Here is a 56690-nt window from a genome sequence, read left to right as displayed (position 1 = left end):
GCCGATGCCCGCCACCGTCACCAGCCGGCCGCCGCTCAGCAGGTCGAGCACCGCGATGTCCTCGGCGGCCCTCAGCGGGTCGTGGAGCGGGCCGATGATCGCGGAGACGGTGACCGCGATCCGGCGGGTGGCGCCGAGGACCGCGCCGGCGAAGGCGAAGGGGGAGGGCAGCCAGTTGTTGGAGGTGCCGTGGTGCTCCTCGGTCTGGACGGTGTCGATCCCGTGCTCGTCCGCGTACTGCGCCATCTCCAGCGCCGCCCGGTAGCGGGCGGAGAGGCTTTCCGGGGTGGCGTTCGGGTCGACGAGGTTGAACCGGGCCACGGTGATGGGCATGGGAGGGTCCCCCTTCGCCTGGTGCGCCCCTTCCGCCGGATGCGGGCGGGGCGGGCGAGGGGGGACGTTAGCTGACGCTGCGTCAGTCGGCCAGGGCTCCGGCGGGCTCGCGCTCCGCGCCCGGCCCCGGCACGGCAGGGGCGGCGGTGCGCGGCAGCACGGCGTACAGCGCGGCGGAGACGGCGATGCCGGTCACCCAGCCGAGGCCGTTCTCCCCGATCCAGGTGGCGGCGAGCGGCCCGCTGAACCAGTCCACCCGGGTGAACAGCAGCCCCGCCACCAGGGCGACGCCCCAGGCGGTCATCGCCTGCCAGGCGAAGCCGCCCCGGTACCAGTAGGCGCTGCCCGCGGTCGTGTCCAGCAGCGCGGGGCCGTCGTAGGAGGTACGGCGCAGCATGTCCACGCCGAAGACGCCGATCCACGCGGAGAACGCCACGGCCAGCAGGGTCAGGAAGGAGATGAACGAGCCGAAGAAGCTCGTCGCCACCACCATCAGCAGGAAGCCGAAGACCAGGCTGATGACGGCGTTGACGCTGACCGCCCAGGCGCGCGGCACCCTGATGCCCAGGGTCTGCGCGGTGAAGCCGGCGGAGTACATCGACATCGAGTTGATCAGCAGCATCCCGATCAGGGCGATGAGCAGGTAGGGGACCGCGATCCAGGTCGGCAGCAGCTCGCCGATGAAGGAGACCGGGTCCTGCGCGCTCGCCAGGTCCGGCGTGCCGACCGCCATCACCGCACCCATCAGCACCATCGGCAGGACGACCACGCCCGCGCCGCCGATCGTCGCGCCGACCATGCCCTTGGCGGAGGCGGTGCGCGGCAGGTACCGGGTGAAGTCGGGGCCCGAGGGGACCCAGCTGATGCCGCCGGCCGCGATGGTGCCGATGCCCGCGACCATCATCGCGGTGGAGCCGGCCGGCTTGCCGAAGACGGCGGACCAGTCGGTGGTGAAGAGCAGGTAGCCGAGGACGAGCACGCTGAAGCCGCCGAAGAGGTACGTCGACCACGTCGAGCAGACGCGCAGCGCCTTGATGCCGAGCCCCGAGACCGCGAAGGTGCAGCCCACGAAGAAGAGGAGGGTGACGACGATGAGCGCGGTGCTGCTCCGCACCCCGAAGAGCAGGTCGAGGACGGTCAGCACGGCGTAGGCGCCGCTGACGGCGTTGATCGTCTCCCAGCCCCAGCGCGCCACCCAGATCAGGGCGCCGGGGAAGAGGTTGCCGCGCTGGCCGAACACGGCCCGCGACAGCGCCATGCCGGGCGCGCCGCCGCGCTTGCCGGCGATGGAGACCAGGCCGACGATCCCGTACGAGACGACCGGCGCGGCGACCGCGACGACGAGCACCTGCCAGATGTTGAGCTTGTTGAAGATCACCAGCCCCGCGCCCATGGTGAGCAGCAGCACGCTGATGTTCGCGGCGACCCACGTGGGGACCAGCTCGCGCACCCGGCCGGTGCGCTCGCCGTCGGGTACGGGCTCCAGCCCGCGGGTTTCGGCGGCTGACTCAGCGGACATGCGGTTGCTCCGTGGGGCGTGATGAGGGAGGAAGTCGTCCATCATCGTGGATGTGCGGGCAAAACACTAAATGGGGGCTTAGTGCCCGGTACGGGCGCCGAGGTCCGGGCTCCGGGGCCGCCGTGGCCGATACTGGGGAGCGTTATGGAAATCCTCATCCTTGCTGTAGTCATCGCCCTGGTCGCGGTCGGCGCGATCAGCGGGCTCGTGGTCAGCAGCCGCAAGAAGAAGCAGCTGCCCCCCACGGCGCCGCCGAGCACGCCGACCATCACTGCCCCGCCCGCCGAACCGCAGGTGGGGGAGGACTCCGCGCCGACGGCCGAAGAGCCGCGCCGGACCATCGAGGAGGTCGTGCTCCCCGAGGCGGAGGCAGCGGCCCCCGAGGCCCCCGTCGAAGAGGCCGTCCCGGCCGCGCCCGAGATCGAGGTGCCCGAGCCCACCGCCGGCCGCCTGGTCCGGCTGCGGGCGCGGCTCGCCCGTTCGCAGAACTCGCTCGGCAAGGGGCTGCTCACGCTGCTCTCGCGCGAGCACCTCGACGAGGACACCTGGGAGGAGATCGAGGAGACCCTCCTCATCGCCGACGTCGGTGTCGCCCCGACGCAGGAGCTGGTGGAGCGGCTCCGCGAGCGGGTCAAGGTGCTCGGCACCCGCACGCCCGCCGAGCTGCGCACCCTGCTGAAGGAGGAACTGCTGGCCCTGGTCGGCACCGACTTCGACCGTGCCGTGAAGACCGAGAGCGGCATGGACACCCCCGGCGTCGTGATGGTCGTCGGCGTCAACGGCACCGGCAAGACCACCACCACCGGCAAGCTCGCCCGCGTGCTCGTCGCCGACGGCCGCAGCGTGGTGCTCGGTGCCGCCGACACCTTCCGCGCCGCCGCCGCCGACCAGCTCCAGACCTGGGGCGAGCGGGTCGGGGCGCGCACCGTGCGCGGGCCCGAGGGCGGCGACCCCGCCTCCATCGCCTACGACGCGGTCAAGGAGGGCATCGCCGAGGGCGCCGACGTGGTGCTCATCGACACCGCGGGCCGGCTGCACACCAAGACCGGCCTCATGGACGAGCTCGGCAAGGTCAAGCGCGTCGTGGAGAAGCACGGCCCGCTGGACGAGGTCCTGCTGGTCCTCGACGCCACCACCGGGCAGAACGGCCTGACCCAGGCGCGCGTCTTCGCCGAGGTCGTCGACATCACCGGCATCGTGCTGACCAAGCTCGACGGCACGGCCAAGGGCGGCATCGTCGTCGCCGTCCAGCGCGAGCTGGGCGTCCCGGTCAAGCTCGTCGGCCTGGGCGAGGGCCCGGACGACCTGGCCCCCTTCGAGCCGGAGGCGTTCGTCGACGCCCTCATCGGCGACTGAGCCGCCGGCCCGGTCCCGAAGGACGTACGCAGAACGGTGCCCCCGGATCCGTCAGGACCGGGGGCACCGCCGTGCGCGGGGGCCGTCAGCGCCGGAAGCGGTGACAGGTGTAGGCCAGGGTGCCGAGCAGCAGGCGGGCCTGCGGGGGGCTGCCCGCACTGTCCAGCGCGGGCCCGCGCAGCCAGCCGGCCGGGCCGAGGCCCGCGTGGTCGGAGGGCGGGGCGGTCAGGAAGGCGCCGCGGCCCAGGGCGCGCAGGTCCAGATCGGCGTCGTCCCAGCCCATCCGGTACAGCAGCTCCGGCAGCTCGGCGGCGGCGCCCGGGGCGACGAAGAACTGCGCCCGGCCGTCCGGGGTGGCCGTCACGGGCCCCAGCGGCAGGCCCATCCGCTCCAGCCGGACCAGCGCGCGGCGCCCGGCCTCGGCGGAGACCTCGATGACGTCGAAGGCGCGGCCGACCGGGAGCAGGATCGCCGCGCCCGGATACTCGCCCCAGATCTCGGAGACCTCGTCCAGGGTGGCGCCTCCCGGGACGGTCGGAGCGAAGTCCAGCGGATGCGCCCCCGGCGCGCCGCAGTTCGTATGACCGCAGGAGCAGTCGCGCCGCGGGCCGGCGGCACGGGCTCCGGGGACCGCGTCCCAGCCCCAGATGCCGGTGTACTCCGCCACCGTCGTGCACTCCGCGGTCCGGCCCCGGCGCCGGACGCCGGAACGGAACTCCTTGGTGCTGCGGCTGCCGCCGATCGTGAAGCCCATGCCCATGCCCCCTCCAACGGGTCGGACGCGCCGGTGGTTACGACCTCGGCGAGACCTGTCGGAGGCCGGACGGGGCGCGTCCTCCACCGAGGCTGCCCGGCGCACTCCCCGCCGCGCGCGCCCCGAGCGCACTCCTGTCCAACCACTGTGGTTTCGCCTTGGTGTCAAGTGAATCGCGCCTGGCCGTCGGCGAGTTCATTCAAAGGGGTGGCGAATGGTGGCGTTTCCGGAATCGACCTCGCCGACGGGGTGATCGTAGGATTACTTTCGGTGCACGAACCGGACGGCAGGCCCATCCGTGGGTATGCCGGAGGCAATCGGTGGAGGACTTGTGAAGGTCCCCGGCGGCGTCGGCCGCCCCGGCCAGGGTTTCGTGTGAAGAGGCGATGCGGATGGGGGCGTTCCAGTGAGCGGCAACGGCGCAAGCGGAACGAGCGGCGAATCCGCTGTGCGGAACGAACAGCTGAGCTCGTGGTTCGTCCGCAGCGGCTGGTCCAAGGGCGAACTCGCGCGCCAGGTAAACCGCCGGGCCCGCCAGATGGGCGCCCACCACATCAGCACCGACACCTCCCGCGTACGCCGCTGGCTCGACGGCGAACAGCCCCGCGAGCCCGTGCCGCGCATCCTCTCGGAGCTCTTCTCCGAACGCTTCGGATCCGTCGTCGCCATCGAACAGCTGGGCCTGCGCACCGCCCACCAGACCCCCTCCGTCTCCGGCGTCGACCTGCCCTGGGCGGGCCCGCAGACGGTGGAACTGCTCAGCGAGTTCTCCCGCAGCGACCTGATGCTGGCCCGCCGCGGCTTCCTCGGGACCTCGCTCGCCCTCTCCGCCGGCCCCGCCCTGATCGAGCCGATGCAGCGCTGGCTCGTCCCGGCCCCGGCCGCCGACCTCGGACCCCGCACCGACACCGGGCCCTCGGGCGCGCTCGGCGGACACCGGCCGCCCCGGCTGTCCGAGCCGGAGCTCGACCTCCTCGAAGCCACCACCGTGATGTTCCGCCAGTGGGACGCCCAGTGCGGCGGCGGACTGCGCCGCAAGGCCGTCGTCGGACAGCTCCACGAGGTCACCGACCTGCTCCAGGAGAACCACCCCGGGCCGGTCATGAAGCGGCTCTTCAAGGTCGCCGCCGAACTCGCCGAGCTCGCCGGCTGGATGAGCTACGACATCGGCCTGCACCCCACCGCCCAGAAGTACTTCGTCCTCGCGCTGCACGCCGCGAAGGAGGCCGGCGACAAGCCGCTGGGCTCCTACATCCTGTCCGGGATGAGCCGCCAGATGATCCACCTGGGCCGCCCCGAGGACGCCCTGGAGCTCATCCACCTCGCCCAGTACGGCAGCCGCGACTGCGCGGGCCCCCGCACCCAGGCCATGCTGTACGCGATGGAGGCCCGGGCCTACGCCAACATGGGCCAGCCCAGCCGCTGCAAGCGGGCCGTGCGCATGGCCGAGGACACCTTCTCCGACGTCGGCTTCGACGGCGAGCCCGAACCCGACTGGATCCGCTTCTTCTCCGAGGCCGAGCTCAACGGCGAGAACTCCCACTCCTACCGCGACCTCGCCTACGTGGCCGGACGCAGCCCCACGTACGCCTCCCTCGCCGAACCGGTCATGGAACGGGCCGTGGAGCTGTTCGCCAAGGACGAGGAGCACCAGCGCTCCTACGCCCTGAACCTCATCGGCATGGCCACCGTCCACCTGCTCCAGCGCCAGCCCGAACAGGCCACCGTCCTCGTGGGCCAGGCCCTCGACGTGGCGGGAAAGGTACGCTCCGAACGGGTGAACAACCGGCTCCGCAAAACCGTCGACACCGCCGCCCGTGAATACGGCGACGTCGCCGAGGTGGTCCGGCTGACCGACCTCCTCGCCTCCCGGCTGCCCGAGGCCGCCGAGGCCGTCTGAGCCCGCTCCCGGCGCGGTCACCCGTCTGACCCGCGCCCGATCCGCCCCTGACCCGTACGTGACCCGGACCGGACCCGTACCTCACCGGTTCATGGAGGCGTAACACGCCCGGCCTCTTCGTCATCGGCGCGAAACACCCAGCGGCGCCGCCGGAAACCGTCCTGCGCGAATCTCATGGCCAATAACCGGCCAGACCTTACGCCGCCGCTCAGGTTTCCCACGATCGCCCGCACGCGACCGTACCGACGACGAGGAGACGCCGATGGCATCAGCCATCACGACCCTCGCAGCAGACGCCCCCACCCTGTCTGCCGCGAACACCGGGTTCATGCTCATCTGCTCCGCCCTGGTCATGCTGATGACCCCGGGACTCGCCTTCTTCTACGGAGGCATGGTCCGCGTCAAGAGCAGCCTCAACATGCTGATGATGAGCTTCGTCAGCCTCGGGATCGTCACGATCCTGTGGGTGCTCTTCGGCTTCAGCCTCGCCTTCGGCACCGACTCCGGCTCGCTGATCGGCTGGAACTCCGACTACGTCGGCCTCAGCGGCATCGGCCTCACCGAGCTGTGGGACGGCTACACCATCCCGGTCTACGTCTTCGCCGTCTTCCAGCTGATGTTCGCCGTCATCACCCCCGCCCTGATCAGCGGCGCCCTCGCCGACCGCGTCAAGTTCAGCGCCTGGGTGCTCTTCACCGCCCTGTGGGTCACCGTCGTCTACTTCCCCGTCGCCCACTGGGTGTGGGGCGCCGGCGGCTGGCTCTTCGAGCTCGGCGTCATCGACTTCGCCGGCGGCACCGCCGTCCACATCAACGCGGGCGCCGCCGCCCTCGGCGTCATCCTGGTCATCGGCAAGCGCGTCGGCTTCAAGAAGGACCCGATGCGCCCCCACAGCCTCCCCCTGGTGATGCTCGGCGCCGGCCTGCTGTGGTTCGGCTGGTTCGGCTTCAACGCCGGATCCTGGCTCGGCAACGACGACGGCGTCGGCGCCGTGATGTTCGTCAACACCCAGGTCGCCACCGCCGCCGCGATGCTCGCCTGGCTCGCCTACGAGAAGCTGCGCCACGGCTCCTTCACCACCCTCGGGGCCGCCTCCGGCGCCGTCGCCGGCCTCGTCGCCATCACCCCCGCAGGCGGCTCCGTCAGCCCGCTCGGCGCGATCGCCGTCGGCGCCATCGCCGGTGTGCTGTGCGCCATGGCCGTCGGCCTGAAGTACAAGTTCGGCTACGACGACTCCCTCGACGTGGTCGGCGTCCACCTGGTCGGCGGCATCGCCGGCTCCCTGCTCGTCGGCCTCTTCGCCACCGGCGGCGTCCAGTCCGACGCCAAGGGCCTCTTCTACGGCGGCGGCCTGGAGCAGCTCGGCAAGCAGGCCGTCGGGGTCTTCTCCGTCCTCGCCTACTCCCTCGTCGTATCCGCGATCATGGCCTTCCTCCTCGACAAGACCATCGGCATGCGGGTCGCGGAGGACGTCGAGGTCTCCGGCATCGACCAGGTCGAGCACGCCGAGACCGCCTACGACTTCAGCGGCGCCGGCGGCGGGATCTCCGCACGGAGCACCGCCGCACCCGCCCCCGCAGCCGCCGCGCACAAGAAGGTCGACGCATGAAGCTGATCACCGCCATCGTCAAGCCCTACAAGCTGGACGAGATCAAGGAAGCCCTCCACGCCTTCGGGGTCCAGGGCCTGACCGTCTCCGAGGCCAGCGGCTACGGTCGCCAGCGCGGCCACACCGAGGTCTACCGCGGCGCCGAGTACACCGTCGACCTCGTACCGAAGATCCGCATCGAGGTGCTCGTCGAGGACGAGGAGGCCGAAGAGCTGATCTCCGTCATCGTGAGCGCCGCCCGGACCGAGAAGATCGGCGACGGCAAGGTGTGGAGCGTCCCCGTGGACTCGGTCGTCCGGGTCCGCACCGGCGAGCGCGGCGCCGACGCGCTCTAGAGGACGGGAGCTCCCGGGTGACGGGCGTCGAAGAGACCACGCAGGACCCGGCCGGCTCCGGACCCGGCGGCTACGCCGAGGCCCGGCTGCGACTCCTCCAGGAGGAGTCGCGGTCCGGGCCCTCCCGGCGTTCCGCCCTGTCCGGGCTGACCGACCGATGGCTGAACGCGCAGTTCACGCGGGCCGCGCGGGAGACCGGCGTCCGGGGCGCCGCCCTCGTCGCCGTCGGCGGCTACGGACGCGCGGACCTCTCCCCGCGCAGCGACCTCGACCTGCTGCTGCTGCACGACGGCAAGGCACGGCCCGCCGAGCTGAGCGCGCTGGCCGACCGCCTCTGGTACCCGGTGTGGGACCTCGGCCTGGCCCTGGACCACTCCGTACGGACCCCCGGCGAGGCCCGCAAGACCGCCGCCGAGGACCTCAAGGCGCACCTCGGGCTGCTCGACGCCCGGCTCGTCTCCGGTGACGCCGGACTGCTCGCGGGCCTGCGCACCTCGGTGCTCGCCGACTGGCGCAACCAGGCCGCCAGACGGCTCCCGCAGCTGCACGCCCTGTGCCGGGAGCGGGCCGAGCGGGCCGGGGAACTGCGCTTCCTGCTGGAACCCGACCTCAAGGAGGCGCGCGGCGGCCTCCGCGACGCCACCGCCCTGCGCGCCGTCGCCGCGTCCTGGCTGGCCGACGCGCCCCGCGAGGGACTCGCCGAGGCCCGGCGGCGGCTGCTCGACGCGCGCGACGCGCTGCACCTGGTGACGGGCCGGGCCACCGACCGTCTCGCGCTCCAGGAACAGCCCCAGGTCGCCGCCCGGCTGGGACTGCTCGACGCGGACGCACTGCTGCGCGAGGTGTACGAGGCCGCCCGGGTCGTCGCGTACGCCGGCGACGTCACCTGGCGGGAGGTCGGGCGGGTGCTGCGCGCCCGGGCCGCCCGGCCGCGGCTGCGCGGACTGCTGGGGACCCGGGGCGCGGCGGCCGCAGCCGAACGGGCACCGCTGGCCGAAGGGGTGGTGGAGTCCGACGGGGAGGCCGTACTGGCGCTGGCCGCGCGGCCCGAGCGGGACCCCGTGCTGCCCCTGCGGTTCGGGGCCGCGGCCGCGCAGGCGGGCCTGCCCGTCTCCCTGCACGCCGTACGGCGGCTCGCGGCGCAGGCCCGGCCGCTGCCCGTGCCGTGGCCGGCGGAGGCGCGGGAGCAGCTGCTGACCCTGCTCGGGGCGGGGGAGCCGATGGTGGGGGTCTGGGAGGCGCTGGAGGCCGAGGGCCTGATCAGCCGGCTGCTCCCCGACTGGGAGCGGGTGCGCTGCCGCCCCCAGCACAACCCCGTGCACACCTGGACGGTGGACCGGCACCTGATCGAGACGGCGGTACGGGCCTCCGCGCTGGCCCGCCGGGTGGGCCGGCCCGACCTGCTGCTGATGGCGGCCCTGCTGCACGACATCGGCAAGGGCTGGCCCGGCGACCACTCGCTGGTGGGGGAGACCATCGCGCGGGACACGGCCGCGCGGGTCGGCTTCGACGCGCAGGACGTCGCCGTGCTGGGGGCGCTCGTACGCCACCACCTGCTGCTCGTGGACACCGCGACCCGGCGGGACCTGGACGACCCGGCGACCGTGCGGGCGGTCGCGGACGCCGTCGGCTCCCTCTCCACCCTGGAGATCCTGCACGCCCTGACCGAGGCGGACGCCCTGGCCACCGGGCCGGCCGCCTGGAGCACCTGGCGGGGCTCGCTGGTGGCCGACCTGGTCCGGCGGGTCGCCGCCGTGCTGCGCGGCACCGCCCCCGCCGCCACCGAGCCGCAGATACCGACCGTCGAGCAGGAACGCCTGTCCGTCGAGGCGCTGCGCACGGGCGAGCCGGTGCTCGCGCTGCACGCCCGCCAGGAGGAGGACGACGCCGTCGGGGTGGAACTGGTCGTGGCCGTCCCCGACCAGCCGGGCGTCCTCCCGGCCGTGGCGGGGGTGCTGGCGCTGCACCGGCTGACCGTGCGGGCAGCCGACCTGCGCTTCCTGGAGCTCGCGGAGCCGGCCGGAGAGGTGCTCGTGCTGCGCTGGCGGGTGGCGGCGGAGTACGGGGCCCTGCCGCAGGCCGCCCGGCTGCGGACCGACCTGGTGCGGGCGCTGGACGGCTCGCTGGACGTCCCGGCCAAGCTCGCCGGCCGCGAGGCCGCGTACCCGCGGCGGCGGGGCGTGGTCCCGCCGCCGCCCCGGGTCACCGTGGTCCCGGAGGTCTCCTCCCTGGCCACCGTCCTGGAGGTGCGGGCCCCCGACGCGGTGGGGCTGCTGCACCGGATCGGGCGGGCCCTGGAGTCGGCCGGGGTCCGGGTGCGCAGCGCGCACGTGTCGACGCTGGGCGCGAACGCCGTGGACACCGTGTACGTCGTCGACCCCGACGGCAAACCCCTTCCGCCTCCGGCGGCCACCGCGGTCGCGGCCCAGGTCCAGGCGGCCCTGACGTAGGCGCCGCGTGCGCGGGGCGTCGATCCCCGACCCACCCTTCGCCCGTTCCCCGGGGGCCCCGCCCCCGGACCCCCGCGCCTCAGACGCCGACGGGGCTGAGATGTGCTGTGCACATCCGGCCCGCGCGGCGTTTGAGCGAGGGTCGGGGACCGCTCCGCGCAGCGGGCCGGCGGCCCCGCCCCCGGGGGGTGGCGGGGCCGGATACCCTGGGGGACGACCACCACGCCCCCGACCCGAGGAATCGCGACCACCGTGTTCGATACGCTTTCCGACCGCCTCAGCGCGACCTTCAAGTCCCTCCGGGGCAAAGGCCGCCTCTCCGAGCAGGACATCGACGCTGCGGCGCGGGAAATCCGTATCGCCCTCCTCGAAGCCGACGTCGCGCTCCCCGTGGTCCGCTCCTTCATCGCGAACGTCAAGGAGAGGGCCCGCGGGGAGGAGGTCAGCCGGGCGCTGAACCCCGGCCAGCAGGTCCTCAAGATCGTCAACGACGAGCTGGTCTCGATCCTCGGCGGCGAGACCCGCCGGCTGCGCTTCGCCAAGACCGCGCCCACCGTGATCATGCTGGCCGGCCTCCAGGGCGCCGGTAAGACCACCCTCGCCGGAAAGCTCGGCTTCTGGCTGAAGGGGCAGGGCCACGCCCCGCTCCTCGTCGCCTGCGACCTCCAGCGCCCCAACGCCGTCAACCAGCTCAGCGTCGTCGCCGAGCGCGCCGGTGTCGCGGTCTACGCGCCCCAGCCCGGCAACGGCGTCGGCGACCCGGTCCAGGTGGCCAAGGACTCCGTCGAGTACGCCCGTACCAAGCAGCACGACATCGTCATCGTCGACACCGCCGGCCGCCTCGGCATCGATCAGGAGCTGATGCAGCAGGCCGCGGACATCCGCGACGCCGTCAGCCCCGACGAGATCCTCTTCGTCGTCGACGCCATGATCGGCCAGGACGCGGTCAACACGGCCGAGGCCTTCCGCGACGGCGTCGGCTTCGACGGCGTCGTGCTGTCGAAGCTCGACGGCGACGCCCGCGGCGGTGCCGCGCTGTCCATCGCGCACGTCACCGGCAAGCAGATCATGTTCGCCTCGAACGGCGAGAAGCTCGACGACTTCGACGCCTTCCACCCCGACCGCATGGCGGGCCGGATCCTCGACATGGGTGACATGCTCACCCTCATCGAGCAGGCCGAGAAGACCTTCAGCCAGGCCGAGGCCGAGAAGATGGCGGCCAAGCTGGCGAAGGGGCCGAAGGAGTTCACGCTCGACGACTTCCTGGCCCAGATGGAGCAGGTCCGCAAGATGGGCTCCATCTCCAAGCTCCTCGGCATGCTCCCGGGCATGGGCCAGATCAAGGAACAGATCAACAACATCGACGAGCGCGACGTCGACCGCACCGCCGCGATCATCAAGTCGATGACCCCGGCCGAGCGCCAGGACCCGCACATCATCAACGGCTCCCGCCGCGCCCGTATCGCCAAGGGCTCCGGCGTCGAGGTCAGCGCCGTGAAGTCGCTCGTGGAGCGCTTCTTCGAGGCCCGCAAGATGATGTCCCGCATGGCCCAGGGCGGCGGGATGCCCGGCATGCCCGGCATCCCGGGCATGGGCGGCGGCCCCGGCCGGCAGAAGAAGCAGGTCAAGCAGGCCAAGGGCAAGCGCAAGAGCGGCAACCCGATGAAGCGCAAGGAAGAGGAGGCCGCGGCCGCGGCCCGCCGCGAGCAGGGCCCGCAGCCCGGCGCTCCCGCCGCGGACGGCAACCCGTTCGGCCTCCCCGCCGGCGGCGGCCAGCCGGGTCAGGACTTCGACCTGCCGGACGAGTTCAAGAAGTTCATGAAGTAGCCCCGGGACGGAAGGGCCCCGGCCGCACGGCGGCCGGGGCCCTTCCGCGTCTGCGGGGGCAATGGTGTGGATTGTCGCTTATGGTCGGCCGGGAGGACGGCATAAGGAGGCTCCAGGTGCCCAGCCCCACCCCCGTACCGCCACGCGACCGGGCCGACACCCCCTGGCGCTCGGAAGGCGCCCCGCCCACCCCGCCGCCCAAGCGGAGGATGCCCGGCGGAGGCTGGCGCGGGCTGGTCCTCGCCGCCCTGATCGTCTTCCTGCTGACCAACCTCGTCCTGTCCTTCTACAACGAGGGCGACGAGCCGACGGTCTCGTACACCGAGTTCAGCAGACAGGTCGCCGACGGCAACGTCTCGAAGATCTACTCCAAGGGCGACGCCATCCAGGGCGAGCTGAAGAGCAAGCAGCCCGTCCCCGGCGGCAAGGGCGACTACACCAAGTTCGTCACCCAGCGCCCCGCCTTCGCCGACGACCAGCTGTGGTCCAGCCTCACCTCCAAGGGCGTCACCGTCACCGCCTCCCCGGTGGTCGTGCAGCGCAGCTTCCTGGCCAACCTGCTCATCTCCCTCGCCCCGATGCTGATCCTCGTCGCCCTCTGGCTGCTCATCGCCCGCCGGATGGGCTCGGCGATGGGCGGCATGGGCGGGCTGGGCCGCCGCGGGCCGCCCAAGCCCGTCGAACTGGAGGCCGGCGCGCCGCGCACCACCTTCGACGACGTCGCCGGCATCGACGAGGTCGAGGGCGAGCTCAACGACGTCGTCGACTTCCTGAAGAACCCGCAGCAGTACCGGGAGATGGGCGCCCGGATGCCCGGCGGCGTCCTCCTGGCCGGCCCGCCCGGCACCGGCAAGACCCTGCTGGCGCGGGCGGTCGCGGGCGAGGCCGGGGTGCCGTTCTTCTCCGCGTCCGCCTCCGAGTTCATCGAGATGATCGTCGGGGTCGGCGCCTCCAGGGTCCGGGAGCTGTTCACCGAGGCGCGCAAGGTGGCCCCCGCGATCGTCTTCATCGACGAGATCGACACCATCGGCCGGGTGCGCGGCGGCGGCGCCGGCATGGGCGGCCACGACGAGCGCGAACAGACCCTCAACCAGATCCTCACCGAGATGGACGGCTTCTCCGGCTCGGAGGGCGTGGTCGTCCTCGCCGCCACCAACCGGGCGGACGTCCTCGACCCCGCGCTGACCCGGCCCGGCCGCTTCGACCGCACCGTCGTGGTCTCCCCGCCCGACCGGGACGGACGCGAGGCCATCCTGCGCATCCACACCCGGGACATCCCCCTCGCCGCCGGCGTCGACCTCGCCCAGGTGGCCCGGACCACCCCCGGCATGACCGGGGCCGAACTGGCCAACCTGGCCAACGAGGCCGCGCTGCTGGCCGTCAAGCGCAAGCAGCGCGAGGTCACCCAGTCGGACCTCTCCGACGCCCTGGAGAAGGTCCAGCTCGGCGCGGAACGGCCCCTGGTGATGCCGCTCGAGGAACGCCGCCGCACCGCCTACCACGAGAGCGGCCACGCCCTGCTGGGCATGCTCCAGCCGGGCGCCGACCCCGTCCGCAAGATCACCATCGTGCCCCGCGGCCGGGCGCTCGGCGTCACCCTCTCCACCCCGGACGCGGACCGGTACGCGTACACGGAGGAGTACCTCCGGGGGCGCATCATCGGCGCGCTCGGCGGCATGGCGGCCGAACAGAGCGTCTACGGCGTGGTCACCACCGGCGCGGAGAACGACCTCGAACAGGTCACCAACATCGTCCGCGGGATGGTCGGCCGCTGGGGCATGAGCGAGCGCGTCGGAAAGCTGACCGCCGTCCCGGGCGACGGGCAGGCCCCGTACGGCCTGTCCGCCGCCCCCACCACACTCGACACCGTCGACCACGAGATGCGGCGGATCGTCGACGAATGCTACGAGGAGGCCTGCCGCCTGCTGCGCGAGCACCGGCCGAAGCTCGACGCCCTGGCCGAGGCCCTGCTGGCCGCCGAGACCCTGGACGAGCAGGCGGCGTACGCGGCGGCCGGAATCCCGCGGCTCGCGAAATAACGGGCCGCGCCGGGCCGCGCCGTCGAAGCCCCTCCCGGCCCTCGGGCCGCCGGAGCCACTTCGACGACACCCCCTAGGCCACCCGGGCGACGACGTACCGGAAGATGTTCGGCAGCCAGACCGCCCCGTCGGTCCGCTCGTACGGGTGGAGGGCCTCCGCCAGCTCCTTCTCCGCCTGGCCGGGGTCCGCCGCTCCGCCGTACAGCCCGGTCGACAGCAGACCCCGTACGGCGCTGTCCACGTCCGCGTACCCGAACGGGCAGAACACCCGCCCCGACCCGTCGGGCACCAGCCCCGCCCGCGCCGCCAGCGCGTCCAGGTCCAGGGCCGCCGGGCCGCCGCCCGGCACCACCGGCACCGTGCAGCGCTCCGGCGGACCCCAGCCGGCCAGCACCACCGCGCCGCCCCGCCGGACCGCCGGCAGGGCCCCGGCCAGGGCGGCCGGGGTGGGCTCGAAGGCCAGCAGGACGTCGTAGGGCCGCGCGGCGGGCACCGGGGGAGCCGCCACCACCTCCAGCAGCCGCTCGCGGGCCAGCGCCCGGCGGGCCGGATCCGCCTCCACGCCGGTGGCGCAGGCACCCCGCCCTCCGGCCAGCAGCAGGGCCAGCCCGGCCCCGCAGTCGAGGCCCAGCAGCCGGTCGCCCGGCCCGATCTCCAGCCGGTCGTAGACCGCCTCGTACAGCGGTACCAGCATCCGTTCCTGGATCTCCGCCCAGTCCCGGGCGACGAGCGTCGCCGTCGGCGTCGGTGTCATCGAAAGAGCGCTCCTGATTCCGTCTCGCCCCCTTGCCCCCGTTGCCAGGGAACTCCCCATTCGCGCCCGCGTCCAGAGGAGCGCGCCACCCGATTCACGCATCGAGCGCCCGGCGCCGTACCATTCGCGCCATGGCAAAGGCACCCGTTCTCACCCCGCAGGCGGAGGATTTCCCCCGCTGGTACCAGGATCTGATCAACAAGGCCGAGCTGGCCGACAACGGTCCGGTCCGCGGCACCATGGTCATCCGCCCGTACGGCTACGGCCTGTGGGAGCGGATGCAGCAGGAGATGGACGCCCGCATCAAGGACGCCGGTGCCCAGAACGCCTACTTCCCGCTGTTCATCCCCCAGTCGTACCTGACGAGGGAAGCCGAGCACGTCGAGGGCTTCGCCCCCGAGCTCGCGGTCGTCACCCACGGCGGCGGCAAGGAGCTGGAGGAGCCGGTCGTCGTCCGGCCCACCTCCGAGACGATCATCAACGACTACTTCTCCAAGTGGGTGCAGAGCTACCGGGACCTGCCCCTGCTGATCAACCAGTGGGCGAACGTGGTCCGCTGGGAGATGCGCCCCCGCGTGTTCCTCCGGACGAGCGAGTTCCTCTGGCAGGAGGGCCACACCGCCCACGCCACGTACGAGGACGCCCGCGAGTACGCCGCCCGGATCCACCGCGACGTCTACGGCGACTTCATGACGAACGTGCTCGGCATCGACGTCGTGCTCGGCCGCAAGACCGCCAAGGAGCGCTTCGCCGGCGCCATCAACACCCTCACCCTCGAGGGCATGATGGGCGACGGCAAGGCCCTCCAGCTGGGCACGAGCCACGAGCTCGGCACCAACTTCGCCAAGGCCTTCAACACCCAGTACCTGTCGAAGGAAGGCAAGCAGGAGCTCGTCTGGCAGACCTCGTGGGGCGTCTCGACCCGTATGGTCGGCGGCCTGATCATGTCCCACGGCGACGACAACGGCCTGCGCGTCCCGCCGCGCCTGGCCCACGTCCAGGTCGTCGTCATGGCGATCAAGGGCGACGAGGCCGTGGCCAAGGTCCGCGAGCTCGGTGACCGGCTCAAGGCCGCGGGCATCCGCGTCCAGGTCGACGACCGCGTCGACACCCCCTTCGGCCGCCGCGCGGTGGACTGGGAGCTCAAGGGCGTCCCCGTGCGCATCGAGATCGGCCCCCGCGACCTGGAGGCCGGTACCGCGATGCTGGCGCGCCGGATCCCGGGCGGGAAGACCCCGGTGCAGATCGAGGCGCTCGCCGACCTGCTGCCCAAGGTGCTCGACGAGGACCAGGCGCAGCTGCTGCGCGAGTCCCGCGAGCGCCGTGAGGCCCGTACGAGCGACGTCGCCACCCTCGAGGAGGCCGCCGAGGCCGCGATCGCCGGCGGCTGGGCGCGGATCCCCTGGGCCGACCTGGGCCCCGAGGGCGAGGCGAAGCTGGCCGAGCAGGCAGTCTCCGTACGCTGCCTGGTGGCCGAGGACGGATCGGTCCCGGTGGCCGACGACGCCCCCGGTACGCTCGCGATCGTCGCGCGCTCGTACTGATCGGCCGGGGACGCCCCTGGCGTGCGGCTCCGGCCGCGCGCCGGGGGCGTCGGCCGTCGATGGCCCTCGTTACGTACCGACTCCTCCTGGGATATGCGCACCCGTCCTCGTCAGGACGCATCAGAGTGAACTGACTGGTACGTGCAAAAAATTTGGAATGGCCCGGAATCGGAACACCGGGGCACCCCGGCTCGTTGTCACGACGTGAGCACGACACCACCTGTTCTCGCCGCAGAGCTGGCGCAGGCGTGGGCCGACATTCAGCGGTACCACCCCGAGCTGCCTGACCTTGCCGCGCCCGAGTCCCTGATCGGAGAGTCCTCGTCCGCCTGTGGCGCCGAGCTCTCCTTCGAGCGACTGCTGCACGAGGCAGTCCACGGCATCGCCGCCGCCCGCGGGGTGCGCGACACCTCCCGAGCCGGCCGCTACCACAACCGCAGATTCCTCGCGATCGCCGAGGAGATGGGGCTCGACCACTCCGAGGAGCCGCACGCCAGCAGCGGGTTCTCCCTGGTCAGCCTCAACCCCGAGGCCAAGAAGCGCTACCGCCCCACCATCGAGCGGCTCCAGCGCGCCCTCAAGGCGCATACGGCGGCCACCGCGGCCGACACCAAGCGCAGCTTCCGCGGTCCGGCCGCCCGGCACGGCTCCTCGGGCGGCGGCGTGCGCGTCAAGGCGGTCTGCGACTGCGGGCGCAACGTCCGGGTGGTCCCCTCCGTGCTGGCGCAGGCGCCGATCGTGTGCGGCGGCTGCATGAAGCCCTTCCGCATCCCCGAGGTCGCCACCGCGGCCGCCTCCTGACACGGGCGGCGGGCCGCGCCGCCGCCGGGCGGGGCGGGGGATCCTGCCGCTCGGTGGCGCCGCAGGCGTGTGGCACAATGGGCAGCTGTACTCGACAGTCGCATAGGACCCCTCTCTCCTCCGGCTGACGCGTCCATCGGGCACCCGAGTACCGCAACCCCACGTGGCATCTCAAGTGCCCAACCACGTCAAGTTCAGGAGACACCACTCCAGTGGCAGTCAAGATCAAGCTCAAGCGCCTCGGTAAGATCCGCTCCCCGCACTACCGCATCGTCGTCGCCGACGCACGCACCCGCCGGGACGGTCGCGCGATCGAGGAGATCGGCATCTACCAGCCGACCTACAACCCCTCGCGCATCGAGGTCAACGCCGAGCGCGCGCAGTACTGGCTGTCCGTGGGCGCCCAGCCCACCGAGGCCGTCCTCGCCATTCTGAAGCTCACCGGTGACTGGCAGGCGCACAAGGGCCTCCCGGCCCCGGCGCCGCTGCTGCAGCCGGCGACGAAGGAAGACAAGCGTCGCTCCTTCGACGAGTTCGCCAAGGCCCTCGAGGGCGTCGGCGAGGGCAAGGGCGAGGCCATCACGCAGAAGAAGAAGGCCGACAAGAAGGCGGACGAGGCCGAGGCCGCCGCCGAGTCGACCGAGGCCTGAGCATGCTCGAGGAGGCTCTTGAGCACCTCGTGAAGGGCATTGTGGACAACCCCGACGACGTGCAGGTCGCCTCGCGCAACCTGCGCCGCGGGCAGGTGCTCGAGGTCCGGGTGCACCCCGACGACCTCGGCAAGGTGATCGGCCGCAACGGCCGCACCGCGCGTGCTCTGCGTACCGTCGTGGGCGCCATCGGCGGCCGGGGCATCCGCGTCGACCTCGTCGACGTGGACCAGGTCCGCTGAGCAGTTGAACACCGGCACGGGCCGGGGAGGGCATACGTGCCCGCCCCGGCCCGTCGTCGTCTGAACAGGAGATATCAGGTGGAGCTGGTAGTCGCGCGGATCGGCCGCGCCCACGGGATCAAGGGTGAGGTCACCGTCGAGGTGCGGACCGACGAGCCGGAGCTGCGGCTCTCGCCCGGCGCCGTGCTGCGGACGGAACCCGCGTCGGCGGGTCCGCTGACCATCGAGACGGGCCGGGTGCACAGCGGGCGGCTCCTGCTCCGCTTCGAGGGCGTCAAGGACCGCACCGGCGCCGAGGCGCTGCGCAACATCCTGCTGATCGCGGACGTGGACCCGGCGGAACTGCCCGAGGAGGAGGACGAGTACTACGACCACCAGCTGATGGACCTGGACGTCGTACTCGAGGACGGCACCGAGGTCGGCCGGATCACCGAGATCTCCCACCTGCCCTCGCAGGACCTCTTCATCGTCGAGCGCCCCGACGGCACCGAGGTCATGATCCCCTTCGTCGCGGAGATCGTCGCCGAGATCGACCTGGAGGAGCAGCGCTGCGTCATCACCCCGCCGCCCGGGCTGATCGACGACCGCGCCGAGATCGCCTCCGCGCGGGACGCCGAGGCCGCTGACGCCGCCGGTAGCGCGGAGGGCGCGGACACCGGAGACGAGGCCTGATGCGGCTCGACGTCGTCACGATCTTCCCCGAGTACCTCGAGCCGCTGAACGTCTCCCTCGTCGGCAAGGCGCGGGCGCGCGGGCAGCTCGACGTACACGTGCACGACCTGCGGAACTGGACGTACGACCGGCACAACACGGTCGACGACACCCCGTACGGCGGCGGCCCCGGCATGGTCATGAAGACCGACCCGTGGGGAGAGGCCCTCGACTCCGCGCTGGCCGACGGCTACGAGTCCGGCGCCCACGGCCCGGTCCTGGTCGTGCCGACCCCCAGCGGCCGGCCCTTCACCCAGGAACTGGCCGTCGAGCTCTCCGAGCGTCCCTGGCTGATCTTCACCCCGGCCCGGTACGAGGGCATCGACCGCCGCGTCATGGACGAGTACGCGACGCGGATGCCGGTGTACGAGGTCTCCATCGGCGACTACGTCCTGGCGGGCGGGGAGGCGGCCGTGCTGGTCGTCACCGAGGCGGTGGCCCGGCTGCTGCCCGGGGTGCTCGGCAACGCCGAGTCGCACCGGGACGACTCCTTCGCCCCCGGCGAGATGGCCAACCTGCTCGAGGGTCCCGTCTACACCAAGCCGCCCGAGTGGCGGGGCCGCGGGATCCCCGAGGTGCTGCTCAGCGGCCACCACGGGAAGATCGCCCGCTGGCGCCGCGACGAGGCCTTCCGCCGGACCGCGCGCAACCGCCCGGACCTGATCGAGCGCTGCGAGGCCTCGGCCTTCGACAAGAAGGACCGCGAGATCCTGAGCATCCTGGGCTGGAAGCCGTCGGAGGACGGCCGATTTTGGCGCAGGCCGCAGGCCGTGGAAGAATAGGCGGCTGCTGTGTGCTTCCGTACGCTCCTGCCACAGGGGGATCGCCGTACGGGGAGTGGCACGGCTCCCGAATTCTCTCCGGAAACCCGCACCGGCGACCTGTGGCGTCGTGCGAAGAAAGCAGACGAACAACATGTCTCACCTGCTCGATGGCGTCAACGCCGCCTCCCTGCGCACGGACGTCCCGGCCTTCCGCCCCGGTGACACCATCAACGTGCACGTCCGCGTGATCGAGGGCAACCGCTCCCGTATCCAGCAGTTCAAGGGCGTTGTCATCCGTCGCCAGGGCTCTGGCGTCTCCGAGACCTTCACCGTCCGCAAGGTCTCCTTCAGCGTCGGCGTGGAGCGCACCTTCCCGGTCCACTCCCCGATCTTCGAGAAGATCGAGCTCGTCACCCGCGGTGACGTGCGCCGCGCCAAGCTGTACTTCCTCCGTGAGCTCCGCGGCAAGGCCGCGAAGATCAAGGAGAAGCGCGACCGCTGATCTCCCCTCCGGGTCCCGGGGACGGGCGGATAGGCTCGCACCCGATGGACACCGAAGCAGAGCTCACACAGCGCGGCCACTCCTCTCCCGAGCAGGGGGAGGGGCGGCCGCGTTCTGCGTTTTCCGGGCTCAGCCGGGTGCCGGGGCCCTGGCGGCGTGCCGGACTGCTCGGGGTGCTCTGCGCCGTCTTCCTGCTGCTGTTCGCCAACTTCGTCGTGCAGCCCTTCCAGATCCCGAGCAGGTCCATGGAGCCCACCCTGGGGGTGGGTGACCGGGTCCTGGTCAACAAGCTGGCGTACCGTTTCGGCGGCGAGCCGCGGCGGGGTGACGTGGTGGTCTTCGACGGCGCCGGGTCCTTCGTACGGGAGCCCGCGGGCGGCAACCCGGTCGGGAACGCCGTGCACGGCGCGCTCTCGGCCCTCGGGCTCGCGGAGCCCTCCGACACCGACTTCGTGAAGCGGGTCGTGGGCGTCGGCGGGGACGACGTGGTGTGCTGCGACGCGGGCGGCCGGATCCGGGTCAACGGGGTCCCGCAGGCGGAGCCGTACCTGTACGCCGGTGACGCTCCCTCGAAGGTGCCCTTCCGGATCGTCGTTCCCCTGGGCACCCTGTGGGTCATGGGCGATCACCGGTCCCAGTCCCGGGACTCCCGCGACCACCTGGGCGAGCCGGGCGGGGGGATGGTGCCGGTGGAGAAGGTGATCGGGCGGGCCGACTGGATCGGCTGGCCCGTGTCCCGCTGGGGCTCGGTGCCCGGCGCGCGGACCGGGGACGGCGCCCATGGGTAGCCGGGGCCGCCCGAGAGGCGGGCGCCGGCCGGAGCCGGAGCGGGAACCCGAACCGGAGAGGCCGCGGCGCAGACCCGGACCGAAGCCCGGGCCGGATCGCGGACCGGGTCGCGGACCGGGTCGCGGGCCGAATCCCGGACCGAAGCCGGGGCCGAAGCCTTCGCCGGAGCCGGCGGGCGCTGCCGTGCCCGCGGAGCCGGCGGAGGCCGGAGCCGCCGACGGCACGGCGGCGGAATCCGGCGGGCGGGCCGAGCGGCGCCGGCTGGCGCGCAAGGTCCGGCGCCGCAGGCGTACCCGCCGGGTGGGCGAGCTGCCGTTGCTGGTGGCGGTCGCGCTGTGCATCGCCCTGGTGCTCAAGACCTTCCTCGTGCAGGCCTTCTTCATCCCGTCCGGCTCGATGGAGCAGACGATCCGGATCGGCGACCGGGTGCTGGTGGACAAGCTGACGCCGTGGTTCGGCTCGCAGGTCGAGCGCGGCGACGTCGTCGTGTTCAAGGACCCGGGCGGCTGGCTCCAGGGCGAGGCCGCGCGGCCCGCCCCGGACCCGGCCGGCGTCAAGCAGGTCAAGCAGGTCCTGACCTTCATCGGCCTGCTGCCCTCCGCGGACGAGCAGGATCTGATCAAGCGGGTCATCGGCGTCGGCGGGGACACCGTCAAATGCTGCGACGGTCGGGGCCGGGTGACCGTCAACGGGGCGCCGCTCGATGAGCCGTACGTGTCACCCGGCAACGCGCCCTCGGAGATCCGTTTCGAGGTGCGCGTACCCGCCGGGCGGATCTTCGTGATGGGTGACCACCGCGCCAATTCGGCCGACTCCCGCTACCACCTCGACGAGGCCTTCGAGGGGACGATCGACGTGAAGGGCGTGGTCGGGCGGGCCGTGGTGATCGCCTGGCCCTTCGACCACTGGCACGGACTCGACCAGCCGGCGACCTTCCTGTCGGTTCCGGATCCGGTGCGCGGCGGGCGGCGGCGCGGGCCCGGCGGGCGCCGCCGGGGGACCCCGGTCGCATAGTGTGGCCTTGGTCTCCCGCGCCTTAGGGAACTCCCGCTCGTTAGGGGAGGGGAGGGCCCGTGCCTGATCCGGTGCGGGCGGCGGTTTTCCGAGTGAGGAGTGGATGTGGGGGATGTGGCGGTAGGCGCACGATCCGGACGCGATGAGGGTGAGGAGCGGCCGGACGACGCCGTCGGGCACGAGACCGGGGAGGAGGGTGCCGAGGAGGGCAAGCCGCAGCGCTCCTTCTGGAAGGAGCTCCCGCTCCTCATCGGTATCGCCCTGCTGCTGGCCCTGCTGATCAAGACCTTCCTGGTGCAGGCGTTCTCGATCCCGTCCGACTCGATGCAGGACACCCTGCAGCGCGGTGACCGGGTGCTGGTGGACAAGCTGACGCCGTGGTTCGGCTCGGAGCCCGAGCGCGGCGAGGTCGTGGTCTTCCACGACCCCGCGAACTGGCTCGCCGGTGAGGCCACCCCGGAGCCCAACATCGCGCAGCAGATCCTGAGCAAGATCGGTCTCATGCCGTCCGCCGACGAGAAGGACCTGATCAAGCGGACCATCGCCATCGGCGGGGACACCGTGGAGTGCAAGAAGGGCGGCCCGGTCGTCGTCAACGGCAAGGCGCTGGACGAGCCCTACATCTTCCCCGGCAACTCCGCCTGCGACGACTTCCCCTTCGGCCCGATCACCGTGCCCAAGGGCAAGATCTGGGTGATGGGCGACCACCGGCAGAACTCCCAGGACTCCCGCTACCACCAGCAGGACTCGACCCAGGGCTTCGTCCCGGTCAAGGACGTCGTCGGGCGGGCCGTGGTCGTCGCGTGGCCGGTCACCCGCTGGTCGACCCTCCCCGTTCCGGACACCTTCGACCAGCCGGGCATCGGCAACCAGCCCCCGGCTCCGCTGCACTCGCCGCAGGCCGGCGCACTGGGCCCGGCCGGGGTCGGCCCGGCCGCGCTGGGACTCGTCGGAGCCGTGCCCCTCGTCCTGTGGCGCCGGCGGAGGCTGACCAAGGGGCGTACCGCCGGGTAGGGTGCCGCCCAGGTCGACGATCTCCGGTGGGGAGCGCTGCAATGGGCGGAACGCAGGCAATACGCGCGCGCAAGGATGGCCGCGGCGGCTTCGGCAACACGTTGTCGGGGATCGCCGTGGCCATCGGTTTCGTGCTCTTCCTGGGCGGCTTCGTCTGGGGGGCGCTGGTGTACCAGCCGTACACGGTCCCGACGGACTCGATGGTGCCGACGGTGCGGCCGGGCGACCGGGTGCTGGCGCAGCGGATCGACGGCGGCGAGGTGCGGCGCGGCGACGTGGTCGTCTTCAAGGACTCCCTGTGGAGCGATTCGCCCATGGTCAAGCGGGTCGTGGCCGTCGGCGGCGACACCGTCGGCTGCTGCGGCCAGGGCGGCCGGGTGACCGTGAACGGCACGCCGCTGGACGAGCCGTACGTCGACCGCGAGGGCGACGGCGCGGCGGCCGCGGGCACCACCTCCTTCGAGGTGAAGGTGCCCGAGGGCAACCTCTTCCTGATGGGCGACCGGCGCGGCGGCTCCCTGGACTCCCGGGCCCACCTGCAGGAGACCGGCCAGGGGACGGTGCCCCGGTCGGCGGTCGTGGCCCGGGTCGACGCGCTGGCGTGGCCGTCCATGGAGATGCTGGAGCGGCCGCAGCTCTTCGCCGCCCTGCCCGGCGGCATCTCCGCCCCCGGGCCGCTGCGGCTCCAGGTGGCCGCGGTCCTGGCCGGCGCGGCCCTCGTACTGGTGGGCGCCGCCTACGGGCCCCTCGCCCGGCTGCTGGGCCGCGGGCGCGGGCGGGCCGGCTCCGATGGCCGCTGAGCCGTCCGGCACGCCTGCGCGCAAGGTCTCCCGGGTGATCCTGCTGGACCCCGAGGACCGCATCCTGCTGCTGCACGGCTGCGAACCGGACGATCCCGCCGTCGACTGGTGGTTCACCCCCGGCGGCGGCCTGGAGGGCGCCGAGACCCGGGAGCAGGCCGCGCTGCGGGAACTGGCCGAGGAGACCGGGATCACGGAGGTGGAGCTGGGGCCGGTGCTGTGGCACCGGTACTGCTCCTTCCCCTTCGCCGGCAGGCGCTGGGAGCAGGACGAGTGGTACTTCCTGGCCCGTACCTCCCAGACCGCCACCGCGATGGGCGGGCTCACGGAGCTGGAGCGGCGCAGCGTCACGGGGGCCAGGTGGTGGACCTCCGAGGAACTTCTCGCGGCCCGTGAGACGGTGTACCCGACCAGACTGGCCGAGCTGCTCCGGACGCTGCTCGACGACGGTCCCCCGGGTGCTCCGGTGGCCCTCGCCCCGGAAATCGTTTAGGGGCGTACGGCACTGGCGCACAATAGGGGGACGCACGGCTGAAGGGGAACATGCCATGAGCGCCGAGGACCTCGAGAAGTACGAGACCGAGATGGAGCTGAAGCTCTATCGCGAGTACCGCGACGTCGTCGGGCTGTTCAAGTACGTCATCGAGACCGAACGCCGTTTCTACCTCACCAACGACTACGAGATGCAGGTGCACTCGGTCCAGGGAGAGGTGTTCTTCGAGGTCACGATGGCCGACGCCTGGGTGTGGGACATGTACCGCCCGGCCCGCTTCGTCAAGCAGGTGCGCGTGCTGACCTTCAAGGACGTGAACATCGAGGAGCTCAACAAGAGCGACCTCGAGCTGCCAGGCGGCGACCTGCCGGGCTGAGGGCCGGTTCACCCCGGCGGGTGAGCCGGTTGTCCACAGCGCCAGGGTTGTCCACCAAGATCCACTCGGTGGGCCGGAACGCGGGACCGTCGGTGCCGGAGGTGGTGCCGGATGGACGCGAAGGGCGTGGCACGGCAGGCGTTGGGGCGGTACGGCGAGGAGCTCGCCGCGTGGAGGCTGACCGAGGCCGGGATGACGGTGATCGCCAGGAACTGGCGGTGCCGCGCGGGGGAGATCGACATCGTCGCCCGCGACGGGGACGCCCTCGTCGTGTGCGAGGTCAAGACGCGCCGCGAGGGTGACTTCGAGCATCCCATGGCCGCGGTCAGGGCGGGCAAGGCCGAGCGGCTGCGCCGGCTCGCCGGGCGCTGGCTCGCCGACCATGGGGGGCCGCCGCCGGGAGGCGTGCGGATCGACCTCGTCGGGGTGCTGCTGCCCCGGCGCGGAGCGCCTGTCGTGGAGCACGTCAGGGGGGCGGCCTGATGGGGTTCGCGCGGGCCTGCTCGGTGGCCCTGGTGGGCGTCGAGGGCGTACTGGTGGAGGTCCAGGCCGACCTGGAGCCGGGCGTGGCCGCCTTCACCCTGGTGGGCCTGCCCGACAAGACCCTGGTCGAGAGCCGGGACCGGGTACGGGCGGCGGTGGTGAATTCCGGCGCGCCCTGGCCGCAGAAGAAGCTCACCGTCGGGCTCAGCCCGGCGTCCGTGCCGAAGGCGGGCGCCCATTTTGATCTGGCAGTGGCCGCAGCCGTATTGGGGGCCGCCGAGGTGGTCGACCCCGGGAAGATCGCCGACCTCGTGCTCATCGGGGAGCTGGGCCTCGACGGCCGGGTGCGCCCGGTGCGGGGGATCCTGCCGGCCGTGCTCGCGGCCGCCGAGGCCGGATACCGGCAGGTGGTGGTGCCGCAGCAGTGCGCGGCCGAAGCCGCCCTGGTCCCCGACGTCTCGGTGCTGGGCGTACGGAGCCTGCGGCAGCTGATCGCGGTGCTGACCGGCGCGGTGGTGCCCGAGGAGGAGCCGCCGCCGGGCGCCGGGCGTCCCGACCCGATGCTCGCGGGGCTGGTCGTGCCCGGTGCCGGACTCGGTACGGGCCTCTCGGGCCGGGGCGACCCCGGGGACGTCCCCGACCTCGCCGACGTCGCCGGCCAGCAGAGCGCCCGCCGGGCCCTGGAGGTGGCGGCGTCGGGAGGCCACCACCTCTTCCTCAGCGGACCCCCGGGCGCGGGCAAGACGATGCTCGCCGAGCGGCTGCCCTGGCTCCTGCCGCCGCTCACCCGACAGGACTCCCTGGAGGTGACGGCCGTCCACTCGGTCGCGGGAATCCTGCCGCCCGGCGAACCGCTGGTCGGCCGGCCCCCGTACTGCGCCCCGCACCACTCGGCGACCATGCAGTCGCTCGTCGGCGGCGGGGCCGGGATCCCCAGGCCCGGAGCGGTCTCCCTCGCCCACAGAGGGGTGCTCTTCCTGGACGAGGCCGCCGAGTTCAGCGGCAAGGTGCTGGACGCGCTGCGCCAGCCCCTCGAAGCCGGGCACGTGGTCATCGCCCGGGCCGCCGGGGTGGTACGGCTGCCCGCCCGGTTCCTCATGGTCCTCGCGGCGAACCCCTGCCCCTGCGGCCGCCACACCCTGAACGGATTCGGCTGCGAATGCCCCGCCTCCGTGATCCGGCGCTACCAGGCCCGGCTGTCCGGGCCGCTCCTCGACCGGGTCGACCTGCGGGTCGAGGTGGAGCCCGTCACCCGCTCCGACCTGCTGGGCCGGGGCGGCCGGGGGGAGGCCACCGCCACCGTCGCGGACCGCGTCCGCGAGGCCCGGGACCGGGCCGCCGCCCGGCTCGCCGACACCCCGTGGCGGCTCAACTCCGAGGTGCCCGGGCACGAGCTGCGCACCCGCTGGCCGGCCGGCCCCGGCGCCCTGGCCCTCGCCGAGCGGGACATGGAGCGCGGGCTGTTGACCGCGCGGGGGCTCGACCGGGTGCTGCGGGTCGCCTGGACCGTGGCCGACCTGCGGGGCCGCGACCGCCCCGACGCGCTGGACACGGCCGTCGCGCTGGAGCTGCGCACCGGGATCGCCCGCGGGGCGGCGCAGGCCCTGGAGACGGGACCGTGAGTGCCGCCGGGCAGCCCGATCCGGAGCTCGTCGCCCGGGCCGCGCTGACCAGGGTGCTGGAGCCGGGGGACGAGCACGGGGGCCGGTGGCTCCGCGAGCTCGGCGCCGTCGGCCTGATACGGCTCCTGACCGGTCCGGCGGGCGCGGAGGGCGGTGTGCTGAGCGGGGTGGGGGCCGAGCGGCTCGCCGGGTACCGCAGACGGGCCGCCGCCGCCGAGCCCCTGCGGGACCTGGAGGACGCGGCCGGCTCGGGCGGCCGGTTCGTCTGCCCGGGTTCGGCGGAGTGGCCGACCCAGCTGGACGACCTCGGCGACGCCCGGCCCGTCGGCCTCTGGCTGCGGGGCGGGCCCCATCTGCGGACCTGGGCCGTGCGCTCGGTCGCCGTGGTCGGGGCCCGGGCGTGCACCCCGTACGGGGCCCACATGGCGCAGACCCTGGCCGCCGGCCTCGCCGAGCGCGGCTGGGTGGTGGTCTCCGGGGCGGCGTACGGGATCGACGGCGCCGCCCACCGCGGGGCCCTCGCCTCCGGCGGCGCCACCGCGGCGGTACTGGCCTGCGGGGTCGACGCGGTCTACCCGCGCGGCCACGCCGGGCTGCTGGGCCGGATCACCCGCCAGGGGCTGGTGGTCAGCGAACTGCCGCCCGGCAGCCACCCCACCCCCAGCCGGTTCGTACTGCGCAACCGGGTCATCGCCGCCCTCACCCGCGGAACCGTCGTCGTCGAGGCCGCCCACCGCAGCGGCTCCCTGGTCACCGCGCGCCGCGCCCGGGAACTGGGCCGCCTCACCATGGGCGTGCCCGGGCCGGCCACCAGCGGCCTCTCCGCCGGCGTGCACGAGCTGCTGCGCGGCGAGGCGGTGCTCGTCACCGACGCCGACGAGGTGGTCGAACTCGTCGGCGACATGGGCGAGCTGGCTCCCGTCCGCCGCGGCCCGGTCCTGCCCCGGGACCTGCTGGCCCCCGGGGCCGCACGGGTACTCGAAGCGCTTCCGGCCGGCCGGCCCGCCGGCCTGGACGAGATCGCCCTCGCGGCGGCCGCGGGCACCGATGAAGTCATCGGCAGACTGTACGAACTTCACTCTCTGGGGTTCGTCGAACGGCAGGGCGACGGCTGGCGGTTGACCCCGCGGACATCCCGGGAGGGGGCCCAATCCGGGGCCGACCGGCGAGGCGGTCGTTGACCTGGGGAGTTCCGGTGAAAGAGTGAAGGCGATGAGAGACGCGGTCCTCCCGGTTGCAGTCGCCGGGACCGTGCGCGAGGCGCCGGTCCCGGGCCTCCCGTGCGAGGACGGGCGCGCCTGCGCCCCTGCGCCATCCCGTACTCTTCGCGCACCGCGACACTTCCGTCACGCTACGCTCCCAAGGAATCCAGCTCCGGCAAAGGCGAAGCATGCCCCAGCACACCTCAGGGTCCGACCGCGCTGCGGTGCCCCCCGCTGCCCGTGGCAGCGTGCGGTCCACCGAGCCCTCGTCCCTGGAGCTGCTCTGGCGCTCATACAAGGACACGGGTGACGAGCGGCTGCGGGAGCAGCTGATCCTGCACTACTCGCCGCTGGTGAAGTACGTGGCCGGACGGGTCAGCGTGGGGCTGCCGCCCAACGTGGAACAGGCCGACTTCGTCTCCTCCGGCGTCTTCGGTCTGATCGACGCGATCGAGAAGTTCGACATCGAGCGGTCCATCAAGTTCGAGACGTACGCGATCACCCGCATCCGCGGCGCGATGATCGACGAGCTGCGCGCGCTGGACTGGATCCCGCGCTCCGTGCGGCAGAAGGCGAGGGCCGTGGAGCGCGCCTACGCGACGCTGGAGGCCCAGCTGCGGCGGACCCCGACGGAGTGCGAGGTCGCGGGGGAGATGGGGATCGCGGTGGAGGAACTCCACGCGGTCTTCAGCCAGTTGTCGCTGGCCAACGTGGTCGCCCTGGAGGAGCTGCTGCACGTGGGCGGGGAGGGCGGGGACCGCCTCTCCCTGATGGACACCCTGGAGGACACCGCCGCCGACAACCCGGTGGAGGTGGCCGAGGACCGGGAGCTGCGCCGACTGCTCGCGCGGGCCATCAACACCCTCCCGGAGCGGGAGAAGACGGTGGTGACCCTCTACTACTACGAGGGCCTGACCCTCGCCGAGATCGGCAACGTGCTGGGCGTCACCGAGAGCCGGGTCAGCCAGATCCACACCAAGTCCGTGCTCCAGCTCCGGGCCAAGCTCGCCGACGTCGGCCGCTGAGCCCGCGGCGGCCGCAGCGGCGCCGCCCCCCTTGCGCCACCTCCGTACAGTGGTGACGTGCCCAGGATTCGAGCGGCCTCCGTGGCCGAGCACCGGTCGATGCAGCGCGGCGCCCTGTTGGACGCCGCCCGTTCCCTGTTGTCCGAAGGCGGGACCGAGGCCCTGACCTTCCCCGCCCTCGCGGAGCGGACCGGGCTCGCCCGGTCGTCCGTGTACGAGTACTTCCGGTCGCGCGCGGCCGTCGTCGAAGAGCTGTGCGCGGTGGACTTCCCCGTCTGGGCCGCCGAGATCGAGGCGGCGATGGAACGGGCGGCCACGCCGGAGGCGAAGATCGAGGCGTACGTCCGCACCCAGCTGGTGCTGGTGGGGGACCGGCGCCACCGCGCGGTGGTCGCGATCTCCGCCGGAGAGCTGGACGCGGGCGCTCGGGAGAAGATCCGCGCCGCGCACGGCGGTCTGGTGGCGATGATCGTCGAGGCTCTGGGCGCCCTCGGGCTGCCGGAGCCGCGGCTGGCCGCGATGCTGCTCCAGGGCGTGGTGGACGCCGCGGCCCGGCGCATCGAGCTCGGCGCCGCCGAGGACCCCGCCGTGATCACCGAGACGGCCGTCTCCATGGCCCTGCGCGGCGTCACCCCCTGACCGGACCCGGCGTCGCGGCGCTTCACGGCGCGGCGGCCGGCAGCAGCCGGGGCGTGGGCCGGGGAAGCAGGGCCAGCGGGTCGAGGTAGGCGTTCTCGCCCTCCAGGAGCCCCCAGTGCAGGCAGGGCGTCGCGCAGTGGGAGCCCTCGGTGAGCACCGCCACCACCTGGCCCGCCTCCACGGCCTCCCCCTGCGCGACCAGTGCCCGCACCGGCTCGTACGTCGTCCGCAGGCCGCCCGGGAGGGTCAGCGAGAGCACTCCCCGGCCGGCGACCTGCCCGGCGTAGTGCACCCGCCCCGGCCCGGCGGCCCGTACCCGCGTACCGGCGGGCGCCGACAGGTCCACCCCGCGGTGCCCGGCCGCGTACGGGGTCGGCGGCGGGTCCCACCAGCGCACCACCGACAGCGGCGCGGGCAGGGGGCGCACTCCCCGCACCCCGCGCACCGCGCGCACCCCGTGCACCGGCCCGGCCGGCGCGGCGGAGCCGGGGTCCGGCGCCGCGGACCCCGGCGGGGACGGCGGCACGGGCAGGGGCTGGGGCAGCGCCAGCAGCAGGATGAGCAGCAGCTTCGTCATGCGTCGCAGGATCCCGCGCGGGTGGGGCGCCCCGTTCGCGCCTGTGGACGGCCGGAGCGGTGTGGACAACGGCGTCACCCGGCATACCGCCGGGTCCCGTACACTTCTTGTGGCGATCCGGGTCACCGGGTCGACTTCGCACGCCCCAGCGCCGACCGGTCCAGCCGGTCAGGCGACAGCGTCTCTCGGTCCCTCCAGGGGCAGGGCGCGGTGGGGCGTCAGGAACCAAAACCGAGAAAACCAAGGAGATGGCCATGGCCGTCGTAACGATGCGGGAGCTGCTGGAGAGCGGCGTCCACTTCGGTCACCAGACCCGTCGCTGGAACCCGAAGATGAAGCGCTTCATCTTCACCGAGCGCAACGGCATCTACATCATCGACCTGCTCCAGTCGCTGTCGTACATCGACCGCGCCTACGAGTTCGTGAAGGAGACCGTCGCGCACGGTGGCTCCATCATGTTCGTCGGTACCAAGAAGCAGGCGCAGGAGGCCATCGCCGAGCAGGCGACCCGCGTCGGCATGCCGTACGTCAACCAGCGTTGGCTCGGTGGCATGCTCACCAACTTCTCCACCGTCTACAAGCGCCTCCAGCGTCTGAAGGAGCTTGAGGCGATCGACTTCGAGGACGTCGCCGCCTCGGGTCTCACCAAGAAGGAGCTCCTGGTCCTCTCCCGCGAGAAGACCAAGCTGGAGAAGACCCTCGGTGGTATCCGCGAGATGTCGAAGGTCCCCAGCGCCGTCTGGATCGTCGACACCAAGAAGGAGCACATCGCCGTCGGTGAGGCGCGCAAGCTCCACATCCCGGTCGTCGCGATCCTCGACACCAACTGCGACCCCGACGAGGTCGACTACAAGATCCCGGGCAACGACGACGCGATCCGCTCCGTCACCCTGCTCACCCGCGTGATCGCCGACGCCGTCGCCGAGGGTCTCATCGCCCGCTCCGGCGCTGCGACCGGCGACTCGAAGCCGGGCGAGAAGGCCGCCGCCGAGCCGCTCGCCGAGTGGGAGCGCGACCTGCTCGAGGGCGAGAAGAAGGCTGACGCCGAGGCCCCCGCGGCCGAGGCTCCGGCCGCTGAGGCTCCGGCCGCCGAGGCCGCCGAGGCCGAGGCCCCGGCCGCCGAGGCTCCGGCCGCCGACGCCGAGCAGGCCTGACCCCCTGAGAGTGCCCGGCGTTCACGCGCCGGGCACTCGCAGCACGGACGATGACGGCGGGGGAGCCGCGCCACGAGCGCGCTCCTCCGCCTCGCCCAGCTACCGCTGGGAGGGGCCCCCAGGCCGTAGATCTACGACTTCGAGAGAGAATCACAGACTCATGGCGAACTACACCGCCGCTGACGTCAAGAAGCTCCGCGAGCTCACCGGCGCCGGCATGCTGGACTGCAAGAACGCGCTCGTGGAGGCCGACGGCGACGTCACCAAGGCCAACGAGATCCTGCGCGTCAAGGGCCTGAAGGGTGTCGCCAAGCGCGAGGGCCGTTCCGCCGAGAACGGTGCCGTCACCTCCCTGATCGCCGAGGACGCCACCTCCGGCGTGCTGCTCGAGCTCAAGTGCGAGACCGACTTCGTCGCCAAGAGCCCGAAGTTCCTGGCCGTCGCCGACCAGCTCGCCGCCCACGTGGCCGCGACCAGCCCGGCGGACATCGAGGCGCTGCTGGCGTCCGAGATCGAGGCCGGCAAGACCGTCCAGGCGTTCGTGGACGAGGCCAACGCCAACCTCGGCGAGAAGATCGTCCTGGACCGCTTCGCCCAGTACGACGGTGCCTTCGTCGCCTCCTACATGCACCGCACCATGCCCGACCTGCCCCCGCAGATCGGTGTCCTGGTCGAGCTGGACAAGGCCGACGCCGACCTGGCCAAGGGCATCGCCCAGCACATCGCCGCCTTCGCGCCGAAGTACCTGACCGCCGAGGACGTTCCGGCCGAGGTCGTCGAGTCCGAGCGCCGCGTCGCCGAAGAGGTCACCCGCGCCGAGGGCAAGCCCGAGGCCGCGATCTCCAAGATCGTCGAGGGTCGCGTCAACGGCTTCTTCAAGGACGTCACGCTCCTCGGCCAGCCGTACGCGCTGGACAACAAGAAGTCCGTCCAGAAGGTTCTGGACGAGGCCGGTGTCACCCTGAAGCGCTTCACCCGCATCAAGGTCGGCATCTGAGTCCGTCCGTACGCGACGGACACCGGACCCCTATAGGGTCTGAAGCAGTCGTCCGCGCCCGCGCGAGGCGACCGCAGATCTGACGAGGAGGCCATTGCCGCAGAGGGAACCGCGAGGACCCACCGGCAATGGCCTTCTTCGTATGTGCACGAGGAGATCTCCATGAATCAGGGCGTTGACCCCCACACCGCATCCGACGACAAGAGCGACCACGGCAAGAAGGGCCGCCGCTTCATGCTGAAGCTGTCCGGCGAAGCCTTCTCCGGCGGCGGCGGACTGGGTGTCGACCCCGACGTCGTGCACGCCATCGCCCGCGAGATCGCGGCCGTGGTCCGCGACGGCGCCGAGATCGCGATCGTCATCGGCGGCGGCAACTTCTTCCGCGGCGCCGAGCTCCAGCAGCGCGGCATGGACCGGGCGCGGTCCGACTACATGGGCATGCTCGGCACCGTCATGAACTGCCTCGCCCTCCAGGACTTCCTGGAGAAGGAGGGCATCGACAGCCGTGTCCAGACCGCCATCACCATGGGCCAGGTCGCGGAGCCGTACATCCCGCTGCGCGCCGTGCGCCACCTGGAGAAGGGCCGCGTCGTGATCTTCGGCGCCGGCATGGGCATGCCGTACTTCTCCACCGACACCACGGCCGCCCAGCGCGCCCTGGAAATCGACGCCGAGGCCCTCCTCATGGGCAAGAACGGCGTCGACGGGGTCTACGACTCCGACCCGAAGACCAACCCGGACGCGGTGAAGTTCGACGCGCTGGAGTACAGCGAGGTGCTGTCCCGGGACCTCAAGGTCGCCGACGCCACGGCCATCACGCTGTGCCGCGACAACAAGCTGCCGATCCTGGTCTTCGAACTGCTCGCCGAGGGCAATATCGCCCGCGCCGTCAAGGGTGAGAAGATCGGCACGCTCGTGAGCGACCAGGGCACCCGGGCCTGAGCGGTCCGCCGCCGGGCCCCGGGGGCCCGGTCCGGGCGCCCGGCCGGCCCGCCCGCCTGAACCATCCACATCTGACATGCAGGAGCACGTGGTGATCGAAGAAACCCTCCTCGAGGCCGAGGAGAAGATGGAGAAGGCCGTCAACGTCGCCAAGGACGACTTCGCCGCGATTCGCACGGGCCGTGCGCACCCGGCGATGTTCAACAAGATCGTGGCGGAGTACTACGGTGCCATCACGCCCATCAACCAGCTGGCCTCCTTCGCGGTGCCCGAGCCGCGCATGGCGATCGTGACGCCGTTCGACGCGTCGGCGCTGCGCAACATCGAGCAGGCCATCCGCGACTCCGACCTCGGTGTCAACCCGAGCAACGACGGCCGCATCATCCGGGTGACCTTCCCCGAGCTGACGCAGGACCGCCGCAAGGAGTACATCAAGGTCGCGCGCACCAAGGCCGAGGACTCCAAGGTTTCCATCCGCGCCGTCCGCCGCAAGGCGAAGGACGCCCTCGACAAGCTGGTCAAGGACAAGGAGGCCGGCGAGGACGAGGTGCGCCGCGCCGAGAAGGAGCTCGACGACACCACCGCGAAGTACGTCGCGCAGGTGGACGAGCTGCTCAAGCACAAGGAAGCCGAGCTCCTCGAGGTCTGATGAACGACTCTCCCTGGGCCGCGGAGCCGGTTCCGGCGGGTCCCGCATACGATGCGCTGGTGGGCCCGCACACTGCGCCCATGCCCATCGTGCCCGATGCCGCCGGCCGTGCCTTCGACGACCGGGAAGCACGCGATCGGGGGGCCGCCTTCGTGGGCGGCCCCCCGTTCCGCGCCGAGACGCCGTTGCAGGAGCCCATGCCCAGCCCCCCGCCTCCGCCTTCACCGGCCCCGCACGACGCCTCGCCCCCGCCGCAGAAGAAGCGCGCGGGGCGGGACCTGCGTGCCGCCATAGGGGTCGGCGTCGGCCTCGGCGCGGTGATCTTCGCGTCGCTGTTCATCGTCAAGGCCGTCTTCGTCGGCGTGATCGTCGTCGCGGTCGTCGTCGGCCTGTGGGAGCTCACCTCCCGGCTCCAGGAGAAGAAGGGCATCAAGGCGCCGCTGGTCCCGCTCGCGGTCGGCGGCGCGGCGATGATCATCGCGGGCTACGTGCGCGGGGCCGAGGGCGCCTGGGTGGCCATGGCGCTCACGGCGCTGGCCGTCCTGGTGTGGCGGATGACGGAACCGCCCGAGGACTACCTCAAGGACGTCACCGCGGGCGTCTTCGCCGCGTTCTACGTGCCCTTCCTGGCCACCTTCGTCGCGATGCTGCTCACCCCCGACGACGGTCCGCAGCGGGTGGTGACCTTCCTGGTCCTGACGGTGGTCAGCGACACCGGCGCGTACGCGGTGGGCTGGCGCTTCGGCAAGACCAAGCTCGCGCCGCGCATCAGCCCCGGCAAGACCCGCGAGGGGCTCGTGGGAGCGGTGGCCTTCGCCATGGCGGCCGGCGCCCTGTGCATGGAGTTCCTGATTGACGGGGGCTCCTGGTGGCAGGGCCTGCTGCTGGGCCTCGCGGTCGCGGTCAGCGCCACCCTGGGCGACCTCGGCGAGTCGATGATCAAGCGTGACCTGGGCATCAAGGACATGGGCACGCTGCTCCCCGGCCACGGGGGCATCATGGACCGGCTGGACTCGCTGCTGCCGACCGCCCCGGTGGTGTGGCTGCTGCTGGCGGCGTTCGTCGGCACGGGCTGACCGGCCCGGGCCGGGTTATCCTGGAGGGCGCGCCGCGTGTACGCGGCGCGCCTTTTCCGTCCAGCGGCCGCGCCGCGGACCGGCCCTGCACGCGCGGGGTGACCCCCACCCCGTCGCACTGAGGAGTACAGCATGGCCCCCCGTCCCGTCCCGGGTGAGCTCACCTTCGTCGCGCCCCGCGGAGCGAAGAAGCCGCCCCGGCACCTGGCCGACATGACCCCGGCCGAGCGCCGCGAGGCGGTCGCCGCGATCGGCGAGAAGCCGTTCCGGGCCAAGCAGCTCTCCCAGCACTACTTCGCCCGCTACGCGCACGACCCGGCCGAGTGGACCGACATCCCGGCGGGCTCGCGGGAGAAGCTCCAGCAGGAGCTGCTGCCCGAGCTGATGAACGTCGTCCGGCACATCTCGTGCGACGACGACACCACCCGCAAGACCCTGTGGAAGCTGCACGACGGCACGCTCGTGGAGTCGGTGCTGATGCGCTACCCCGACCGCGTGACGATGTGCATCTCCTCCCAGGCCGGCTGCGGCATGAACTGCCCCTTCTGCGCCACCGGCCAGGCCGGCCTCGACCGCAACCTCTCCACCGCCGAGATCGTGCACCAGATCGTCGACGGCATGCGCGCCCTGCGCGACGGCGAGGTCCCCGGCGGCCCGGCCCGCCTGTCCAACATCGTCTTCATGGGCATGGGCGAGCCGCTCGCCAACTACAAGCGCGTCGTCGGCGCCATCCGCCGCCTCACCGACCCGGAGCCCGACGGCCTGGGCCTGTCGCAGCGCGGCATCACCGTCTCCACCGTCGGCCTGGTCCCGGCCATGCTGCGCTTCGCCGACGAGGGCTTCAAGTGCCGCCTCGCGGTCTCCCTGCACGCCCCGGACGACGAGCTGCGCGACACCCTCGTCCCCGTGAACACCCGCTGGAAGGTCCGCGAGGTCCTCGACGCGGCCTGGGAGTACGCGGAGAAGTCCGGGCGCCGGATCTCCATCGAGTACGCCCTGATCCGCGACATCAACGACCAGGCCTGGCGCGGCGACCTGCTCGGGCGCCTGCTCAAGGGCAAGCGCGTACACGTCAACCTGATCCCGCTGAACCCGACGCCCGGCTCGAAGTGGACCGCCTCGCGGCCCGAGGACGAGAAGGCCTTCGTCGAGGCGATCGCCCGGCACGGCGTGCCCGTGACCGTACGCGACACCCGCGGCCAGGAGATCGACGGCGCCTGCGGCCAGCTCGCCGCCTCGGAACGCTAGATTCCGGTCGCCGGTGGGCCTGATTCGGCCGCGGGGTACCCTGTGGCCGAACCAATTGCATATTCCGACAGGGGAGCGCCACAGCGCTGAGAGTGCGGTATCCGTCATCCGCAGACCCTCTGAACCTCGCCCCGGTCATTCGGGGTAGGAAGTTCGGTCACCACTCAAGCTGTTGCGCCCTGCCCGGCGTCCGCTCGCACAGAGCGCCGGGCGGGGCCGCGTCTTCTCCTGGTCATCCCAGGAGGAATTCACCAGTGAGCACCACCAGGAAGATCGCGGGCGCGACGCTCGCGGCCGCGCTCGGCGTCACCACCCTCAGTGCCTGCGGCGGCTCCGGCGCCGAGGACGGGGCCGCGGGCGCGAGCGACGCGCCGAAGTCCAAGACGGTCACCCTCGTCTCCCACGACTCCTTCAACGTGACCGACACGGTCCTCAAGGAGTTCGAGCAGCAGAGCGGCTACACCGTCAAGGTCCTGAAGTCCGGGGACGCGGGCGCGGCCCTCAACCAGGAGATCCTCACCAAGGGCTCCCCGCGCGGCGACGTCTTCTTCGGCGTCGACAACACGCTGCTCTCGCGCGCCCTCGACAACGGGATCTTCACCCCCTACCAGGCCAAGGGCCTGGACGGCGTGAAGCCGGAGTTCGTCCTCGACCAGCAGCACCGGGTCACCCCGGTCGACTCCGGCGACATCTGCGTCAACTACGACAAGGCCTACTTCGCCGACAAGAAGATCGCCCCGCCGCAGACGCTGGACGACCTGGTCAAGCCGGAGTACAAGAACCTGCTGGTCACCGAGAACGCCGCGACCTCCTCGCCCGGCCTCGGCTTCCTCCTCGCCTCCGTCGGCAAGTACGGCGAGGAGGGCTGGAAGGACTACTGGAGCAAGCTCAAGGCCAACGGCGTCGAGGTCGTCGACGGCTGGGAGCAGGCCTACAACGAGCGCTTCTCCGGCTCCGCCGGCGGCAAGAAGGCCAAGGGGGACCGCCCGCTGGTCGTCTCCTACGCCTCCAGCCCGCCGGTCGAGGTCCTCTACGCCGAGCCGCAGCCGGCCGAGGCCCCCACGGGCGTGGCCACCGGCACCTGCTTCCGCCAGGTCGAGTTCGCGGGCCTGCTGAAGGGCGCGAAGAACGAGGAGGGCGGCAAGGCCCTCGTCGACTTCCTGGTGAGCAAGAAGTTCCAGGAGGACATGCCGCTCCAGATGTTCGTGAACCCGGTGCTCAAGGACGCGAAGCTGCCGGACCTGTTCACGAAGCACGGCGTCGTCGTCGAGAAGCCGGAGACGGTCGCCCCCGACGCCATCGCCAAGAACCGTGAGCAGTGGGTCAAGACGTGGTCCTCGCTCGTCGTGAAGTAGGACGCGAGCGCCACCGGGAAGGCGGGCGCGCCACGGCCGTCAGACTCGCTCTGATGGCCGTGCCGCTCGCCTTCTTCGGGCTGTTCTTCGCCTATCCCGTCGCCGCGATCGTCGGCCGCGGGCTCAAGACCGCCGAGGGCTGGCAGTTCGGCCGGATCGGCGAGGTCCTCGCCCGGCCCGACATCGCCGGCGTGCTGTGGTTCACCACCTGGCAGGCGCTCGCCTCGACCGCCCTCACCCTGCTGCTGGCGCTGCCCGGCGCCTACGTCTTCGCCCGTCTGGAGTTCCCGGGCAAGCAGCTGCTGCGGGCCCTGGTCACCGTCCCGTTCGTGCTCCCGACGGTGGTCGTCGGCAGCGCCTTCCTGGCGCTGGCCGGCCGGGGCGGGCTGCTCGACGAGCTGTGGGGCGTCCGGCTGGACACCACCGTCTGGGCGATCCTGCTCGCCCACGTCTTCTTCAACTACGCCGTCGTCGTACGGACGGTCGGCGGGCTGTGGGCCCAGCTGGACCCGCGCCAGGAGGAGGCCGCCCGGGTGCTGGGCGCCGGGCGGTTCGCGGCATGGCGGCGGGTGACGCTGCCCGCGCTCGCGCCGGCGGTGGCCGCCGCCTCGCTGATGGTGTTCCTGTTCACCTTCAGCTCCTTCGGCGTCGTGCAGATCCTGGGCGGCCCCTCGTACTCCACCCTGGAGGTGGAGGTCTACCGGCAGACGGCGCAGCTGCTGGACCTGCCGACGGCCGCCGTGCTGACGATGGTCCAGTTCGCGGCCATCGCCGGCGTCCTCGCCGTCCACGCCCGGACCGTGCGCCGCCGGGAGACCGCGCTGCGGCTCGTGGATCCGGCCCGCACCGCGCGCCCGCCGCACGGCCGGGCGCAGCGCGCCCTGCTCGGCGGGGTGCTGCTGTCGGTGGTGCTGCTGATCGTGGCGCCGCTGGCCGTGCTCGTGGAGCGGTCCTTCGACGCGCCCGGCGGCTACGGATTCGGCTTCTACCGGGCGCTGCAGGAGACGGGCGCCGGCGGCGGAACGTTTCTGGTGCCGCCGCTGGAGGCCGTCTGGAACTCCCTCCGGTACGCGCTCGCCGCCACCGCCGTCGCCCTGGCCGTCGGCGGGCTCGCGGCCGCCGCCCTGACCCGGCGCGGAGGACGCTTCGTACGGGGCTTCGACGCGCTGCTGATGCTGCCGCTCGGGGTGTCGGCGGTGACGGTGGGCTTCGGGTTCCTGATCACCCTGGACGAGCCGCCGCTGGACCTCAGGACCTCGTGGATCCTGGTGCCGCTGGCTCAGGCGCTGGTCGGGGTGCCGTTCGTCGTACGGACCATGCTGCCGGTGCTGCGGGCCGTCGACGTCCGGCTGCGGGAGGCCGCGGCCGTGCTCGGGGCCTCGCCGCTGCGGGCCTGGCGGGAGGTGGACCTGCCGCTGGTGAGGCGGGCGCTGCTGATCGCGGCCGGCTTCGCCTTCGCGGTCTCGCTGGGGGAGTTCGGCGCAACCGTCTTCATCGCCCGGCCGGACCGCCCGACGCTGCCGGTGGCCGTCGCGCGGCTGCTGGGTCGGGCCGGGGAGATGAACTACGGGCAGGCCATGGCCCTGAGCACGATTCTGATGCTGGTGTGCGCGGTGTCCCTGCTGGTGCTGGAGCGACTGCGACCCGACAAGACCTCGGGAGAGTTCTGATGACCCTGCTCCGGCTCGAAGGGGTCTCGGTCCGTTTCGGTGACCGGGCGGTCGTCGACACGGTCGACCTGGAGGTCGCCGAGCACGAGACCGTGTGCGTGCTCGGGCCCAGCGGCAGCGGGAAGTCCACCCTGCTGCGGGTGGTGGCCGGGCTCCAGCCGGTGTCCGGGGGGCGGGTGCTGCTCGGCGGCGCCGACCAGGCCGGGGTGCCGGTGCACCGGCGCGGAGTGGGCCTGATGTTCCAGGACCACCAGCTGTTCCCGCACCGGGACGTCGGCGGGAACGTCGCCTTCGGACTCCGCATGCGGGGCCCGGCCGGCGGATCGTACGGGGCCCAGGTCGCGCAGCTGCTCGAGCTGGTCGGGCTCCCGGGCGCCCAGCGCCGGGCGGTCGCCTCCCTCTCGGGCGGCGAGCAGCAGCGGGTGGCCCTGGCCCGGGCCCTGGCCCCCTCGCCCCGGCTGCTGATGCTGGACGAGCCGCTCGGCCAGCTGGACCGGGGGCTGCGCGAGCGGCTGGTGGTCGAGTTGCAGGGGCTGTTCTCCCGCCTGGGCACCACCGTCCTGGCCGTCACCCACGACCAGGGCGAGGCCTTCGCGCTGGCCGACCGGGTGGTGGTGATGCGGGACGGGCGCATCGCGCAGGCCGGTACCCCGCTGGAGGTGTGGCAGCGGCCCGCGTCCGAGTTCGTGGCCCGGTTCCTCGGCTTCGAGAACGTGGTCCCGGGGACGGTGGTCCAGGGCGTCGCCGCCACCGCCTGGGGCAGGATCCCGGTCCCGGCCGGCACGCCCGACGGGGAGCGGCGGCTGCTGGTCCGCCCGGCCGGCGTGGTGCTGTGCGCGGCCGGGCTGAACTGCCGGGTGGAGTCCCGGACCTTCCGCGGCACCCACGTGGCCCTGCGGCTGCTGCCCGAGTCGGGGCCGGTGCTGGAGGCCGAGTGCGAGCTGGCCGCCGCGCCGGCCGTGGGGGACCGGGTCGCGGTGGCCTTCGGACCGTCCGAGGTGGTCGTCCTCCCGTCGTCCTGACCCGGTACCCGACGCCGGACCGGAGCAGACCCGTCAGGCCCGGATGCCGTCGCAGGCGATCGGCAGGTGGCGCGGGCCGCGCAGGACCGCGTTCTGCCGGTACGGGGGCGGGTCCTCCAGCAGCCGCGGGTTCTCCAGCCGGCGGGCCAGCTCGCTCAGGGCCAGTGCGGCCTCCAGCCGGGCCAGCGGCGCCCCGAAACAGCTGTGGATCCCGCTGCCCAGGCCCAGGTGCTGGACGTCCTCCCGGTCCGGGTCGAACCGGTCCGGATCCGGGAACCGCTTGGGGTCGCGGTTGCCCGAGGCCAGCACCAGCCAGATGGACGCCCCCTGCGGGATGGTCACACCGCCGATCTCGATGTCCGCGAGGGCGGTGCGCTGCGGGACCAGCTGGACCGGCGGCTCGTAGCGCAGCAGCTCCTCGACGATCGGCACCGCCAGCGCCGGGTCCGCGCGCAGCCGTTCGAGCACCTCGGGGTGGCGCAGCAGGGTCAGCATGCCGTTGGTGATGAGGTTGACCGTGGTCTCGTGCCCGGCGATCAGCAGCAGCGCCGAGGTGCTCAGCAGCTCCATGGTGGTCATGGCGCCGTCCGGGCCCTGCGCCGTGGCCAGCTCCGAGAGCATGTCGCCGGTGGGGTGCTTGCGGCGCTCCTCGATCAGCCCGGCCAGGTACATGCCGAGCTCCATGCGGGCGTCCTTGGACTTCTTGGCCCGGCCCTTGGGGTCGGGGGCGTCCGGATCGGGGTCGAGGCTGGCGGCGAGGGTGTCGGCCCACACGTGGAACCTGGCCTCGTCCTCGGGGGGCACGCCCAGCAGCCGGCAGATGACGGTCACCGGGAACGGGTACGAGAACTGCTCGACCAGGTCGATCCGGTCCAGGTGGCCGGACTCCGCGATGCCGTCGATCAGCCCCTTGACGATGCCGCCCAGCTCCCCGCGCATGTCGTGCACGCGGTGCGGGGAGTGCGGAGGGCCGAAGGGCCGGTTGGTCATCCGGCGCAGCCGGTCGTGCTCGGGCGGGTCGAGCCGCAGGAAGGCCGGGGGCAGCACCGCCTCCTCCTCCTGCTCCGGATCGGCCAGCGGGTCACCGTCCGCCGACTTCAGGTTCCGCGCGTCGGAACTGATCCGCGGGTCGTGCAGCAGGCTCCGGATCTCGTAGTAGCCGCTGACCACGTAGGGCCCGCTCCCGTCGTGCGAGACGGGCGTCTTGCGGAGTTCCTCGTACAGCGGGTACGGATTGGCCCGGCTGGAGTAGTCGATGATCTGCCGCAGGAGTTCTTGAGTCATCTGGGGTCCTCGTGCTCAGGGGCGCGCCGGGTTGAAGGTGATCCTCCGGTCGGCCGGTGAGTAGCCGCTGAGGGTGATGGTCGGGCCGTGCGTGGGCACCGACGGGTCGGGGAAGTCGGCCGGGACCGGCTTGTTGCCCTCGGGCCTGCGGTCGACCGTCGCGAACGGCGGCGGGAACGGCGCGGTCCGCTCGATCTGCTCCTGGTAGAAGGGCAGCCAGCGGCAGTTGTCGAAGGTGACGGCGCCGATGACGCGCCCCTGGTAGCCGTAGACCGCGGCGAAGCGGCGCTCGGCGCGCGACCCCTGGGTGAAGAGGATCTCGGTGCCCATCGAGGGCACCCCGACCGACTTGATGTTCACGCCGAACTGGGAGGACCAGAAGGCCGGGACCCACAGGTGCGGGCGCCGGTCGGAGCTCTCGCTCAGCATGTTGTGCGCGGCCGTGCGGGCCTGCTCCACGGCGTTGCCCCAGTGCTCCAGCGACAGGAACTGGTATCCGAACAGGGCGTGCGGGGAACGGGCCACGTCACCCGCCACGTAGATGTCGTCGGTGACGATGCCGCGGATGTCGAAGGCCCGGCAGCCCGCGTCGCAGGCGATGCCCCGGGGCCCCGCGCCAAGCCCTGACCCGGCGAGCCACTCCGTGTTGCGCTGCGCGCCGAGGCCGACGATCACGGTGTCCGTCTCCAGGACGGTGCCGTCCGACAGGTGGGCTGCGCGCACCTGCCCGGAGGAGTCGCCCTCCAGGGCGGTCACCATGATCCCGGTCCGCAGGTCGACGCCGTGCTCGCGGTGCATCTCCGCCGCGACCTCGCCGATCACCCCGCCCAGCGCGCCCACCAGCGGTGCGGCGCCGCGCTCGGCGACGGTGACCTCCAGGCCGCGCTCGCGGCAGGCGGAGGCGATCTCGGAGCCGGTGAACCCGGCGCCGATGACCAGCACCCGGCGCGGACCGGCGGCGAGCCGGCGCTCCAGGGCGAGCCCGTCGTCCCGGGTGCGCAGGGTGAGGACGCCCTCCAGGGCGGCTTCCTCCTCGTTCGGCCAGCGCCGGGCCCGGACGCCGGTGGCGATGAGGAGCCGGTCGTACTCGACCTCGTCGCCGTCGGCGAGCCTCACCCGTCCGGCCGCCATGTCCAGGCCCGTGGCGGGCACGCCGAGGCGCCACTTGGCGTTGATGTCCCGGGTGCGCGGCAGCAGCGTACGGTCGGGCGTCGTCCTGCCCAGCAGCACCTGCTTGGACAGCGGGGGCCGGTCGTACGGTTCGTGGGGTTCGTCGCCGATCATCGTCAGGGAACCCGCGAACCCCTTCTCGCGCATCGTCTCGGCGGCCCGCAGTCCCGCGAGGGACGCCCCCACGACGACGATGCGGCCTTCGCGCTTGAGCCGCTCCAGGGCTGCGTCACCGCTCACCGCGCGCCTCCGCCGTCGACAGGGACCCGTTCACCGCGTCCAGCAGGATGGCCCTGACGGGGCAGGCGTGCACGGCGCGGACGACGTCGTCGCGGTGCTCCTCGTCGGGCTGCGGGTCGTAGAGCAGGGACTCGTCACCGTGCATGGCGAAGACGTCCGGCGCGAGGAACGCGCACTGGGCGTAGCCCTGGCACCGGTTGAGGTCGACGACAAGCCTCATGAGGCATCAGCCCTTCCGTGACCTGTTGACCCCCGCGGCCCCCGACACCCTCCCGACCTCCAGCATGCGCGCGTGCCCCGGCCGCCGCCCGCCGGAGGGGACCAGGACCACCCGGCCATCAGGCCGGCCGCCGCAGGTGGGTGCGCAGCAGGTGCAGGCTGACCACGAGCACCCAGAAGGGGAAGACCAGCTCCACCCAGGGCACGCCGGAGCCGAGGGCGAGCAGCACCAGCCCGGTGGCGAGGCCCAGCACGACCAGCGGACGGGGGAAGACGCCGAGCCGGTGCCCGATGGTCGAGGTGACGAAGACGAAGACGGCCGCCATGCGCATCGCGTACGTCGTCAGCACGGTGTACGCGAAGGGGCGGCCGAACCCGGACGGCGGAACGGGCTCCTGGAGCACGGTCCCGGCCGCGGCGGCCGCGACGAACAGGGTGGCGACGAAGAGGCAGCCGCTGCCGAGGAACACCGTCGAGACGAACCGGTCCTCGCCCTCGCCCGCGTGCTCGCGCAGGGCTCCCATGAACCACAGGAAGAAGATCCCGGCGAAGGGGACGATCTCCAGCGCGAGGCGGACCGCCCAGCGGTCGTCCTCGGCGACGGGGGCGTCGGCCGGGCTCCCGGAGGGGACGGCGATGCGCATCAGGACGATCGCCGCCGCGAGCAGCACGGCGAAGACGAGCCCGGCCGCCCCGGCGGCCCGCGGGGTGCGCATCCGCCTGGTGGTGGACTCCATGCCTCCAGCAGGCGGCACCCGCCGGGCCCCCGCCACCCGGGCGGCCCCACGGGAGTGAACCCGGGCGCGGGGGCGGGAGCCCGAGGTGTCAGGCCACCGGAACGGAAGCCGGCTCCCCGGCGGGCTCCTCGGCCCCGTCGTGGTTGCCGTACCAGGCCACCGCGACGGCGCCCGCGACCGCCAGGACGAAGCCGGTCACCGCGAGCCACGCCAGACCCGGGCGGGAGGCGTCGCCGAGCCACAGGACGCCGATCGCGCCCGGCAGCACGGTCTCGCCCACGACGAGGGCGGCCGTGGCGCCGTTCACCGAGCCGATCTGGAGGGCCACGGTGTGCAGGTACATGCCGCCGATGCCGGCCACCAGGATGGCGTACAGGGCCGGGTCCGTCAGGAAGGTCACCGGGTCGAAGGGGTCCACGCCGTCGAGGATGCGCACGCCCACGCCCAGCGCGCCGAAGGCGAGCCCCGACAGCAGGCCCGCCAGGATCGCGGCGCGGGCACCGAGGAGGCGTACGGCCACCGTGCCGCCGATGATGATCAGCAGGGTCACGGCCAGCAGCCACCAGTGCGTGGCCATCGGGGCGTGGTGGCCGCCCTCGTGGCCGGCGGCGGTCGCGAGCAGCACCAGCGCGGCGCAGACGACGCCGATCGAGGTCCACTCCTTCCGGCTCAGCCGGATCCCCAGCATCTTCACACTGAGCACGGCCGTGATGACCAGGTTGGCGCTGATCACCGTCTGAGAGAGGAACAGGGGCAGCAGACGGGCCGCCAGCGCGCCCAGGGCGAAGCCCACGAAGTCCAGGACGGTGCCGACGATGAACTCCCAGGTCATCGCGGCCTTGGCGGTGGAGGTCAGGTTCGGTCCGCCGTGGGCGGTCACCCCGGCGGCCGCCGGGGAGGTCCGGGCGGCGCGGCGGGAGCCGACGGCTTGCAGGACAGAGCCCGTCCCGTAGCAGATGGACGCCGCGACGGCGGTCAGCAGGCCTATGAGCACAGAGGGCTCCGTTCAACGTCTGGCAGGTAAGGCGGTACCTCTGCCAGACGCGGGAACGCGCCCGGAAGTTGCCTCCGCAAGGGAATGCGTTGACCGGTTCTTTGCCCGGCCGCAGCTCAGGCCATGGCCGCGAGCGCGTCGGGGACCTCGTCCACCGAGTCCACCAGCGCGATCCGGGACTCCATCTCCCGTCCCCGCGCCAGCGCCCGCAGCAGCGGCCAGACCGGCAGGTGCACGGTCCAGTGGGCCCGGTCGACCAGGACCATCGGGGTCGGCTCGGAGCGCGACCGGTAGTAGTTCGGGGTCGCGTTGTCGAAGACCTCCTGCACGGTGCCGGCCGCGCCCGGCAGGAACACCACGCCCGCGTTGCACCGGGAGAGCAGCCCGTCCTCGCGGGTGGCGTTCGCGAAGTACTTGGCGATCTGCGCCGCGAAGGCGTTCGGGGGCTCGTGCCCGTAGAACCAGGTGGGGATCCCCACCGAGTCGCCGCCCCGGGGCCAGCGCTCGCGCACGGCGAAGGCCGCGCGCGCCCAGTCGGAGACCGACGGGGCGAAGGAGGGGACCTCCGCCAGCAGCTCCAGCGCCTGCGGCAGGGCCTCGTCGGGGGCGGGAGCCAGGTAGGCGCCGAGGTTGGCGGCCTCCATCGCGCCGGGGCCGCCGCCCGTGGCGACCGTCAGCCCGGAGCGGGACAGGGCCCGGCCGAGTTCCGCGGCGCCGCGGTAGTCCGCCGCGCCGCGGACCATGGCGTGGCCGCCCATCACGCCGACGACGCGGGCGCCCGCGAGGTGTTCGCCGAGGGCGTCGGAGACGGCGTCGTCGTGGAGGGAGCGGAGCATCGAGGAGAAGACGTCGCCGTCCGAGCCGGTCTCCTGGAACCAGGCGTAGGCCTGCGCGTCCGGGGTGGCCTCGTAGCCCCCGTCCAGGCCGGCGAACAGCTCCTCGGCCGTGTAGAGCAGACCCCGGTACGGGTTGAACGGCAGGTCCGGTACCGGCGGGAAGACGAGCGCGCCGTCCGCGCGGACCTTCACCGAGGCGTCGGGCTCCATCGCGCAGCCCAGGAACACGGCCGCGGACGTGTCCGCGGACAGCAGCGCGAAGGTCCGCTCCAGGAGGTTGAGCGACTGGACGCGGTAGCCGCTCAGCGAGCCCCGGGCGACGACCCGGTCGAACTCGGCGAGCGTCTCGATCTCGATGTCTGCGTGGGCCATTCGGCCCACCCTAAGGGCAGGCCGCCTCAGCGGGTCAGCGCCGGCACCGTCAGCTCCGCCACACCCCAGCCGAGCGCCGCGGCGGCCCCGAGCAGCGCCGCCGCCCGCAGCACCACGGCGCTGCGCAGCACCGCGCCCGGCGTGCCGAGGCCGGCCAGCGCCTCCCGGGCGGGCGAGCGGGCCTGGCGCGACTCGATCGCGGAGGTGAGCAGGGTCGCGGCCGCACACAGGGCCACCAGGGCGGCGGCGGGCCCGGTCAGCGGCCCCAGCGGGGCGAGGGGCTCGCCCCGGCCGCGCAGGGCGAGGGCGGTGAGGGCGGCCGCGCCGACGGCGGCGAGCACCCCCAGGGGCCGTCCCAGCCGGGGCGCGTCCTCCTGGAGGCCGCGCCCGGCCAGCAGCCGCAGCAGCCCGGGCCGCAGGGCCTGCACCAGGGTCCCGCACGCGTAGGCCAGCCCCGGACCGGCGAGGGCGAGTCCGGCCGCGACCAGCATCCCGCCGGCCGGGACGGCGGCTCCGGTGGGCGGGGAGTACGCCAGGACGGCGAGCCCGCAGGCAGCGATCCCCACCCCCCAGGGCACGCCGGTCTGCGGGGCCAGTCCGGCGTGCGCCGGCCGGGGCCGCAGCGCGAGGGCCGTCGCGGCGGCGGCGGTCAGCGGGGCCAGGGCCAGCAGCGTGAGGGCGGCGGCCACCGGCAGCGGCCGTCCGGCGTGCAGCAGCCCGGCACCGGCGCCGTCGAAGGGCAGCCCGGCGAGGTCGCCCCGCAGGTGGAGGAAGGCGGCGAGGGCCAGGGCGCTGCCCAGGGCGCACGCGATGGCACTGGAGACCGCCGCGACCAGCGCGAGCCGTACGGGGCCGAGCCCGGCGGCGTCGAGCCCCTCGCGGGGCCGCGCCGCCGGGTCGGTGCGGGCCACGGCCACCGCGAGCTGCACGGTGGCGGCGAGCGGTACCAGCGCCCACAGCAGGCGGGCGGACGACGCGGCGGATCCGGCCGGTCCGGAGACGGCCGCCTCCTCCAGGACGTACAGCAGCAGGAACCCGCTCCCGGCGGCGGCGGCCGCGACCAGCAGCCGGCGCAGCTGGACCACCGGGCGGGAGCCGCGGACTAGGCGGAGAGCGAGCACGCGGCCTGGTCCTCCGTCGTCCCGGGGGAGCCGTCGGCCGCGGCGCCGGCCGGGCGGCCGTCGAGCAGCTCCAGGGTGCGGTCGGCGGCGGCCGCGGTCTCCTCGTCGTGGCCGGCCAGCAGGACGGTGATGCCGTGCGAGCGGGCGGCCGTGGTCAGCGTACGCAGCAGCAGCGCGCGCTCGGCGCTGTGCAGGGGGGCGGTCGGATCGTCGGCGAAGAGCACCGCGGGCTGCGCGACCAGGGCGCGGGCCAGTGCGACCCGCTGGGACTCGGCGCGGTTCAGGGCGCTGGGGCGCTTGCCGGCGAAGCCGTCGATGTCGAGGCGCTCCAGCCATGCGCGGGCGGCGCGCCGGGCGGCGCGGTGGGAGGCGCCGCGGATCAGCAGGGGCAGGGCGGCGTTCTCCCACACCTTGAGCTCGGGCAGCAGTTGCGGTTCCGGCCCGATGCAGGCGAACCGGTCGCGGCGCAGGCGCTCGCGGGCCGAGGCGTTCAGGGTGTGGACGGGGACGCCGTCGAACCAGACCTCGCCCTGTTCGGGCACCAGCTGCCCGGCCAGACAGCGCAGCAGCGTGCTCTTGCCGCTGCCGCGGGGGCCGGTCACGGCGAGGATCTCGCCCTGGCGGACTCCGGCGGAGACCCCGATCAGGCCGGGCGTACCGCTGTGGGAGTAGTGCAGGGACCGTGCCCAAACCAGGTCGTCCTGCGGCGGGGCAGGGTCGGGGGGTCGGGCTGTGTCCGGTGGAGCCACCATGGCGTACACCTCCGTCCGGGGAACGAAGCGGAGCCCATTCGGTCACTGGCGCCGCAATGAGATGTAAAGAGATGAACGTCTTGAATGGTGACAGCACACGGCCCGGACCCCCGCGTTCTACTCGAACGGAGGATCCGGGCCGTGTGGGCGGGCCGGTGGGGCCGGGGCCGGCTAGAGCTTGGTCCACGCCTCGGTGAGCACCGAGCGCAGGATGCCTTCGATCTCGTCGAAGGTGCCCTGGTCGGCGATCAGCGGCGGGGCCAGCTGGATGACCGGGTCCCCGCGGTCGTCGGCGCGGCAGTACAGGCCGTTGTCGAAGAGCGCCTTGGAGAGGAAGCCGTAGAGCACGCGCTCGGTCTCCTCGTCCGTGAAGGACTCCTTGGTGACCTTGTCCTTGACGAGCTCGATGCCGTAGAAGAAGCCGTTGCCGCGGACGTCGCCGACGATCGGAAGGTCGTGCAGCTTCTTCAGGGTGTTGAAGAAGTTGCCCTCCTGGTCCAGCACGTGCTGGTTCAGGCCTTCCTTGTCGAAGATGTCGAGGTTGGCGATGGCCACCGCGGAGGACACCGGGTGTCCGCCGAAGGTGTAGCCGTGCAGGAAGGTGTTGTCGCCCTTGTAGAACGGCTCCGCGATGCGGTCGGAGACGATGCAGGCGCCGATCGGGGAGTAGCCCGAGGTCATGCCCTTGGCGCAGGTGATCATGTCCGGCACGTAGCCGAACTTGTCACAGGCGAACATCGTGCCGAGGCGGCCGAACGCGCAGATGGTCTCGTCGGAGACGAGCAGCACGTCGTAGGTGTCGCAGATCTCGCGGACCCGCTGGAAGTAGCCGGGCGGGGGCGGGAAGCAGCCGCCGGCGTTCTGCACGGGCTCCAGGAAGACGGCGGCGACGGTGTCGGGGCCCTCGAAGAGGATCTGCTGCTCGATCTGGTCGGCGGCCCAGCGGCCGAAGGCCTCGGGGTCGTCGCCGTGGATCGGGGCGCGGTAGATGTTGGTGTTCGGCACCTTGTGCGCGCCGGGGACCAGCGGCTCGAAGGGGGCCTTCAGGGCCGGCAGGCCGGTGATGGACAGCGCGCCCTGCGGGGTGCCGTGGTAGGCGACCGCACGCGAGATGACCTTGTACTTGGTGTGCTTGCCCTGCAGCTTGAAGTACTGCTTGGCGAGCTTCCAGGCGGTCTCGACGGCCTCGCCGCCACCGGTGGTGAAGAAGACCTTGTTCAGGTCGCCCGGGGCGTAGTCGGCGAGGCGCTCGGCGAGCTCCACGGCCTTGGGGTGCGCGTACGACCACACGGGGAAGAACGCGAGCTCCTGGGCCTGCTTGTAGGCGACCTCGGCCAGTTCCTTGCGGCCGTGACCGGCGTTGACCACGAACAGTCCGGCGAGACCGTCCAGGTAGCGCTTGCCCTTGTCGTCGAAGATGTAGGTGCCTTCACCCCGCACGATGGTGGGGACGGGCGCGTTCTCGTACGACGACATGCGGGTGAAGTGCATCCACAGGTGGTCGTACGCGGTCTTGGAGAGGTCTTGGCTCACGGGCTATCGGGTTCCCCACATGTAGGTCTGCTTCTTCAGCTTCAGGTAAACGAAGCTTTCGGTTGATCGCACGCCGGGGAGCGTGCGGATCTTCTTGTTGATCGTTTCGAGCAGGTGGTCGTCGTCCTCGCAGACGATCTCCACCATCAGGTCGAACGACCCCGCGGTCATCACGACGTACTCGCACTCGGCCATGGCGGTCAGAGCATCGGCCACCGGGTCGAGATCTCCCTCGACGTTGATGCCGACCATGGCCTGGCGTCGCAGGCCCACGGTGAGCGGGTCGGTGACGGCGACGATCTGCATCACGCCCTGGTCGAGCAGCTTCTGCACGCGCTGGCGCACCGCCGCTTCGGAGAGGCCCACGGCCTTGCCGATCGATGCATAGGGACGGCGGCCGTCCTCCTGCAGTTGCTCGATGATCGCCAGGGACACAGCATCGACCGAAGGGGACGGTTGTCTGTTCCTGGAATCTGCGCTTCGACTGACCACGACCTCACTGTGCACGAGGAGTCGTCTGTTCCGCAACCCGTAATCGATGAAATCCGTTGTGTGCGATCTCTGAATGAACGGATTTCGTAGTTGGTGAGGTCTGGCTCTGTCGAAAGCGTCGGCCGAGGGGCTAGGCTTGGAGAGTCGTCTCAATCATTGGACATGTGATCAGGAGAGTGGCTGTAGTGACCACCGAACTGCGTCGTCTGCGCAACTACATCGGCGGGGAGTTCAAGGACGCCGCCGACGGGCGGACCACCGACGTGGTCAACCCCGCGACCGGCGAGGTGTACGCCACCGCCCCGCTCTCGGGCCAGGCCGACGTCGACGCCGCCATGGCGGCTGCCGCCGCGGCCTTCCCGGGCTGGCGCGACACCACGCCCTCGGAGCGCCAGAAGGCCCTGCTGAAGATCGCGGACGCCTTCGAGGCCCGCGCCGAGGAGCTGGTGGCCGCCGAGTCGCAGAACACCGGAAAGCCGCTGGCGCTCACGGCCAGCGAGGAACTGCCCCCGATGGTGGACCAGATCCGCTTCTTCGCGGGCGCCGCGCGCCTGCTCGAGGGCCGCTCGGCCGGCGAGTACATGGACGGCATGACCTCGATCATCCGCCGTGAGCCGGTCGGCGTCTGCGCCCAGGTCGCCCCGTGGAACTACCCGATGATGATGGCCGTGTGGAAGTTCGCCCCGGCCATCGCGGCGGGCAACACCGTCGTCCTCAAGCCCTCGGACACCACCCCGGCCTCGACCGTCCTGATGGCCGAGATCATCGACTCCATCCTGCCCAAGGGCGTCTTCAACGTCGTCTGCGGCGACCGCGAGACCGGCAAGGCCATGGTCGAGCACTCCACCCCGGCGATGGCCTCCATCACCGGCTCGGTGCGCGCCGGCATGCAGGTCGCCGAGAGCGCCTCCAAGGACGTCAAGCGCGTCCACCTGGAGCTCGGCGGCAAGGCCCCCGTCGTGGTCTTCCAGGACGCCGACATCGCCAAGGCCGTCGAGGACATCGCCGTCGCGGGCTACTTCAACGCCGGCCAGGACTGCACCGCCGCCACCCGCGTGCTGGTGCACGAGTCCATCCACGACGAGTTCGTCTCCGCGCTCGCCAAGGCCGCCGCCGAGACCAAGACCGGCCAGCCGGACGACGAGGACGTGCTCTACGGCCCGCTGAACAACCCGAACCAGCTCAAGCAGGTCGCGGGCTTCATCGAGCGCCTCCCCGCGCACGCCAAGGTCGAGGCGGGCGGCCACCAGGTCGGCGACAAGGGCTACTTCTACGCCCCGACCGTCGTCTCCGGCCTGAAGCAGGACGACGAGATCATCCAGAACGAGGTCTTCGGCCCCGTCATCACCGTCCAGTCCTTCACCGACGAGGCCCAGGCCCTGGAGTACGCGAACGGCGTCGAGTTCGCCCTCGCCTCCTCCGTGTGGACCAAGGACCACGGCCGCGCGATGCGCATGTCCAAGAACCTCGACTTCGGCTGCGTGTGGATCAACACCCACATCCCGCTCGTCGCCGAGATGCCCCACGGCGGCTTCAAGAAGTCCGGCTACGGCAAGGACCTCTCCGCCTACGGCTTCGAGGACTACACGCGCATCAAGCACGTCATGACCTCGCTCGACGGCTGATCCGCGGCCGCCGCGCGCGGTCGGCGGCGCACTGATCACCGAAGGGTCCTGACGGGGCGGGCAGTAGACATCATGTCTATTGCCCGCCCCTTCGCGCTGGCCGAGGCTGAGGCCATGCCTGAACTCGTCTCCCGTCGCGCGGCGCTGCGCGGCCTCGGTGCCGCGGGCCTGCTCGCCGCCCTCGCCGGCTGCGGCGTGCCCGCGGCCTACGTCCCGGAGGACCGGCGCCGGGGCCGGGACCTCTCGGACCGCGACCGCGCCCTTTCCTTCTCCAACTGGCCGCTCTACATCGACACCGACGACCAGGACGAGGAGAGCCGCCCGACGCTGGAGGCCTTCTCCCGGAGGACCGGCATCGAGGTCCGCTACAGCGAGGAGATCAACGACAACGACGAGTTCTTCGGCAAGGTCAGCCCGTCGCTGATGAACCACCAGCCGACCGGCCACGACCTGGTGGTGGTCAGCGACTGGATGGCCGCCCGCTTCGTCCACCTGGGCTGGGCCCAGAAGATGGACCGTGCGGCCCAGGCCAACGTCACCCGGTACCTGGACCCGCAGCTGCGTTCCCCCGCCTTCGACGAGGGCCGCCTGCACACCGTCCCCTGGCAGTCCGGGATCACCGGCATCGCCTACAACCGCAAGGCGCTCGGCCGGGAGATCAAGTCCGTCCGGGACCTCTGGAAGCCCGACCTGGCCGGCAAGGTGACCCTCTTCTCCGGCCTCGACGAGTCCTTCGCCCTGCTGATGCAGGGCAACGGCACCGACGTCACCCGCTGGACCGAAGCCGACTTCCACCGGATGTGCGACCAGGTCGAGACCATGGTGCACAAGAAGCACATCCGCCGCTTCACCGGCAACGACTACACCTCCGATCTCGGCAAGGGCGACGTCCTGGCCTGCCAGGCCTACTCGGGCGACGTCATCCAGCTCCGGGCCGACAACCCCGACATCGAGTTCGTGGTCCCCGAGGAGGGCGCCGAGCTGTGGGCCGAGAGCCTGCTCGTCCCCAACCTCGCCCGGCACAAGGCCAATGCCGAGGCGCTCGTCGACCACTACTACGACCCGGCGGTGGCGGCGGAGCTCGCGGCGGCCGTCAACTACGTCTGCCCCGTGCCCGCCGCCCGCGAGGTCCTGGCCGCCTCCCCGGACGAGGAGACCGCCCGGCTCGCCGAGAACCCGCTGATCTTCCCCGACGAGGCGATGCGCTCCCGCCTCGCCGTGGCCCGGGACATCTCCTCGGCCGAGCGCCCCGCCTTCGCCAAGCGCTGGAACGCCATCGTCGGACTGTGATCACGGTCTCGGGGATCCCCTTCTGGTGGTCGGTGATCGACATGTCGTTCGGCGTGTTCGGCATCCTGCCCCTGCTGGTCCTGCGCCGGCTGATCAAGCGCCTGGAGGCGCTTCAAGGAGACGGCGATGCCGGCTACTTGGAGAAGGCCGCCGCGACGATGCCGTAGGTCGTCCCGTTCAGGTCACGCCCCTTGGCATCGGTGGAGTTCACCGAGAACACCAGGGTCCGGGACAGGTCCCGGGTGCCGCCGATGACCGTGCTGTAGCCGTGCCGGGAGCCCGTCTTGCCGTAGGCCTTCGTGCCGTCCGGCAGGACGAACTCCGCCATCCCTGCCGTGTGCACGGCGTGTTCGCCCTTTTCGCCGGCCGCGTCCGGCACGTCCGGCACCGTGAACATCTCCTCCAGCTGCGCCTTCGGTACGACCGCCCCGCCGAACAGCGCCACCGTGAAGCGCTCCAGGTCCGCGGTGGTCGATATCAGATCCCCCGCGGCCCAGTTGGCCGAGGAGTTCCACTCCGACACGTCGACCAGCGCGCGGCTCCCGTCGGGCCGTTCCACCGCCTGGTAGCCGTGGTGGTGGGGGCCCGGTATGCGGTTCTGGGTGCGGGACGGGAACGAGGTGTGGCGCAGGCCCAGCGGCTTGAGGATCCGGTCGGAGACGGCCTTCTCGTACGCCGACCCCGTCAGCCTCTCGATCAGCACGCCCAGCACCGTGTAGTGGATGTTGCCGTAGCGCTGCTTCGTCCCCGGGTCGTACTCGGGCCCCTTGGCCACCGCCCCCGCGATCAGCGCCCGCGGGTCGACCACGTCGAACCGGTGGGCGTACTCGTCCTCGAAGGTGTCACCGGGACCGTCGGCGGACCGCAGGCCGCTGGTGTAGTTCAGCAACTGCCGCACGGTGACCGGCTTGAAGCCCTTGGGGCCGTCCGGGAGCAGGCCGGGGAGGTACTCCTGCACCGGCCGGTCCAGGCCCACCCTGCCCTCGGCCGCCAGCTGGAGCACCACCGCCGCCGTGAAGGTCTTCGTCACCGAACCGGCCCGGAACCGGGCGTCCTCGATCGCCTGGCGCCCGCTGCGGACGTCCGCGACGCCCGAGCTTCCGCGCCAGCTGCCGCTCGTACCACCCACCCGGACCAGGGCGGCCGTCGCTTCCCGGTGCCCCGCGCCCAGACCCGTGATGGCCTTCCGCAGCGCCGCCGCATCCGGCGGCGTGCTGAACACGGGCGAGGGCGCGGGCGCCGAGACCGGAGCCGGTGCGGGAGCGGCCTGCGCGCCGGCCACCGGCCCGGCGGCGACGCCCAGAACCAGAGCGGCGGCGAGCAGTGTGCGCGTACGTGCCTTCATGACGGTCCCCCTGTGTGCGATCCGCGGGGCCGCTGCCCCCCGATGACCTCAATGCTGCCGGTCACACGGGTAGGTGCGGATCACCACCGAGAGGGGTCTTCAGCGGTACGACAACTCACCGGCGCGAGGGAGGCGACACGCCGTCCCTCACTCCCCAGAGGGAGTACCCGCCGCGATCAGCCCCGTCTCGTACGCACAGATCACCGCCTGGATCCGGTCGCGCAGCCCCAGCTTCGCCAGCACGTTCCCCACGTGCGACTTCACCGTGTGCTCGCTCACCACCAGCGCCGACGCGATCTCGGCATTCGACAGCCCCCGCCCCAGGTGCAGCAGCGTCTCCCGCTCCCGGGCCGTCAGCACCTCCAGCCGGCCGGCGGCCAGGGCGGGCGCGGCCGGCCGGGCCGTCGCCGCCGTGTACTCCTCGATCAGCCGCCGCGCCACCGACGGCGCCAGCAGGGACTCGCCCGCCGCCACCACCCGCACCGCGTGCACCAGGTCGTCCCGCCGCACGTCCTTCAGCAGGAACCCGCTCGCCCCCGCGTGCAGCGCCTCGTACACGTACTCGTCCGAGTCGAAGGTCGTCAGCATCACCACCCGGCAGCCACCGCGCGCCGTGATCGCCCGGCAGGCCTCGATCCCGTCCAGCACCGGCATCCGGATGTCCAGCAGCGCCACGTCCGGCGCCAGCCGCTCCACCGCCGCGGCCGCCGCGGCGCCGTCGCCCGCCTCCGCGACCACCTCGATGTCCTCCTGGGCGTCCAGGATCATCGCGAAGCCGCTGCGCACCAGTTCCTGGTCGTCGGCCACCACCACACGGATCGTCACTTCCCCACCTCCAGCGGCGAGGGTACCGACGACGCGAGGACCACCCGCACCGCGAAGCCGCGCCCGCCCGGCCCCGGGCCGGCCTGCGCGGTCCCGCCGTGCGCCGCCGCCCGCTCGCGGATGCCGATCAGTCCGTGCCCGCCGCCCGGGGAGGGAACCGGCCCCCGGCCGTCGTCCGCGACCGTCACCGTGAGCTCCCTCGGCCCGTACTCCAGCCGCACCTCCACCGCCGCGGCCCCCGCGTGCCTGACCACGTTGGTCAGCGCCTCCTGCACCACCCGGTGCACCGTCGCCTCCAGCGCGGCCGGCAGCTCGCGCACCGCGCCCGTCCGCTCGTACGACACCCGCAGGCCGCCGGCCCGGACCCGGTCCACCAACTCCGCCAGCCCCGCGATCCCCGGCTGCGGGCTCCTCGGCGGGACCTCGTCCGTGCGCAGCACACCGAGCATCGTCCGCAGCTGCGCCATCGCGTCGCGCCCCGTCTCGGCTATGGCCTCGAACGCCGCCTCGGCCCGTTCCGGGGCCCTGCGCACGGCCACCGGGCCGGCCTCCGCCTGCACGATCATCAAGCTGACCGCGTGCGAGAGGACGTCGTGCATCTCCCGTGCGATCCTGGCCCGCTCACGTGCCGCGGCCTGCTCCGCCTCGATCCGGTTGGCCCGCTCCAGCTCGGTGGCGCGGGCCTCGACGGCCGCGGTGTAGGCCTGCCGGGTGTGCTGGAGCCGGCCGAGGGCGTAGGCCGCCGCCGAGACGAAGAGGGTGAAGAGCAGCTCCCGCGCCGTCCCCGTCTCCCAGCCCACCGACAGCGCGACCGCCACCACCGTGGCCAGCCCCACGGCCGCGCGGACCGGGGGCGTGCACAGCAGGGCGACCGTGTAGAAGGCGATGAGACCCGCGTACGGCAGCGGCTGGCCGGGCCCGTCGACGGCGACGTTGTAGATCCCGCCGATGACGATGACCGCCGCCAGCACGCCCACCGGTGCCCGGCGCCGCCAGATCAGGGGCAGCACGGCGAGCGTGGTCAGCGCGTACGAGGTCCAGGTCACGGCCGGCAGCCCGGGCGGCCGGGGCACGACGAACGGCATCGTCACGGCCAGCTGCACCAGCAGGGTCAGGCCCAGGTCCTGCCGGCGCGGATCGGCCCGCCGGATCCGGTCGCCGAGGCCGCCGAGGCCGCGTATCACCGGCCGGACTCGGCCCGCACGGCGGCCAGCACGTCCACCCTGTTGGTGGTGACGGAGTCCACCCCGGCCCGGAGCAGGGCCCGCATCGAGCGCTTGGTGTCCGCGGTCCAGGCCGACACCAGCAGCCCGTCGCGGTGCAGGGCCCGCGTCAGCTCCGGACCGACCAGCCCGAAGCGGTAGTTGAGCCACCGCGGGGCCACGGCGTCGATCAGCACCCGGCGCGGCGGCGAGAGGGTGGTCCAGGTCAGTGCGATCTCCGCGCCCGGGTCGGCGGCGCGGACCGCGAGCATGGTGTTCGGCCCGGCGCAGTAGTACGTACGGTCGCGCGCCCCGCACTCGCGCACCAGGTCGACGACGGTCTTCACCGCCTCGTACGTGGCACCCGGCAGATCGATCATCAGCCGGCCGTCCCCGGCCGCGGCCTCCGCCAGCGC

Annotated in this window: 55 protein-coding genes, 1 pseudogene and 1 riboswitch (2 of these 57 only partly in view); of the genes and pseudogenes, 37 read left to right on the top strand and 19 right to left on the bottom strand. The window is 72.6% G+C overall.

What is annotated here, in order from left to right:
* Both AB0D45_RS03230 and AB0D45_RS03225 read right to left on the bottom strand, forming a co-directional pair.
* Window positions 1-333, bottom strand: partial view of an LLM class flavin-dependent oxidoreductase gene (locus AB0D45_RS03230; protein WP_362455044.1) — the 5' end (the start) only. The gene continues 654 nt to the left of window position 1, outside the view; 333 of the gene's 987 nt are visible here — the first part of the coding sequence; it begins with the start codon at window positions 331-333; the stop codon falls past the left edge of the window.
* An 82-nt stretch (window positions 334-415) separates the two neighbouring features.
* Entirely contained in the window at window positions 416-1852 is a 1437-nt protein-coding gene (locus tag AB0D45_RS03225; RefSeq protein WP_362455043.1) for a cytosine permease, read from the bottom strand.
* Window positions 1853-1996: 144 nt separating this feature from the next.
* Between AB0D45_RS03225 and ftsY the strand changes: the two genes are divergently transcribed.
* Window positions 1997-3208 (top strand): signal recognition particle-docking protein FtsY, encoded by a 1212-nt coding sequence (ftsY, locus tag AB0D45_RS03220; RefSeq protein WP_362455042.1) that lies wholly within the window; start codon window positions 1997-1999, stop codon window positions 3206-3208.
* Window positions 3209-3293: 85 nt separating this feature from the next.
* Here ftsY and AB0D45_RS03215 read toward each other — a convergent pair whose 3' ends face one another.
* On the bottom strand, window positions 3294-3962 hold the full coding sequence (locus AB0D45_RS03215) for a bifunctional DNA primase/polymerase (RefSeq protein ID WP_362455041.1): 669 nt from the start codon (window positions 3960-3962) through the stop codon (window positions 3294-3296).
* 463 nt (window positions 3963-4425) lie between these two features.
* Between AB0D45_RS03215 and AB0D45_RS03210 the strand changes: the two genes are divergently transcribed.
* From AB0D45_RS03210 to ftsH, 6 genes are all read left to right on the top strand, one after another.
* On the top strand, window positions 4426-5862 hold the full coding sequence (locus tag AB0D45_RS03210) for a hypothetical protein (protein ID WP_361610250.1): 1437 nt from the start codon (window positions 4426-4428) through the stop codon (window positions 5860-5862).
* Window positions 5863-6124: 262 nt separating this feature from the next.
* Window positions 6125-7471: an ammonium transporter gene (locus tag AB0D45_RS03205; RefSeq protein ID WP_361610246.1), complete on the top strand. Its 1347-nt coding sequence runs from the start codon at window positions 6125-6127 to the stop codon at window positions 7469-7471.
* Window positions 7468-7806: a P-II family nitrogen regulator gene (locus AB0D45_RS03200; protein ID WP_361610247.1), complete on the top strand. Its 339-nt coding sequence runs from the start codon at window positions 7468-7470 to the stop codon at window positions 7804-7806. The genes AB0D45_RS03205 and AB0D45_RS03200 overlap by 4 nt, the downstream gene beginning before the upstream one ends.
* 17 nt (window positions 7807-7823) lie before the next feature.
* Window positions 7824-10256, top strand: coding sequence for a [protein-PII] uridylyltransferase (locus AB0D45_RS03195; RefSeq protein ID WP_362455040.1), 2433 nt, complete (start codon window positions 7824-7826; stop codon window positions 10254-10256).
* A 252-nt stretch (window positions 10257-10508) separates the two neighbouring features.
* Window positions 10509-12083, top strand: a complete 1575-nt coding sequence (gene ffh / locus AB0D45_RS03190; RefSeq protein ID WP_361609185.1) for a signal recognition particle protein — start codon at window positions 10509-10511, stop codon at window positions 12081-12083.
* A gap of 80 nt (window positions 12084-12163) precedes the next feature.
* Window positions 12164-14122 carry an ATP-dependent zinc metalloprotease FtsH gene (gene ftsH, locus AB0D45_RS03185; protein ID WP_362455039.1) on the top strand — a complete coding sequence of 653 codons (1959 nt, stop codon included), beginning with the start codon at window positions 12164-12166 and terminating at the stop codon, window positions 14120-14122.
* 73 nt (window positions 14123-14195) lie between these two features.
* Here ftsH and AB0D45_RS03180 read toward each other — a convergent pair whose 3' ends face one another.
* Complete coding sequence (locus AB0D45_RS03180) at window positions 14196-14876, bottom strand: methyltransferase type 11 (RefSeq protein ID WP_362455038.1); 681 nt, start codon at window positions 14874-14876, stop codon at window positions 14196-14198.
* Window positions 14877-15007: 131 nt separating this feature from the next.
* Here AB0D45_RS03180 and proS point away from each other — a divergent pair, with 131 nt between their 5' ends.
* The 18 genes and pseudogenes from proS to AB0D45_RS03090 all read left to right on the top strand — a co-directional run bounded on the left by proS (window position 15008) and on the right by AB0D45_RS03090 (window position 29547).
* Window positions 15008-16420, top strand: coding sequence for a proline--tRNA ligase (gene proS, locus AB0D45_RS03175; protein ID WP_362455037.1), 1413 nt, complete (start codon window positions 15008-15010; stop codon window positions 16418-16420).
* Window positions 16421-16624: 204 nt separating this feature from the next.
* Window positions 16625-17221, top strand: coding sequence for a hypothetical protein (locus AB0D45_RS03170; protein WP_362455036.1), 597 nt, complete (start codon window positions 16625-16627; stop codon window positions 17219-17221).
* A 212-nt stretch (window positions 17222-17433) separates the two neighbouring features.
* Window positions 17434-17871 carry a 30S ribosomal protein S16 gene (gene rpsP / locus AB0D45_RS03165; RefSeq protein ID WP_007266826.1) on the top strand — a complete coding sequence of 146 codons (438 nt, stop codon included), beginning with the start codon at window positions 17434-17436 and terminating at the stop codon, window positions 17869-17871.
* A 2-nt stretch (window positions 17872-17873) separates the two neighbouring features.
* Complete coding sequence (locus AB0D45_RS03160) at window positions 17874-18113, top strand: RNA-binding protein (RefSeq protein WP_007266827.1); 240 nt, start codon at window positions 17874-17876, stop codon at window positions 18111-18113.
* Between the two features lie 78 nt (window positions 18114-18191).
* Window positions 18192-18785 (top strand): ribosome maturation factor RimM, encoded by a 594-nt coding sequence (gene rimM / locus AB0D45_RS03155; RefSeq protein WP_361609196.1) that lies wholly within the window; start codon window positions 18192-18194, stop codon window positions 18783-18785.
* Window positions 18785-19606, top strand: coding sequence for a tRNA (guanosine(37)-N1)-methyltransferase TrmD (gene trmD / locus AB0D45_RS03150; protein WP_361609198.1), 822 nt, complete (start codon window positions 18785-18787; stop codon window positions 19604-19606). Before rimM ends, trmD begins: the two co-directional genes overlap by 1 nt.
* Window positions 19607-19739: 133 nt before the next feature.
* Window positions 19740-20090, top strand: coding sequence for a 50S ribosomal protein L19 (gene rplS / locus AB0D45_RS03145; protein WP_030227407.1), 351 nt, complete (start codon window positions 19740-19742; stop codon window positions 20088-20090).
* A 44-nt stretch (window positions 20091-20134) separates the two neighbouring features.
* Window positions 20135-20878, top strand: a complete 744-nt coding sequence (gene lepB, locus AB0D45_RS03140) for a signal peptidase I (RefSeq protein WP_362455035.1) — start codon at window positions 20135-20137, stop codon at window positions 20876-20878.
* 184 nt (window positions 20879-21062) lie between these two features.
* A pseudogene (lepB, locus tag AB0D45_RS03135) lies at window positions 21063-22039 on the top strand (signal peptidase I).
* A complete protein-coding gene (gene lepB / locus AB0D45_RS03130; protein WP_362455034.1) occupies window positions 22008-22907 on the top strand; it encodes a signal peptidase I in 900 nt (299 codons plus the stop codon). The pseudogene lepB (AB0D45_RS03135) and the gene lepB (AB0D45_RS03130) overlap by 32 nt, the downstream one beginning before the upstream one ends.
* A 41-nt stretch (window positions 22908-22948) precedes the next feature.
* A complete protein-coding gene (lepB, locus tag AB0D45_RS03125; protein ID WP_362455033.1) occupies window positions 22949-23707 on the top strand; it encodes a signal peptidase I in 759 nt (252 codons plus the stop codon).
* The gene (locus tag AB0D45_RS03120) at window positions 23697-24200 is read left to right on the top strand and encodes an NUDIX hydrolase (RefSeq protein WP_361607743.1); all 504 of its coding nucleotides are present in this window, start codon (window positions 23697-23699) and stop codon (window positions 24198-24200) included. The genes lepB (AB0D45_RS03125) and AB0D45_RS03120 overlap by 11 nt, the downstream gene beginning before the upstream one ends.
* A gap of 55 nt (window positions 24201-24255) precedes the next feature.
* Complete coding sequence (locus AB0D45_RS03115) at window positions 24256-24576, top strand: DUF2469 domain-containing protein (RefSeq protein WP_361607746.1); 321 nt, start codon at window positions 24256-24258, stop codon at window positions 24574-24576.
* Between the two features lie 111 nt (window positions 24577-24687).
* Entirely contained in the window at window positions 24688-25059 is a 372-nt protein-coding gene (locus tag AB0D45_RS03110) for a YraN family protein (RefSeq protein ID WP_362455032.1), read from the top strand.
* Window positions 25059-26681 (top strand): YifB family Mg chelatase-like AAA ATPase, encoded by a 1623-nt coding sequence (locus AB0D45_RS03105; RefSeq protein WP_362455031.1) that lies wholly within the window; start codon window positions 25059-25061, stop codon window positions 26679-26681. The genes AB0D45_RS03110 and AB0D45_RS03105 overlap by 1 nt, the downstream gene beginning before the upstream one ends.
* Window positions 26678-27862, top strand: a complete 1185-nt coding sequence (gene dprA / locus AB0D45_RS03100) for a DNA-processing protein DprA (protein ID WP_362455030.1) — start codon at window positions 26678-26680, stop codon at window positions 27860-27862. The genes AB0D45_RS03105 and dprA overlap by 4 nt, the downstream gene beginning before the upstream one ends.
* A 209-nt stretch (window positions 27863-28071) precedes the next feature.
* Window positions 28072-28908, top strand: coding sequence for an RNA polymerase sigma factor WhiG (whiG, locus tag AB0D45_RS03095; RefSeq protein ID WP_361607758.1), 837 nt, complete (start codon window positions 28072-28074; stop codon window positions 28906-28908).
* Between the two features lie 81 nt (window positions 28909-28989).
* The gene (locus AB0D45_RS03090) at window positions 28990-29547 is read left to right on the top strand and encodes a TetR/AcrR family transcriptional regulator (protein ID WP_362455065.1); all 558 of its coding nucleotides are present in this window, start codon (window positions 28990-28992) and stop codon (window positions 29545-29547) included.
* 22 nt (window positions 29548-29569) lie between these two features.
* On the opposite strand, the gene AB0D45_RS03085 is transcribed toward AB0D45_RS03090, so the two are convergent.
* Window positions 29570-30124 carry a M23 family metallopeptidase gene (locus tag AB0D45_RS03085; RefSeq protein ID WP_362455029.1) on the bottom strand — a complete coding sequence of 185 codons (555 nt, stop codon included), beginning with the start codon at window positions 30122-30124 and terminating at the stop codon, window positions 29570-29572.
* Window positions 30125-30378: 254 nt separating this feature from the next.
* Here AB0D45_RS03085 and rpsB point away from each other — a divergent pair, with 254 nt between their 5' ends.
* The 9 genes from rpsB (at window position 30379) to AB0D45_RS03040 (ending at window position 40237) form a co-directional block, all read left to right on the top strand.
* Complete coding sequence (rpsB, locus tag AB0D45_RS03080) at window positions 30379-31278, top strand: 30S ribosomal protein S2 (RefSeq protein ID WP_361607764.1); 900 nt, start codon at window positions 30379-30381, stop codon at window positions 31276-31278.
* Between the two features lie 160 nt (window positions 31279-31438).
* Window positions 31439-32275: a translation elongation factor Ts gene (gene tsf, locus AB0D45_RS03075; RefSeq protein ID WP_361607767.1), complete on the top strand. Its 837-nt coding sequence runs from the start codon at window positions 31439-31441 to the stop codon at window positions 32273-32275.
* A 162-nt stretch (window positions 32276-32437) separates the two neighbouring features.
* The gene (pyrH, locus tag AB0D45_RS03070) at window positions 32438-33217 is read left to right on the top strand and encodes a UMP kinase (protein WP_361607770.1); all 780 of its coding nucleotides are present in this window, start codon (window positions 32438-32440) and stop codon (window positions 33215-33217) included.
* A gap of 91 nt (window positions 33218-33308) precedes the next feature.
* Complete coding sequence (gene frr / locus AB0D45_RS03065) at window positions 33309-33866, top strand: ribosome recycling factor (protein ID WP_361607773.1); 558 nt, start codon at window positions 33309-33311, stop codon at window positions 33864-33866.
* The gene (locus AB0D45_RS03060) at window positions 33866-34942 is read left to right on the top strand and encodes a phosphatidate cytidylyltransferase (RefSeq protein WP_362455028.1); all 1077 of its coding nucleotides are present in this window, start codon (window positions 33866-33868) and stop codon (window positions 34940-34942) included. Before frr ends, AB0D45_RS03060 begins: the two co-directional genes overlap by 1 nt.
* Window positions 34943-35074: 132 nt before the next feature.
* Window positions 35075-36190, top strand: a complete 1116-nt coding sequence (rlmN, locus tag AB0D45_RS03055) for a 23S rRNA (adenine(2503)-C(2))-methyltransferase RlmN (protein WP_361597994.1) — start codon at window positions 35075-35077, stop codon at window positions 36188-36190.
* 59 nt (window positions 36191-36249) lie between these two features.
* Window positions 36250-36359, top strand: a riboswitch (TPP riboswitch).
* Window positions 36360-36444: 85 nt separating this feature from the next.
* Window positions 36445-37545, top strand: coding sequence for a thiamine ABC transporter substrate-binding protein (locus AB0D45_RS03050; RefSeq protein WP_362455027.1), 1101 nt, complete (start codon window positions 36445-36447; stop codon window positions 37543-37545).
* A 53-nt stretch (window positions 37546-37598) separates the two neighbouring features.
* Window positions 37599-39215, top strand: coding sequence for an iron ABC transporter permease (locus AB0D45_RS03045; RefSeq protein ID WP_361597988.1), 1617 nt, complete (start codon window positions 37599-37601; stop codon window positions 39213-39215).
* A complete protein-coding gene (locus AB0D45_RS03040; protein WP_362455026.1) occupies window positions 39215-40237 on the top strand; it encodes an ABC transporter ATP-binding protein in 1023 nt (340 codons plus the stop codon). Before AB0D45_RS03045 ends, AB0D45_RS03040 begins: the two co-directional genes overlap by 1 nt.
* A gap of 33 nt (window positions 40238-40270) precedes the next feature.
* Here the strand turns inward: AB0D45_RS03040 and AB0D45_RS03035 are convergent, their stop codons facing one another.
* From AB0D45_RS03035 to AB0D45_RS02990, 10 genes are all read right to left on the bottom strand, one after another.
* Entirely contained in the window at window positions 40271-41521 is a 1251-nt protein-coding gene (locus tag AB0D45_RS03035; RefSeq protein ID WP_362455025.1) for a cytochrome P450, read from the bottom strand.
* A gap of 15 nt (window positions 41522-41536) precedes the next feature.
* On the bottom strand, window positions 41537-42931 hold the full coding sequence (locus AB0D45_RS03030) for an FAD-dependent oxidoreductase (protein ID WP_362455024.1): 1395 nt from the start codon (window positions 42929-42931) through the stop codon (window positions 41537-41539).
* Window positions 42921-43151, bottom strand: a complete 231-nt coding sequence (locus tag AB0D45_RS03025) for a ferredoxin (RefSeq protein ID WP_361597976.1) — start codon at window positions 43149-43151, stop codon at window positions 42921-42923. The genes AB0D45_RS03030 and AB0D45_RS03025 overlap by 11 nt, the downstream gene beginning before the upstream one ends.
* Before the next feature lie 118 nt (window positions 43152-43269).
* Entirely contained in the window at window positions 43270-43887 is a 618-nt protein-coding gene (locus AB0D45_RS03020) for a hypothetical protein (protein WP_362455023.1), read from the bottom strand.
* Between the two features lie 88 nt (window positions 43888-43975).
* Window positions 43976-44881 carry a hypothetical protein gene (locus AB0D45_RS03015; RefSeq protein ID WP_362455022.1) on the bottom strand — a complete coding sequence of 302 codons (906 nt, stop codon included), beginning with the start codon at window positions 44879-44881 and terminating at the stop codon, window positions 43976-43978.
* A 116-nt stretch (window positions 44882-44997) separates the two neighbouring features.
* Window positions 44998-46089 (bottom strand): Rossmann fold nucleotide-binding protein, encoded by a 1092-nt coding sequence (locus tag AB0D45_RS03010; RefSeq protein WP_362455021.1) that lies wholly within the window; start codon window positions 46087-46089, stop codon window positions 44998-45000.
* Window positions 46090-46115: 26 nt separating this feature from the next.
* Window positions 46116-47210 (bottom strand): hypothetical protein, encoded by a 1095-nt coding sequence (locus AB0D45_RS03005; RefSeq protein WP_362455020.1) that lies wholly within the window; start codon window positions 47208-47210, stop codon window positions 46116-46118.
* Window positions 47192-47962 (bottom strand): ATP-binding cassette domain-containing protein, encoded by a 771-nt coding sequence (locus AB0D45_RS03000; protein WP_361597961.1) that lies wholly within the window; start codon window positions 47960-47962, stop codon window positions 47192-47194. Before AB0D45_RS03000 ends, AB0D45_RS03005 begins: the two co-directional genes overlap by 19 nt.
* Window positions 47963-48133: 171 nt before the next feature.
* A complete protein-coding gene (locus AB0D45_RS02995; protein ID WP_007266858.1) occupies window positions 48134-49495 on the bottom strand; it encodes an aspartate aminotransferase family protein in 1362 nt (453 codons plus the stop codon).
* A 3-nt stretch (window positions 49496-49498) separates the two neighbouring features.
* Entirely contained in the window at window positions 49499-50002 is a 504-nt protein-coding gene (locus AB0D45_RS02990) for an Lrp/AsnC family transcriptional regulator (RefSeq protein WP_007266859.1), read from the bottom strand.
* A 170-nt stretch (window positions 50003-50172) separates the two neighbouring features.
* Here AB0D45_RS02990 and AB0D45_RS02985 point away from each other — a divergent pair, with 170 nt between their 5' ends.
* From AB0D45_RS02985 to AB0D45_RS02975, 3 genes are all read left to right on the top strand, one after another.
* Window positions 50173-51612 (top strand): gamma-aminobutyraldehyde dehydrogenase, encoded by a 1440-nt coding sequence (locus AB0D45_RS02985; protein ID WP_361597955.1) that lies wholly within the window; start codon window positions 50173-50175, stop codon window positions 51610-51612.
* Between the two features lie 72 nt (window positions 51613-51684).
* On the top strand, window positions 51685-52902 hold the full coding sequence (locus tag AB0D45_RS02980; protein ID WP_362455019.1) for a spermidine/putrescine ABC transporter substrate-binding protein: 1218 nt from the start codon (window positions 51685-51687) through the stop codon (window positions 52900-52902).
* Complete coding sequence (locus tag AB0D45_RS02975; protein WP_362455066.1) at window positions 52899-53069, top strand: hypothetical protein; 171 nt, start codon at window positions 52899-52901, stop codon at window positions 53067-53069. Before AB0D45_RS02980 ends, AB0D45_RS02975 begins: the two co-directional genes overlap by 4 nt.
* Here the strand turns inward: AB0D45_RS02975 and AB0D45_RS02970 are convergent.
* The 4 genes from AB0D45_RS02970 to AB0D45_RS02955 form a co-directional block, all read right to left on the bottom strand.
* On the bottom strand, window positions 53036-54247 hold the full coding sequence (locus AB0D45_RS02970) for a serine hydrolase domain-containing protein (protein ID WP_362455018.1): 1212 nt from the start codon (window positions 54245-54247) through the stop codon (window positions 53036-53038). The genes AB0D45_RS02975 and AB0D45_RS02970 overlap by 34 nt on opposite strands.
* A gap of 147 nt (window positions 54248-54394) precedes the next feature.
* Complete coding sequence (locus AB0D45_RS02965; RefSeq protein ID WP_362455017.1) at window positions 54395-55072, bottom strand: response regulator transcription factor; 678 nt, start codon at window positions 55070-55072, stop codon at window positions 54395-54397.
* Window positions 55069-56157, bottom strand: coding sequence for a histidine kinase (locus AB0D45_RS02960; protein ID WP_362455064.1), 1089 nt, complete (start codon window positions 56155-56157; stop codon window positions 55069-55071). Before AB0D45_RS02960 ends, AB0D45_RS02965 begins: the two co-directional genes overlap by 4 nt.
* 95 nt (window positions 56158-56252) lie before the next feature.
* Window positions 56253-56690, bottom strand: the 3' portion of a protein-coding gene (locus AB0D45_RS02955; RefSeq protein ID WP_361597940.1) for a glycerophosphodiester phosphodiesterase. Its footprint extends 258 nt past the window's final position; the window shows 438 of its 696 coding nt (coding positions 259-696); the start codon falls outside the window, past its right edge — the gene reads right to left on this strand; the stop codon is at window positions 56253-56255.

This window comes from Streptomyces sp. NPDC048352, from assembly GCF_040651895.1.
Lineage (GTDB): Bacteria > Actinomycetota > Actinomycetes > Streptomycetales > Streptomycetaceae > Streptomyces.
The sequence above is the reverse complement of the archived record's forward strand: the minus strand, read 5'-3'. Positions and strand labels throughout refer to the sequence as shown.

Bases quoted from the DNA above. Each gene is read 5' to 3' on its own strand.
- AB0D45_RS03225 (WP_362455043.1), bottom strand. From the start codon at position 1,852: ATGTCCGCTGAGTCAGCCGCCGAAACCCGCGGGCTGGAGCCCGTACCC.
- ftsY (WP_362455042.1), top strand. From the start codon at position 1,997: ATGGAAATCCTCATCCTTGCTGTAGTCATCGCCCTGGTCGCGGTCGGC.
- AB0D45_RS03215 (WP_362455041.1), bottom strand. From the start codon at position 3,962: ATGGGCTTCACGATCGGCGGCAGCCGCAGCACCAAGGAGTTCCGTTCC.
- AB0D45_RS03205 (WP_361610246.1), top strand. From the start codon at position 6,125: ATGGCATCAGCCATCACGACCCTCGCAGCAGACGCCCCCACCCTGTCT.
- AB0D45_RS03200 (WP_361610247.1), top strand. From the start codon at position 7,468: ATGAAGCTGATCACCGCCATCGTCAAGCCCTACAAGCTGGACGAGATC.
- ftsH (WP_362455039.1), top strand. From the start codon at position 12,164: ATGGTCGGCCGGGAGGACGGCATAAGGAGGCTCCAGGTGCCCAGCCCC.
- AB0D45_RS03180 (WP_362455038.1), bottom strand. From the start codon at position 14,876: ATGACACCGACGCCGACGGCGACGCTCGTCGCCCGGGACTGGGCGGAG.
- proS (WP_362455037.1), top strand. From the start codon at position 15,008: ATGGCAAAGGCACCCGTTCTCACCCCGCAGGCGGAGGATTTCCCCCGC.
- AB0D45_RS03160 (WP_007266827.1), top strand. From the start codon at position 17,874: ATGCTCGAGGAGGCTCTTGAGCACCTCGTGAAGGGCATTGTGGACAAC.
- trmD (WP_361609198.1), top strand. From the start codon at position 18,785: ATGCGGCTCGACGTCGTCACGATCTTCCCCGAGTACCTCGAGCCGCTG.
- rplS (WP_030227407.1), top strand. From the start codon at position 19,740: ATGTCTCACCTGCTCGATGGCGTCAACGCCGCCTCCCTGCGCACGGAC.
- lepB (WP_362455035.1), top strand. From the start codon at position 20,135: ATGGACACCGAAGCAGAGCTCACACAGCGCGGCCACTCCTCTCCCGAG.
- lepB (WP_362455033.1), top strand. From the start codon at position 22,949: ATGGGCGGAACGCAGGCAATACGCGCGCGCAAGGATGGCCGCGGCGGC.
- AB0D45_RS03120 (WP_361607743.1), top strand. From the start codon at position 23,697: ATGGCCGCTGAGCCGTCCGGCACGCCTGCGCGCAAGGTCTCCCGGGTG.
- AB0D45_RS03115 (WP_361607746.1), top strand. From the start codon at position 24,256: ATGAGCGCCGAGGACCTCGAGAAGTACGAGACCGAGATGGAGCTGAAG.
- AB0D45_RS03110 (WP_362455032.1), top strand. From the start codon at position 24,688: ATGGACGCGAAGGGCGTGGCACGGCAGGCGTTGGGGCGGTACGGCGAG.
- AB0D45_RS03105 (WP_362455031.1), top strand. From the start codon at position 25,059: ATGGGGTTCGCGCGGGCCTGCTCGGTGGCCCTGGTGGGCGTCGAGGGC.
- whiG (WP_361607758.1), top strand. From the start codon at position 28,072: ATGCCCCAGCACACCTCAGGGTCCGACCGCGCTGCGGTGCCCCCCGCT.
- AB0D45_RS03085 (WP_362455029.1), bottom strand. From the start codon at position 30,124: ATGACGAAGCTGCTGCTCATCCTGCTGCTGGCGCTGCCCCAGCCCCTG.
- rpsB (WP_361607764.1), top strand. From the start codon at position 30,379: ATGGCCGTCGTAACGATGCGGGAGCTGCTGGAGAGCGGCGTCCACTTC.
- tsf (WP_361607767.1), top strand. From the start codon at position 31,439: ATGGCGAACTACACCGCCGCTGACGTCAAGAAGCTCCGCGAGCTCACC.
- pyrH (WP_361607770.1), top strand. From the start codon at position 32,438: ATGAATCAGGGCGTTGACCCCCACACCGCATCCGACGACAAGAGCGAC.
- AB0D45_RS03060 (WP_362455028.1), top strand. From the start codon at position 33,866: ATGAACGACTCTCCCTGGGCCGCGGAGCCGGTTCCGGCGGGTCCCGCA.
- rlmN (WP_361597994.1), top strand. From the start codon at position 35,075: ATGGCCCCCCGTCCCGTCCCGGGTGAGCTCACCTTCGTCGCGCCCCGC.
- AB0D45_RS03045 (WP_361597988.1), top strand. From the start codon at position 37,599: ATGGCCGTGCCGCTCGCCTTCTTCGGGCTGTTCTTCGCCTATCCCGTC.
- AB0D45_RS03040 (WP_362455026.1), top strand. From the start codon at position 39,215: ATGACCCTGCTCCGGCTCGAAGGGGTCTCGGTCCGTTTCGGTGACCGG.
- AB0D45_RS03035 (WP_362455025.1), bottom strand. From the start codon at position 41,521: ATGACTCAAGAACTCCTGCGGCAGATCATCGACTACTCCAGCCGGGCC.
- AB0D45_RS03025 (WP_361597976.1), bottom strand. From the start codon at position 43,151: ATGAGGCTTGTCGTCGACCTCAACCGGTGCCAGGGCTACGCCCAGTGC.
- AB0D45_RS03020 (WP_362455023.1), bottom strand. From the start codon at position 43,887: ATGGAGTCCACCACCAGGCGGATGCGCACCCCGCGGGCCGCCGGGGCG.
- AB0D45_RS03010 (WP_362455021.1), bottom strand. From the start codon at position 46,089: ATGGCCCACGCAGACATCGAGATCGAGACGCTCGCCGAGTTCGACCGG.
- AB0D45_RS03000 (WP_361597961.1), bottom strand. From the start codon at position 47,962: ATGGTGGCTCCACCGGACACAGCCCGACCCCCCGACCCTGCCCCGCCG.
- AB0D45_RS02980 (WP_362455019.1), top strand. From the start codon at position 51,685: ATGTCTATTGCCCGCCCCTTCGCGCTGGCCGAGGCTGAGGCCATGCCT.
- AB0D45_RS02970 (WP_362455018.1), bottom strand. From the start codon at position 54,247: ATGAAGGCACGTACGCGCACACTGCTCGCCGCCGCTCTGGTTCTGGGC.
- AB0D45_RS02960 (WP_362455064.1), bottom strand. From the start codon at position 56,157: ATGCCGTTCGTCGTGCCCCGGCCGCCCGGGCTGCCGGCCGTGACCTGG.